Genomic DNA, 43253 nt, shown 5'->3' on the forward strand with positions numbered 1-43253 from the left:
GCATGGGGTTGACCATGGAATACAAGGGGTCTTGGGCCGATGCTAACACGGGCGGGGGGGATGGCAAGCCGGGCCGGCCATGGGTCCGCGCCAAGGGCATGGGCTATACTCCGGCTCCGGTTGACGCCAGGCCCGGAGGGGCGACCCATGGACACCAGACGCAGGGGGGAACGACGCCGCTACCGCGGCCGGCCGGTATACCCGTTCCGGGACCGGCACGGGGAATGGGTGACCCAGAACCGGCGCCGGCTGGTGGAACGGCGCGGCAGCGGCGTCCCGGCCCCCGGGGTGTCGGATACCCCCGCACCGCCCCGGCGCCCCGGTGGCGGGGACAGCCTGCTCCTGCATCACCGGGATGCAGTGATCCACGTGTCCGCGGAGCGGCGGGACCCCTTCCTCATGGGTCGGCGCCGCAGCTGCGACCTGGTGATCCCCCAGGGGCACATCTCCCGGGAGCATGCCCTCATCATCCACCGGGACGGGCAGTTCGTGCTGCTGGACCAGAGCCTGAACGGGACCTTCCTGCAGGGCCCCGGCGGCGAGGTGCGGCGGGTGCATGCCGGGGAGGCGGTGCTGCAGGGGTCGGGCTACCTCAGCCTGGGCCGCCCCCTGGGGGAGAACGGCGAGGACCTGGTGTACTTCTATTGCAGGACCGCCCTGTCCTGACGGGACGGATCAGGCCCCCTCCCCGTCCCCCGCCGGCGGGATCTCCTCCAGCAGCAGCGAGCGTCCGGTCATCTCCCCGGGCTGCTCCAGGCCCATGAGCTGCAGCACCGTGGGGGCGATGTCGCTGAGTCCACCGCCGGTGCGCAGGCGCCACTGGGAGCGGTCGATGATGGTACAGGGCACCGGGTAGGTGCTGTGCTGGGTGTGGGGCTCGCCGGTGGCCGGGTCGATGAGCTCCTCGCAGTTGCCGTGGTCGGCGGTGAGCACCACCGAGTAGCCCGTCTCCTCGGCCGCGTCCAGCAGCCGCCCCACCTGGGTGTCCACCGCCTCCACGGCGGCCACCACGGCCTCGTACACGGCGGTGTGGCCCACCATGTCGCCATTGGCGAAGTTCACCAGGATGAAGGCGTACTGGCCGCTGCCCATGGCCTCGATGACCGCATCCGCCACCTGCGGCGCGCTCATCTCCGGCTGCAGGTCGTAGGTGGCCACCTTGGGCGAGGGGATCATGGCGTGGTCCTCACCGGGGAACGGTTCCTCCCGTCCGCCGTTGAAGAAGAAGGTGACGTGGGCGTACTTCTCCGTCTCCGCGCAGTGAAACTGCCCCAGGCCCCGGTCGCTGAGCAGCCGCGCCAGGGTCATCTGCGGGCGCTCCGGGGGGAAGGCCACGGGCAGACCGAAACGCTCGTCGTAGAGGGTCAGGCAGGTGACGGTTACGGGCTCGAACCCGCCCCGGTCGAAGGCATCGAAATCCCCCTGGCTCAGGGCGGCGGTGAGCTGCCGCGGCCGGTCGTTGCGGAAGTTGAAGAACAGCACCGCATCGCCGGAGCGGATGAGGCCGTGGCGGTCCACCACCCGCGGGCGGATGAACTCGTCGGTCTCCCCCGCCTGATAGGCCGCCTCGATGGCGGCGCCGGCGCTGCCGGCCTTCTCCCCCCGGCCGTGCACCAGGGCATCGAAGGCCAGCTGTGTGCGCTCCCAGCGCCGGTCCCGGTCCATGGCGTAATAGCGGCCGCTGACGGTGGCGATGCCGCCGCCCGCCGCTTTGAGCAGGGACTCCAGTTCCGGCAGGTAGCGGGGGGCGGACTTGGGCGCAGTGTCGCGGCCGTCGGTGATCATGTGCACCACCGGCCTGACCCCCTTCCGGCCGCACAGGCGCACCAGGGCGTGCAGATGCCGGGTATGGCTGTGCACCCCGCCGTCGGAGACCAGGCCCACCAGGTGCAGCGGACGCCCCGCCTCCCGGGCCGCGTCCAGGGCGGCCTTCAGGGCGGCGTTGTCTTCCAGGCCGCCGTCGGCGATGGCGTCATCGATGCGCACCAGGTCCTGGCGGATGACGCTGCCGCAGCCCAGGGTGAGGTGGCCCACCTCGGAGTTGCCCATCTGTCCGTCCGGCAGGCCCACCGCCCGCCCGGAGGCCTCGACCAGGGTATGGGCATGATGGGAGAGGCAGGCATCCAGGCGCGGCGTGGCGGCGTCGTGGTAGGCGTTGTTCAGCTTGCCCGGGTTGACGCCCACGCCATCCATGATGATCAGCAGCGTGGGGCGGCGGGGGGGATTCATGGACGACTGCGTCATTCAGGTGTCCTGTCTCTGGGTGTTGCGGCGTTCCTCGGCCTCGGCCCGGTCCAGCTCCTCATCCAGTTCGGACCCGGAAAGGGGGCGATCGGTTTCATCCCCGCCGCCCGCTTCCCTTTCCCGCTGCCGCACCAGCATGCGGGCCAGGAGGATGCCGATCTCGAACAGCAGCCACATGGGCAGGGCCAGCAGGGTCTGGGAGATGATGTCGGGGGGCGTGAGGATCATCCCCACCACGAACACCCCCACGATGACATAGGGGCGCTTGGCCCCCAGCTGCTTCGGGGTGGTGATCCCCATGGCCACCAGCAGGATGGTGGCGATGGGCACCTCGAAGGCGATGCCAAAGGCCAGAAACAGCAGGATGACGAAGTCGAGATAACGGGAGATGTCCGTCATCACCGACACCCCCGCCGGGGCCGACGAGGTGAAGAAGGCAAAGATCAGGGGGAAGACCACGTAGTAGGCGAAGGCCATGCCCAGATAGAACAGCAGCGTGCTGGAGATCAGCAGCGGCATGGCCAGGCGTTTCTCGTGGCGGTACAGCCCCGGGGCGATGAAGGCCCAGGCCTGGTAGAGCAGGAAGGGCACCGCGATGACGATGGCCAGCATGAGCACCAGCTTGAAGGGGATGAGGAACGGCGCCGCCACCTCGATGGCGATCATGCTGGTGCCTTCCGGCAGGTGCACCATCAGGGGGCCGGCCAGGAAGGTGTAGATGTCGTTGGCGAAGGGGAACAGGGCCAGGAAGATCACGAGGACGGCCAGCACCCCCTTGAGCAGGCGGGTGCGCAGTTCCACCAGGTGGGACAGCAGGCTGCCGCCGCCGTCGCCGGTGCCTTCCTTTTCCGGGGTATCGCTGGATTCAGTCATCTCGGGCCTTCGCTGGCGTTTCGCCGGGAGGCGTGTGCCCCCCGCTGCGCGCACCGGCCTCACGGGCCGCGGATTCCGCCTTGTCCTGCGCCTGGTGGACCTCCCGGCGCAGGTCCTGTTCCGTGTCCTCCATCATGGTCTTGAGGCGGTGGATCTCCTTTTCCTGGTCCTCCAGCATGCGCCGGAGTTCGTCGGCCTTGATCTCCTGCTCGATGTCCGAGCGCACGCTGGTGACGAACTGCTTGATCTTGCCCACCCAGCGGCCCACCTCACGGGCAAGGCGGGGCAGGCGCTCCGGGCCCACCACCAGGAGCGCCACCAGGCCCACCACGACCAGTTCCCAGAATCCGAAATCGAACATGCCGTTGCGTCCGCCGCGGGGATGGAGGAGGAGGCCCGCCGGGGATCAGTCCCGGCGCGGCGCATCCCCGGTGGCCTGTTCCCGGGTCGCTTCCTCCCGGGTCACCTCGGCGTCGAAGACGCGTCCGCCCTGGTCCTCCAGGGGCCGGGTGGCCTCCTGCGTGGCGGAGTCGCCCTTGTCCTCGCCCTCGGCCTCGCCTTCCTTCATGGACTGCTTGAAGTTCTTGATGGCGCTGCCCAGGTCGCCGCCCATGTTGCGCAGCTTCTTGGTGCCGAACAGCAGGACCACGATGACCAGGATGATGAGCAGTTGCCAGATGCTGATGCCGCCGATACCCATGTCTTGCCTCCTGAGGATGTCTTGGGGTGCCGCGTGGGGGTCGCGCGTTCCGGGAACCCGACCCGGGGTTATACCAGATAACGGGGGGCGGGCGTGAGCGGGGAGCGGATCAGCCCCCGCGGCGGGCCTTTTCCTCCAGGCCCGAGAGGCCGAAGCGCCGCTCCAGCTCCGCCAGGACCCGTTCCGGGCCCAGGCCCTGATGGGCCAGCAGCACCAGGGTATGGAACCACAGGTCGGCCAGCTCGTGGATGAGCGGATCCGGCTCGCCGTTCTTGGCGGCGATCAGGGTCTCCGCCGCCTCCTCCCCCACCTTCTTGAGGATGACGTCCAGGCCGCGGTCATAGAGGCTGGCCACGTAGGAACTCCCGGGGTCGGCGCCCTTGCGCTCCTCCAGGACCCGGGCCAGCTGTGCAAGCACGCGGTCACTCATGGCCCGCCCCCTGGGTGTAGATGGCCTCGGGATCGCGCAGCACGGGGTCGGCCTCCACCCAGGCGCCCGCCTGCAGGCGGCGGTAGAAGCAGCTGTGGCGGCCGGTATGGCAGGCGATGCCGCCCTTTTGCTCCACCTCCAGCAGCAGCACGTCGCCGTCGCAGTCCAGGCGCAGGTCGTGCACCACCTGCACGTGCCCCGAGGATTCCCCCTTGTGCCAGAGGCGGCCCCGGGAGCGGGACCAGTACACCGCCTCCCCCAGCTCCAGGGTGCGGCGCAGGGCGTCGCGGTTCATCCAGGCCATCATCAGCACGCGGCCGCTGCCCCGTTCCTGGGCAATGGCGGGCACCAGGCCCTGGTCGTTGAATCGGATCTCGTCGAGGGGGTCTTGGGTCATCTTCGCTCGCGCGGGCGGGCCGTGGGGATGGGCTGCATTCTATCGGCCGGGCGCGCGTCGCCACAAGGCGGGGTCAGAGGCGCACCTCCACCCCCTGACGGGCCATGAAGCGCTTGGCCTCGCCGATGCTGTGCTCGCCGAAGTGGAAGATGCTGGCGGCCAGGACGGCGTCGGCGTGGCCCGCGGTGACCCCGTCCACCAGGTGCTGCAGACCGCCCACGCCCCCGGAGGCGATCACCGGCACGCCCACGGCGTCGGCCACGGTGCGGGTGAGTTCCAGATCGAAGCCCGCGCGGGTGCCGTCCCGGTCCATGCTGGTGAGCAGGATCTCGCCGGCGCCGAGTTCCACCATGTGCCGGGCCCAGTCCACGGCGTCCAGGCCCGTGGGTTTGCGCCCGCCGTGGGTGAAGATCTCCCAGCGGGCCGGTTCCCCGGGGGCGGAGACGCGCTTGGCGTCGATGGCCACGACGATGCACTGGGAACCCACCCGCTCGGCGGCCTCGCGCACGAACTCCGGGTTGAACACGGCGGCGGTGTTGATGGAGACCTTGTCCGCGCCGGCGTTGAGCAGGCGGCGGATGTCCTCCATGCGGCGGATGCCCCCGCCCACGGTGAGGGGGATGAACACCTGGTCGGCCACCTGTTCCACCACGTGGACGATGGTGTCGCGCTCGTCGGCGCTGGCGGTGATGTCCAGGAAGGTGATCTCGTCGGCGCCCTCGGCGTCGTAGCGCCGGGCCACCTCCACCGGGTCGCCGGCGTCGCGGATGTCCACGAAGTTGGTGCCCTTGACCACCCGGCCGCGGTCCACGTCCAGGCAGGGGATGATGCGCTTGGCCAGCATGTCAGTCCGCGTTTCCGTCGGCCAGGGCCTGGGCCGCGGCCAGGTCGATGCTGCCCTCGTAGAGGGCGCGGCCGACGATGGCCCCGGCGATGCCCTCCCCGGCCACGGCGCACAGGCGGCGGATGTCCTCCATGCTGGTGACCCCGCCGGAGGCGAACACGGGCACGTTCACCGCCCGCGCCAGGTTCACCGTGGAATCCACGTTCACCCCCTGCATCATGCCGTCCCGGGAGATGTCGGTGAAGATGATGCCGGCGACCCCGTCCTGCTCGAAGTGGCGCGCCAGGTCGGTGACCTCGTGGTGGGAGAGCTTGGACCAGCCGTCGATGGCCACCTTGCCGTCGCGGGCGTCCAGGCCGACGATGATGTGACCGGGGAATTCCAGGCACAGGTCGTTGACGAAATGGGGGGCGGTCACCGCCTTGGTGCCGATGATCACCCACTGCACGCCGGCATCCAGATAGACCTGCACGGTGTCGTCGTCGCGGATGCCCCCGCCCACCTGCACCGCCAGGTCCGGGAAGTGCTCCACGATGCGGCCGATGATGCCGGCGTTGCGCGGCCGCCCGGAGACGGCCCCGTCCAGGTCCACCAGGTGCAGGCGGCGGGCCCCGGCCTCCACCCAGCGGGCCGCCACCTCCAGCGGGTCGTCGGAGAAGACGGTGGAGTCGTCCATGCGCCCCTGGCGCAGGCGCACGCATTTGCCTTCTTTGAGGTCGATGGCCGGAATCACCAGCATGATCAATTCCCCTGACTGAGCATCAGATGGCGCCGTCCCACTGCATGAAGTTGGCCAGCAGGGCCAGCCCCGGGGCGGCGCTCTTCTCCGGATGGCATTGGATGGCGAAGACCTGGCCCGCGGCCAGGGCCGAGGCGAAGGGACGGCCGTAGTCGGTGGTGCCCGTAACCACACCCTCGTCGTCGGGCACCACGTAGTAGCTGTGCACGAAATAGAAGCGGCTGTCCTGGGGGATGCCCGCCCAGAGGGGATGATCCCGGGTCTGATGCACCTGGTTCCAGCCCATGTGGGGGATCTTCAGGCGCGCCCCGCGGGCATCGGTCATGGTGTCGTCGAAGCGGCGCACATGGCCAGGGATCAGCCCCAGGCAGGGGGTGCCGCCGTTCTCGTCGCTGTCGTCCATGAGCACCTGCAGCCCCATGCAGATGCCCAGGAAGGGCCGGGTGGCGGCCGCCTCCTGCAAGACCGGCCCGAGGCCGCGTGCCCCCAGGGCCGCCATGCAGTCCCGCGCCGCCCCCTGGCCGGGAAAGACCACCCGGTCCGCCGCGAGGATGTCCGCCGCGCGGTCGGTGAGCTGCACGCGCACCCCGGGCGGTGCGGCATGCTCCAGGGCACGGACCACCGAGTGCAGGTTGCCCATGCCGTAATCGACCACTGCCACGTGCTTCATCGGGGACGGCCTTCGGGGATCATGCCAGCGGCGTCAGAGGGTGCCCTTGGTGGAGGGGGTGATGCCACCCATGCGCGGGTCCGGCTCGGCGGCCATGCGCAGGGCGCGGCCGAAGGCCTTGAACAGGGTCTCGGCCACATGGTGCGCGTTGCGCCCGCGCAGGCTGTCGAGATGCAGGGTGACGCGGGCGTGGTTGACAAAGCCCCGGAAGAACTCCTCGAACAGCTCCACCTCGAAGTCGCCGATACGGTCCCTGGGGAAGTCCACGTGGTACTCCAGGCCGGGGCGGCCGGAGAAGTCCACCACCGCGCGGGAGAGGGCCTCGTCCAGGGGCACATAGGCGTGGCCGTAGCGGCGGATGCCCTGCTTGTCCCCCAGGGCGGCTCCCAGGGCCTGGCCCAGGCTGATGCCGATGTCCTCCACGGTGTGGTGGGCGTCGATATGCAGGTCCCCCTCGGCGGAGACGGAGAGATCCATGCAGCCATGGCGCGCCACCTGGTCCAGCATGTGGTCCAGGAAGGGCACGCCGGTGGCGAGCCGCGCGCTGCCCGTGCCGTCCAGGTCCAGCTGGACCCGGATCCGGGTCTCCAGGGTATCTCTGCTGATCTGGGCGCTGCGGGGGGTCATCGCTGAGGCCATGTGCGGTCCATCGGGAAAGTTTATCACAACGCCGGGCGGGCGGTGGGGAACAAAATCACGGTCTTCTTGTCTCCCCTCGCCGGCTTCGGGTAAGGTGCCGAAACGGTGTGATTCGTCCATCGGCGCTGAGTGCGCGGCCGGCCCCGCAGAACGGGACGGCCCCGCCGGGGCAGGCAGATCCGGTTCGGCAAGGGACCGGGATCCGCTCACCGCCCCGCGGCAGCCCGCTCAACGCCCAAGGAGTGGTTGAAAACGCATGTCCGCCCCGAAGATCCTGGATCTTGGCAGTCTCAAGCATGCCTGCAAGAGCTGCAGCCTGCATGACCTGTGCCTGCCCCTGGGGGTCGGCGACGAGGAGCTCCAGATGCTGGAGCGCATCATCAGCCGCCGCAAGCCGCTGCAGCGCCGGGACCACCTCTATCGACCGGGCGAACCCCTCCATGCCATCTATGCCGTGCGCTCCGGCACGGTGAAGACCTACACCCTCACCGACGACGGCCAGGAGCAGATCACGGGCTTCCACCTGCCCGGGGAACTGCTGGGGCTGGACGCCATCAGCGACGGCGTGCACCCCTGCGCCGCCCGGGCCCTGGAGACCACCAGCATCTGCGAGATCCCCTTCGACCGCCTGGAGGAGCTCTCGGTACGCATCCCCGGGCTGCAGCATCAGCTGTTTCGCATCATGAGCCGGGAGATCCAGACCGACGAGCATTTCATGATGCTCCTGGGCAAGAAGTCCTCCGAGGCCCGCCTGGCGGCCTTCCTCATGAGCATCTCCACGCGCCTGGGAATGCGCGGTTTCTCGCGCACGGAGTTCAATCTCACCATGTCCCGCAACGACATCGCCAACTACCTGGGCCTGGCGGTGGAGACGGTCAGCCGCCTGTTCACCCGCTTCCAGAGCCTGGGACTGACCCAGGTACAGCGCAAGTTCATCACCATCCACGACCTGGAAGGGCTGCAGGCGGTGGCCGGGGCCCACCCCGTGGAGGAACCCCAGAGCAACCGGGGATGCCCCGGACCCTAGGCGACGTACTTCCGGGGGGTCACGACCCCGGCGGCGGCACCCGCAGCCAGAAGGTCACCGGGCCGTCGTTGCACAGACTCACCTCCATATGGGCACCGAAGCGCCCCGCCGCCACCCGCGGCCACGCCTCCCGGGCCCGGGCCAACAGCGCCTCGAACAGGCGCCGCCCCTCCTCGGGCGCTGCCGCCGGGGTGAAGCTGGGGCGGTTGCCCTTACGGGTGTCGGCGGCCAGGGTGAACTGGGGCACCAGCAGCAGCCCCCCGCCGGTATCCCGCAGGGAACGGTTCATACGCCCGTCCCCGTCCTCGAAGACGCGGTAATCCAGCAGCCGCTGCAACAGGCGCTCCCCCTGGGGCGGACCGTCCCCCCGCTCCACCCCCACCAGCACCACAAGCCCGGGGCCGATCCCCCCGACCACGTCCCCGTCCACCTCCACCCGGCCGTGGCGGACCCGCTGCAGCAGACCGATCATGAAAGGCGCTCCGCCATCTCCCGGGCGGCCGCCACCAGGCCCGCAGTGATGGCGGGTTCCCCGGCCGAGTGACCGGCATCAGGGACGATGTGCAGTCGCGAATCCGGCCAGGCCGCGTGCAGCGCCAGGGCCTGGTCCACCGGACAGATGAGGTCATAGCGTCCGTGCACGATGATCCCCGGGATCCCCGCCAGGCGGTGGGCCCGGCGCAGGAGCTGGTCCGGTTCCAGGAAGGCGCGGTGGGCGAAATAGTGGCTCTCCAGCCGGGCCAGGCTCAGGGAGAGGAAGGGATCGCGGAAATGGGAGACCACCCCGGGATCGGGCACCAGGGTGGCGGCGCGCCCCTCCCATTCCGACCAGGCCCGGGCCGCGGCCATGCGTCCCAGCTCATCCTCCCCGGTGAGCCGGCGGTAGTAGGCCGCCACCGGATCGCCCCGCTCCTCCGGGGGCAGGGGGGCGAGGAAATCCTCCCAGTGATCCGGCAGGAGACGGTTGGCCCCCTCCCGGTAGAACCAGGCGATATCCCGGTCGCGACAGAGGAAGACCCCCCGCAGGATCAGGCCCAGCACCCGCTGGGGATGGGCCTGGGCGTAGGCCAGGGCCAGGGTGGACCCCCACGACCCCCCGAACAGCACCCAGCGCCGGATACCCAGTTCCTCACGGATGCGCTCCATGTCCGCCACCAGGTCCCAGGTGGTGTTGTCCTCCAGGCTGGCATGGGGCGTGGAACGCCCGCAGCCGCGCTGGTCAAAGAGCACCACACGGTAGACCTGGGGATCGAAGAAGCGCCGGTGCCAGGCATCGCAGCCGGCACCGGGACCGCCGTGCAGGAACACCACCGGCAGACCGCCCGGATGACCGCACTCCTCCACATAGAGGCGGTGCACGGCATCCACATCCAGGTGCTGGCTGCGGTAGGGACGGATGCCGGGAAACAGGGGATCGGAGGACATGCTCACCTTCGGTGACCGGCGCTGGCCGGTATTTTCAGGGGCGTGGCCCCGACCGCTTCATGATACAGGATCGTGACTCAGGATCCTGCGCACAGATCCCAAAACCGGGTCCGGGAAGGGGCAAAGACGGCATGTAGGAAAATCCCTACAGAAAAAACCGCCGGCAACCCCGAAAAGGGGCCCAACAGGCGGTATGCCGCCCCGCGGGCCTGTGGAATCATATTCCCCGTGGTGCACGAGGCACCCGCCAGGGATCCTGGATCTCCGGTACGAGGGACGCGTCCCGGCCAGGCGTGGAATGACTCCACCCGGATTCAAGGACGGGAACTTCAATCACCTGTCAGGATGACCTCACCCCCCGCCAGGGATGGCGGGGGGTTTTTTTTATCCGCCGCTTGTCCGCGACCGGACCGCTGGGTATCTTCCCGGCCCATGTCCGCCGAACACGCCCCCCAGCCCCCCCGATCCCTCCTCCGCGCCGCGGGCCGGGCCATCGGGGATTTCCATATGATCCGCGACGGGGACCGCCTGCTCCTGGGCCTCTCCGGCGGCAAGGACTCCCTCACCCTGCTGCACCTGCTGCGTTATTTCCAGCGCTGCGCCCCCGTACGCTTCGAACTGGGGGCCGTCACCGTGGATCCGCAGACGGGCCTGGGGGACAAGCGCGCCCTGATCCCCTATCTGGAGGCCCTGGAAATCCCCTACCACTACGCGAGTGAGCCCATCCTGGAGCGGGCCCGTCGGCACATGGACAACCACGCCTACTGCGCCTTCTGCTCGCGCATGCGCCGCGGCCTGATCTACACCACCGCCCGGGAACACGGCTACAACGTGGTGGCCCTGGGCCAGCACCTGGACGACCTGGCGGAGAGCTTTCTCATGAGCGCGTTCCAGGGGGGGCGGCTCAAGACCATGAAGGCCCACTACCGCATCCAGGAGGGGGATCTGCGGGTGATCCGGCCCCTGGTGTACGCCCGCGAGCGCCAGATCGCGGACTTCGCCCGGGGGGCCGGGCTCCCGGTACAGGCGGAGCACTGCCCGGCCCGGGGCCGGGACACGGCGCCCATGCGCCCGCGCATGAAGGCCCTGCTGGCGGCGGAGGAACGCCACAACCCCCGCCTGTTCAAGACCCTGGTGCGCACCCTCATGCCCCTGATGTCGACAGGCCTGGAGGAGGTGGAGCGTCCCCCGGCGCAAGGGGGGGAGACCTCATGACCCAGGCCCTGGTGCAGGCGACCTTCGCCCTCCTGGCCCGGCTGCCACTGCCCCTGAACCACGCCCTGGGGGCCTGCCTCGGCTGGTGCACGTGGGCCCTGCCCACACGCATGCGCCGCATCTCCCTGGCCAACCTGGAGCGCTGCTATCCCCAGGCCACCCCCCGCTGGCGGCGGCGGGTGGCGCGGCGCAGCCTCATGGAGACGGGCAAGGCCCTGACGGAGGCGCCCTGGCTGTGGCGGGCCGGGCCGAAGCGGATCCGGCGCCTGTTGCAGCAGGGCGAGGGGGAGGACCACCTGACGGCGGCCCTGGCCCAGGGCCGGGGGGCCTTCTTCGTCTCCCCGCACCTGGGCAGCTGGGAGTTCGCCGGACTGCACGCCACCGGCTTCGGCCCCATGACCAGCCTCTACCGCCCACCGCGGCTGCAGGCCCTGGACGTCCCCCTGCGCGCGGCGCGCCAGGCCACGGGGGCCCATCTGGTACCCACCGACCGCAGCGGCATCCGGCGCATCCGCCAGGCCCTGGCGCAGGGGGGCATCGTCGGGCTCCTGCCGGACCAGACCCCCAAGGGGGGCGGCGGGGTGTTCGCCCCCTTCTTCGGCCGGCCCGCCCTCACCATGACCCTGCTGCCCCGGCTGGCGGGTCCGCGGCGCATCCCGGTGGTGTTCGCCTTCGCCGAGCGCCTGCCCCGGGGGCGGGGCTACCGCTACCACTGCATCCCCGCCCCACAGGCCCTCTACGATCCCGATCCGGAGATCGCCGCGGCGGCGCTGAACCGGGCGGTGGAGACCCTCGTTCGCCGCTGCCCGGAGCAATACGTCTGGAGCTACCGGCGCTTCGCGGCGCGGCCGCCTCAGCCGCCGGCCTGAACCTCCAGGGTGGAGATGCGCAGCCGGTCGCGGCCCGCGTCCTTGCTGGTATACAGGGCGGCATCGGCCCGGGCCAGCAGCGACTCCAGCACCTCATCCGGGGTCATCTGCTGTGCCGGCGTCTCCATCGACAGGGCGCAGAGGCCGATGCTCGTGGTCACGGCCAGGGGTTCGCCCTTGATGGACCAGCGCAGGTCCGCCACCACCTGGCGCACGCGCTTGCCCAGCTTCATCGCCCCCTCCAGGTCCGTGGCCGGCAGCAGCAGGACGAATTCCTCGCCGCCGAGACGGGCGAGGACATCCCCCTCCCGGATGAGGGAGCGTACGCGGTGGGACACATCCCGCAACACCCGGTCCCCCACGGAATGGCCGAAACGGTCGTTCACCTGCTTGAAGTAGTCCAGGTCCAGCACCGCCACCGCCAGCGGCTCCGCGGAACGCAGGGCGCGGGCGACCAGGATGCGGGCCTCGGCGAAAAAATAGCGGCGGTTGTGCAGCCCCGTGAGTTCATCCATCACCGACAGGCTCTGGAACCGCTGTTGCAGGGCACGGGATTCCCCCAGGGCCGCCTCCAGCTCCCGGGTGCGCTGACGCACCTGATCCTCCAGCTCGTTCATGTAGCGCCACTGGCTCAGCAACTGGCCGAGGAAATGGGCATAGAGGGTGAGCAGGCGCTCCTCATCGGGGCCGAAGGCATGGGCCTCGGCATGGGAGACGTTGAGCACCCCCAGGACCTGGCCGGATACCGGGATGGGCACGCAGATCAGGCTCCCCGCCCGGGAGGCCTCTTCCGCCCCGGGCAGGGCCAGGAAGGCCGGATCGTTGGCACAGTCGCTGGAATACTGCACCTCCCCCGTCTGCAGGGCCCGACCCAGGATCCCCTCGTCCAGATCGAAGGCATGGCCGCCCTCGCCGTCCCGCCCCGGCCCCACCAGTTCCGCCCAGCTCAGACCCGCCGCGTTCACCAGCCGGCTCCCCTCCCGCAGGAACACCGAACAGCGGCACATATCCCGGTTCTCCAGAAGGCCCTGCAGGGCCTTGGAGAGCATGCGCCGCCGGTCGGTCATGGCGGGATTCACCTCCGAGAGCTGGTGCAGGGCCGAAAGGAAGTCCAGCAATTGCACCAGGCGCCGGTTGGTCTCCCGGTAGGCCTCGGCGAAGGGTTTCAGATCCATGGCGGACCTCAGGGGCTCTGGGTGAGGGTCTGACAGACGGAGACGATGGCCTCGCGCTGGGTCCGGCAGGACTCCACTGCGCGCCAGAGGGGCTCAGCGTCCAGCTCCAGGGCCAGCAGGACGGCGGCGGGCGGCGACGCCGGGGTCTCGTCGTAGAGGGACTCGGCCAGCATGTCGCACAGGCCGATGAGGTGCACCATGGCGGCGTGATCCCCGTGGTAGGCGGGATCGGCATAGCCGCCCATGACCACGGGCACGTCCGCCGGCAGATGCCAGCGCCGGGCGAGGATGCCGCCGGCGTCCTGGTGATCCAGCCCCAACTCCCGGCGGGTGCACCGGGCCAGCCCGGCGGCATCGGCCTGGCCGGCCCGCTGCAGCACACGCCCCATGGCCTCCGGTTCCAGGTCGCAGAGCACGATCAGCCCCAGCTGGCGCAGCAGCGCCGCCAGATAGGCCTGATCGGGGGAGACGGTCTCGGCGCGGACATGGCGCGCCAGTTCCCGCGCCAGGCGGGCCCCGGCCATGGAGACGAACCAGTAGCGGTCCAGGTCCAGGCCGCGGCAGCGGGCCGGGGAGAAGTGATCATTGATCAGCAGCCCCAGGGCGAGGCCGCGGACCATATTCAGGCCCAGGCGGGAAATGGCCCCCTGCACCGAGTGCACCTCACGGCGCCCGCCGAAATAGGCGCTGTTGGCCACGCCGATCACCCGCGCCGTGAGCGCCGGTTCGGTGCTGATCATCCCTGCCAGCCGCTCCAGGGGACCGTCACCAGAGGCCAGTTCCTGCAACAGGGACTGGGCCACCTGGGGCAGCGGAGGGAGATCCTGCAGCCGCCGGATACGGCCCGCCTTTGCATCGAGGTCCTGGGACATGGGTCTTTTCGGTCACGCTGAAAGTGGGTCGCGTTCCCTGCGAAGGCCGCACCCACGCCGGGGACGTCCCGTACCTGCACCCGGGTGCGGAGTCGCCACTATACCGCAAACCCGGGCGATCACGCGGGGATGCGTCACGCTCCGCCGTCCCGGGCCCTGGGTCACGGGGCGCGGGGCCACACCCCGGCGGCATACCCGGCGCGGAGCCGGTTCTTGTCGATGTGTTTTACACTGTGCCATCCGCCATGGGAATCCCCCGACGGAGATGGGTGTTATATTGATCTGACGCAAAACATGCGCCCCGCACCGGCCACGCCTCTAACATCCCGGAATATGTTTATGGCAGTATCCCTGCCCGGATCCCCAAATCGCTGAACCAGAGGACCCCGCATCCCATGAAGCGCATGCACCTTTTCGCCGCCACCATCACCCTGGCCGCCGCAACGCTGGGGATGACCACCGCGGTCCAGGCCCAGGTCTCCCGCGGTGCCCTGATGGCCACCACCTGCTTTGCCTGCCACGGCACCGACGGGCGCAGCCCCGGCACCATGCCCAGCATCTACGGCTATCCGCCGGAGATCATGATGCACCAGCTCAAGGCCTTCCGGGACGGCACCCGGCCGGCCACGGTCATGGACCGGCACGCCACCGGCTACACGGACGAAGAGATCCGCCTGATGGCCGAATACCTGAGCACCCTTTGACAAGACCAAGAACCCCTGCAGAGGCCCGGATCCCATGGATTTCAAGATGAACCGCAGAGATTTCATTCGCGCCGTGGGCGCCGGCGGTGCCGCCGCCGCCCTGTCCGCCTGCGGCACTGCGCCGCAGGGCCCGCGCCGGCGCACCGACGTGGTGGTGATCGGGGGCGGCCCCGGCGGCGCCACGGCGGCCAAGTACCTGCGCCGCTTCGACCCCGGCCTGCAGGTCACCCTGGTGGAACCCGCCGCCACGTACTACACCTGCTTTGCCTCCAACTGGGTGCTGGGGGGCATGATCGGCATGGACGACATCGCCCAGACCTACGGTGCCCTGCAGGACCAGCACGGCGTGCGCGTGGTGCAGGAGCGGGTCGTGGCCATCGAGGCCGATGCCAGGCGGGTGCGCCTGGCCGGCGGGGAATCCCTGCCCTACACGAAGCTGGTGGTGGCCCCCGGCATGGAGTTCCGCTACGACACCGTGGAGGGCTATGGTCCCGGGGTGGAGGGGGACATCCCCCATGCCTGGAAGGCGGGGGAACAGACGCGCATCCTGCGGGATCAGCTCCGGGCCATGGAGGATGGGGGCGTGTTCGTCATCGTGCCCCCGGGCAACCCCTACCGCTGCCCGCCGGGGCCCTACGAACGGGCCAGCCTGGTGGCCCACTACTTCAAGGCCGAAAAGCCCCGCTCCAAGGTGCTCATCCTGGACCGCAAGGAGGGATTCTCCAAGCAGGGGCTGTTCATGGACGGCTGGCGCAAGTACTACGGCGACATGATCGAATGGGTGCCGGCCTCCGGCGGCGGCCTGGTGGACCACATCGACGCGAGGACCCGGGAGGTCTTCACCGAAAGCGGCTTCACCCGCCACCGCGCCGACGTGCTCAACGTCATCCCCAGCCAGAAGGCGGGCCGCATCGCCCAGGAGGCCGGCCTGACGGACGACAGCGGCTGGTGCCCCGTGGACCAGCTCACCTTCCGCTCCCGGGTGGACGGGGATATCTACGTCATCGGCGATTCCAGCATCGCCGGGGCCATGCCCAAGTCCGGCCATTCGGCCAACACCCAGGGCAAGACGGCCGCCGCGGCCATCGTGCGCGAGATGAGCGGTGAGGACATGCTGGCCCTGTCCACGGTGAACACCTGCTACAGCCTGGTGGCCCCCGACTACGGCATCAGCGTGGCGGCGGTGTACCGCTACCAGGACGGTGAGATCGCCAAGGTCCCCGGCTCCGGCGGCCTGAGCGCCGCGGATGCCCCGGATTACGTGCGCCGCCTGGAGGCCCGCTACGCCCAGGGCTGGTACGACAGCATCACCGACGACTCCTGGGGCTGATACCGGGAACGCCGGGCCCCGGCCCGGCACCGCCCTCGCAGCCGGGCCTTTTCCCTCCGATGTGCGCCCAGCCCGGCATCCGTCCCTGTGCCGGGCACAACACCTCACGCATCCAGATCCGGAATCAGGCGGCTCTCCAGGCGGGCGATGGTGTCCTTGAGCTGGAGCTTGCGCTTTTTCAGCCGGGTGAGCCGCAGCTGATCCACGAAGGGGCCCTCCATGAGCCGGAGGATGGCCTCGTCCAGGGCCCGGTGTTCCGCCTGGAGTTCGGCCAGACGGGTCTGCAGCGTGGGTGTTCCCCTGTGATGGTGCAATTCCCCTCCCTCGCCCCGACGGGGCCGTTGCTGGATGCGCGGCGACGATCCTCTGCCGCGCATCATCCCAGATCGGGCCCGTCCCCACCACGGGGCCGGTCCCCCGCCGGGTCCACCCCCCGCCAGGACGCCACCAACCGCTCCGCCTCCTGGGGGGCCAGGGCCGGGGAGAAGAGATAGCCCTGCCCCAGATCACACCCCAGTTCCAGCAGCCGCGCGGCCTGGGCCCGGGTCTCCACACCCTCCGCCACGGTGGACTTGTCCAGGGCGCGGATGATGGAGACCAGGGCCCGCAGCATGGCCTCGTGGCGCGGATCGTCCCCGTCCAGGTGACGCACGAAGGAGCGGTCGATCTTCACCACATCAAAGGGCAGATCCCGCAACTGGCTCAGGGAGGAATACCCCGTGCCGAAGTCATCGATGCACAGGGCGATGCCCCGCGCCTTCAGGGCCTCCATGAACGCCCGTGCCCGCTCGGTGTTCTCCATGATGGCGCTCTCGGTGAACTCCACCTTGATACAGGCACCGGGGATGCCGTGCGCCTCCAGGGCCCCGGTCACCACGTCCATGAGACCGGGGTCGCCGAGCTGGTGGCCGGAGACATTGATGTTCACCGGCAGGATGCGGTCCTGCCCGCCATGGTGGTACCAGCGGGCCGCCCAGGCCACGGCGGACTGGATGACCCAGCGCCCCAGGGGGAGGATGAGCCCGTTCTGCTCCGCCAGGGGGATGAAGTCTGCCGGCGAGACCGGCTTCTCCCCCACCCGCGGCCAGCGGGCCAGGGCCTCGAACCCCGCCAGGCGGCCGCTTTGCAGGCAGACGATGGGCTGGTAGTGGAGCTGGAAGGCCTCCTGATCCAGGGCGCGGCGCATGGAGGTCTCCAGGGTGAGCCGCTGCACCGCCGAGGTGTGCATGGAGAGGTCGAACACGGCGCTGCCGCCCCGGGAGCGCCGCTTGGCCTGGTACATGGCGGTGTCGGCATTGCGCAGCAGCTCCTCCGCGGAGGAGTCCCCGCCCGATTCCGTGGCGATGCCCACGCTGAAGCGGACGAAGACATCCTGCTCCCGGGTGCGGATGGGCCGGGCGAAGGCCTCCTGCACCCGCCGCACCACGGCCTCGGCCTCGGCCGTGTCCACGATCCCCTCCAGGAGGATACAGAACTCGTCCCCGCCCAGGCGGGCCACCGTGTCCCCCGGCCGCAGCACCCCCTCCAGGCGCCGCGCCGCCTGCACCAGCACCCGGTCCCCCTGGGGATGCCCCAGGCTGTCGTTGATGGTCTTGAAGTCATCCAGATCAAGGAAAAGCACGGCAAAGCGGTAGCCGGCGCGGCGCGTGCGGAAGATGGCCTGGCGCAACCGGTCCAGGAACAGGGTGCGGTTGGGCAGACCGGTGAGGGCGTCGTGCAGGGCATCGTGCCGGAGCTGCTCCTGGATGCGCCGCTGCTCGGTGATATCGGTCATGGAGCCGGCGATGCGGTAGGCCAGGCCATCGTCACGGCGCACCGCCAGGCCCCGCACCCGCATCCAGCGGTGGCCGTTGCCCTCCAGACACATGCGATAGTCATGCTCCAGCCAGGGCTGCTGGCCCTCCAGATGCCGTTCCAGGGCACGCTGCAGGGCGGCCCGGTCGTCGGGGTGCACCCGCGTGAACCAGGCGGCGGGATCATCCACCGGGGCATCCGGCGCCAGCCCCAGCATCTCCTTCCAGCGGGGTGAGTAGTAGACCTGGTTGGTCTCCAGGTTCCAGTCCCAGAGCCCATCGTTGGCCCCCGCGGCCGCCAGGGCATAGCGTTCCCGCTCCACGGATAATTCCTGCATCCGGGCGGCAAGGGAGCGGTTCTGGCGCTGCACGTCCGCCTCCAGCCGCTGCAGGCGGTCCGCCAGCACCAGGGTGGTTCGCTCCAGCAGGGACAGTTCATCCGCCGGCCCCTGGGGGACCACGTCGGGCAGGCGGCTGCGCACCTCCTGGAAGCGGCGCTCCGCCAGCAGCGGCAGCAGCCGGGCCACACGGCGCAGCCGCGACAGGGGGGCATGACTCACGGCCATCACCAGCAGGGCGAAGACACCCAGCCCCCCCAGTCCGATGAGGATGTTCTGCAGCCGGGCCGCCGCGATACGCTGCCGGGCGCCGGTGACATCGGCGACGGAGACCACCGTGAGCGGCCCGCGGCCCAGGGTTTCCCCGGGCAGGGGCAACGGCATGAGCTCGAACCGCCCCGCCGCCGTCTGCACGGGCAGGCGCTCCCCCAAGGCCGCCGCCAGGGCGCCGCCGGCGGCCGAAAGCAGCGGCAGGGTGTGCTCGCCGTGGGTGATGGCCACCACGTCCCCCCCCTCATGCCGCGGCCTCAGGTCCGGGGGGGCGTCGTGGTCCGGATCGCTGGAGAGCACGGCCACCTCCATGCGCGAGATACCGCGGTAGGTGAGCACCAGGTTGGCCAGGGAACGGCCCACCAGCATGGCCCCGATGGTCTCGCCGTCGGCCAGGATGGGGGCCACGGCATGGATCAGACAGTTCCGGCGGCAGTGGATGAAGACCTCGGGGCGCTCGTTCTCCAGCACCCGCGTCACCGCCGCACGGATCTCCTCGCAGTCCTGACAGGGGGGGGCGATGAGGTGATCCTGATGCAGCACCCGGCCCTCCCGGTCGAAGAAGGCGGCCAGGGCCAGGTCCGCATCCACCTGCAGGGAGGTCCACAGGGGGGAGAAGCGCTCGCCGATGACCCCCGGGGAGCCGCTGCGCACGGCGTCACGGATCCCGGACAGGGCGGGCAGCAGCTGCGCCAGGTTGATCAGTTCCGTGCGGGACTGCTCCACCAGGCCCTCCAGCTGGTGCCGGGCCCGGATCTGTTCCGCCACCCGCTGCTCGTGATACTGGCGCTCCAGGCTGTAGTGGTTGAACAGGGCAAAGGTGACCAGCAGGAGCAGGATCAGGCCCCCGAACACCCCCAGTAGCTTCCACTTGAGACTGATGAATCGACGTCCCTGCATGGGTTTCTCAGAACATGTAGGAGACCTGAAGGGCGAACAGGTCCCATCGCGCCCGCCCCCCCTTGTCGTCGAAAGCGGGATTGTCCAGGGCGGGGGTGAGGGCCGTACCATGGATATGATGCCACTCCGCCCGCAGCAGCCAGGCGGGATCCGGCTGCCAGCCCGCGCCCAGGGTCCACTGGTGCTGGAAGAAGCGGTGCGGCGCCCGGTCCACGTTCGGCAGGGTGTCGAACAGGGCGGACTGGCGGCGGCCGTTGCGGTCGTCCAGATCGTCCCAATGGCGGTCATAGCGCAGGAACACGGACCAGTCCCGCCGGGGCCGCCACGTGCCCTGGATATAGAAACCCGCCTCGGTCACCTCACGCGCGTCCACGATGCCGTAGTCCCGGGTGCGCAGTTCCCGCCTCACCCCCTCGGCGGTGAGGCTGTAGCGCTCCCGGTTCCACTCGGCGCTGAGCACCAGGGCGTCCACATCGGTGCGCCCCGCCGCAAGGGAATCCTCCACACCGGGCCGGTAGCGGGTGCGCACCCGGGAATAGGTGGCGGCCAGACGCAACCGGCCGCCGGCGTCCTCGTAAAGCAGGCGGATGTTCTGGCCCTCGTCCAGTTCCAGATCCCCCCGGGCCCGGGGCAGGCGCAGGAAGGCCGCCTTGGTCTCATCCTGCAGATCCGCCGGCACCGCCACCCCCAGGTCCAGCTGCAGGCTGCCGTGATTCCTCAGCCACTGCCAGTAGGCGTTGATCCCGTCCACGCCGGTGTAGAAGTCGCGGATCCCCAGCCCCTCCACATAGATGGACTGGGGCAGCAGGATCCCGGGCCGGGTGGCGGCCACGTCCCGCGTCTCGTTGAAAAATCCGATGGGGATCTTGCTGCGACCGATGCGCACCCCGGCCAGGGTGGCCCCGTCCAGGTAGCGCAGGTCGGCGAAGCCATAATCCAGACGGGGATCGCCATCGTACATCTCCCCCGCCCGCCGGCTCACCACCTGGGCCGCCAGGCTGAGGGCGGGGCTGACGCTGTAGCGGGCGTTGATTCCCAGTTCCGTCAGATCCCAGCTGCCCCGGGTGCTCTCGCCGTAGTAGTTGTTGTGGCTGGACTGGAGATACCCCTGGCTGACAAAACCATGCACCGCCAGGGGGCCCTCCCCGGCCCCCAGGGGCGCGGCAGACAGGAGCAGGATACAGCCGAGGAGACCCCTGGCCCGTGTCTTCATCACTCCGTCTCCTCCACCTTGAGCACCCGGATCCCCGGCCTTTCCGGAGGCGCCGACACATATCCGATGGCACCGGCGGTCTCCGCCACGCGGCGCAGCATCTCCGCCTCCGTACCCAGCACCATGGGGGCCGCGCCCGTGCCGGAGAAGACGGCGCGGTTCCAGGCATGCTGCAGTTGATAGGGGAAGACCCCCAGCACCTCCTTACTGAAGCGCTCGTGCACCGGGGAACGGGGATCCAGCACGAACACCGTGAGGCGCTGCCCCCTGAGGCTCTGCAGGCGCATGGAAAACACAGCCCGCAGCACGGCCGGGGACACGGAATCTACCCCCAGGGATGCGTGGGCGATGACCACCTGGGCAGGGCAGGCGCACGTCCAGGGCAGGAGTACGGCCACCGCCAGCCCCGCCAGCGCACCCCGGACCCCGCGCCGGAAGGGCCCATCCCCGTGTCGCCGCTTCATTTCCCTGTTCGCCGCATGCACCGAGCCCGGATACCCTGAAATGGCCATGATCTCAGGCCACCTTAGTGGAAGGGCCCCGACGCGTCCACCGGAGGCGGGCGAGCGGCGGGATCCAAGGGTGCAAACGGCCGTGCCCCCGGACCCGGGGATCCGGTATCCTCTGGGGATGCGGGCCGCGTATCCCCGAACCGGCGGCGGCCCCGCACCGGTGAAGAGATCCGAGGTACCCTCCCCATGGCAGCACCCTGCGAGACCCCCGCAGACCCCCAGGCCCATGCACCCGCCTCCCCGGCCCCCGGAGCGCTGGCCTGCGCCGAGCGCCTCTGCCGTGAGCGCGGGGTCCGGCTCACCCCCCTGCGGCGCCGGGTGCTGGAACAGATCTGGCGCACCCACGGCGTGGTCAAGGCCTATGACCTGATCCAGCGGCTGAGCTCGGCGGAACGCCCCGTCAAACCCCCCACGGTCTACCGCACACTGGACTTCCTGCTGGCCCAGGGACTGATCCACCGCATCGAGAGCCTCAACGGCTACGTGGGCTGTGTGCGTCCGGGACAGGCCCACGACACCCTGCTGGTGGTCTGCCGGCGCTGCGGCGCGGTGATGGAACTGGAGGACAGCGGCATGGCCCGCACCCTGCGCCACGAGGCGGCACGCCACGGCTTCCGCCTGGACCGGCAGGTGGTGGAAGGCAGCGGCCTGTGCGCCCGCTGCCAGGCCGACTGACAGGAGCACGGCGGCCCGCCGCGGGGGGGATCCGGCAACTCAGCCGCTCGGGGTGGATCCCCGCAGGCGGGTGTCGACCGCAGGGATGCGGTCGTCAAGCGTACAGGGATGTATTCATCCGCGTCCCGCCGCGGGGGATCGGGCGACTCAGCCGGCCGGGGTGGATCCCCGGAGGCGGGTGTCGACCGCAGGGATGCGGTCGTCAAGCGTACAGGGATGTATTCACCGCGTCCCGCCGCAGGGGATCCACCCCGGCCGGCCCCGACCAAGGCCCCAAACAGGGAGCGCAGCGGCCTACCAGTAGTTCTCCGTGGTGATGTGCCCCGGCTCCCGGCGGCGGTTGCGGGTCATGCCCCGGGCCTTGAGCACGGCGCTGGTGTCCGCCACCATCTGCGGGTTGCCGCAGAGCATCACCTGGGCGGCGTCGGGGGTCAGGGGCAGGTCCACGTGCCGCTCCAGCAGGCCGTTCTCGATGGCCGCCGGGATGCGACCCGGCAGGGCACCGGGGGCCTCCTCCCGGCTGACGAAGGGCACGAACTGAAACTGCTCCCCCCGCTCCCGGAAACCCAGAATGGTGTCCCCGTAGGTGAGCTCCTCCTGCCGGCGCACGGCATGCACCAGCACGATGCGCTTGAAACGCCGCCACGGGGCCTCGGTCTTGAGGATGGACAGATAGGGCCCCAGGGCGGTGCCCGTGGCGAACAGCCAGAGCACATCGGCGTCGGGCACCTCCTCCAGGGTGAAGAACCCGTTGGACCTGGGGGCCAGATCCACCGCATCCCCGGGCCCCAGGGTCATCAGGTGATTGGTGAGCGGCCCCTCGGGAACGGTGATGAAATAAAAATCCAGCGGACGCTCCTCCGGGGCATTGACATAGGAATAGGGGCGCGCCACCCGCTCCCCGTCCAGGACCGCCGACAGGCGGTTGAACTGCCCCGCCCGGAACGGCTCCACGGGCGCCTCCACCCGCAGGGAATAGAGCCGCGGCGTCCAGCGCTTGAGTTCCACCACCTCGCCGGTGAGCCATTGCGTCATGATCGTGTCTTCCCCATGGAACGATTTAGAATAGATGGATCTACATTGCCCACCCAGGGAACGCATTGCAACGGGACGAACTCCAGGGGATTGTCCTGAACCATCCATCACACCCATGCCCACACCCTGCATCGACAGCCACTGCCATTTCGACGTACCGGCCTTCGACGCCGACCGGGAGGCCTGCTGGCAACGTGCCCGCCAGGCCGGGGTGACGGCCCTGGTGCTGCCCGCCATCGAACGCCGCACCTGGGAACGGGTACGCGCCGTATCCGGCCGCTGGCCCGGGGTATATCCGGCCTACGGCCTGCACCCGGTCTACCTGGAACGGCACCGGGAGGAGGATCTGCAGGACCTGGCCCGGTGGCTGCGGGCCGGGGATGCGGTGGCGGTGGGGGAATGCGGCCTGGACGGCTTCGTCCAGGGGCTGGACATGGATGCCCAATGGGCCCTGTTCACCGCCCAGCTGGACCTGGCCCGGGAGACCGGCCTGCCGGTGATCCTGCACGCCCGCCGCGCCGTGGACCGGGTCACCAAGGCCCTGCGGGCGCGGCCGGGGCTTCAAGGCGTGGTGCACAGCTTCTCCGGCAGCCGCCAGCAGGCGGACCGGCTCCTGGAGAGGGGCTTCCTGCTGGGACTGGGGGGACCGGTCACCCATCCCCGGGCGCAGCGCCTGCGCCGCCTGGCGGCGGAACTGCCCCTGGAGGGGCTCCTGGTGGAGACGGACGCCCCGGACCAGCCCGGGGCGGCCCACCGGGGCGAGCGCAACGAACCCGCCTGGCTGCCGGAGATCATCCGCGAGATCGCCCGCCTGCGGGGCGAGCCGCCGGAGCATGTCGCCGCCGTCACCGCGGACAACGCCCGCCGCCTGTTCCGTCTGCCCGAAACCCCGGCGGCCTGAGCCCGCCACCGCCCACCCGCAAGCACCTCCCCGCCATGCCCGAACCCCATTCCCCCGTTGCCCCCATCCACGAACGCACCGAGCAACTGATCGGCACGGACGGGATGGCGCGCCTGGCGGCCCGCCATGTCTTCATCGCCGGCCTGGGAGGCGTGGGATCGACCGCCGCCGAGGCCATGGCCCGGGCCGGGGTGGGCCGCATCACCCTGCTGGATCACGACCGGGTGGGTCCCTCCAACATCAACCGCCAGCTGGTGGCCCTGCACTCCACCCTGGGCCAGCCCAAGGCCCGGGTCATGGCCGAGCGCATCCGGGACATCAACCCCGGCATCCGGATCACGGCGCGGGAGGACTTCCTGCACCCGGAGAACGTGGAGGACCTGCTGCCGCCGGACGCGGACTTCGTCCTGGACTGCATCGACTCCATCGTCTGCAAGGCGGCCCTGGTGCACACCTGCCAGCGGCGGGATCTGCCGGTGGCCTCCAGCATGGGGGCCGGCGGGCGCCTGGACCCCGGGGCCGTGCGCATCGGCCCCCTGGCCGAGACGCAGCGCTGTCCCCTGGCCCGGGAGATGCGCAAGCGCCTGCGCCGCCTGGGGGGGCATCTGGACTACCCGGTGGTCTATTCCCTGGAGGTGCCGGTCAAGGGCACGGCGCACCAGCCCATCGACGGCCAGGCGGGGGGGCGGCCCCGGGCGGTGAACGGCAGCATCGCCCATCTGCCGGCCCTGTTCGGCCTCATGCTGGCCGGCCACGTCCTGCAACGGCTGCTGGACGCCGGGACGACGCCGGCTGCGATCCCCCTGGCCGACTGAGCCCGCCCGCCGGGGCGGCACCAGGTCTACCCAACCGCGGCTCAGTCACGGTCGCGGAGGCTGAGTACGGACAGCCAGAAGCCATCGAGCGTGCCGAGGACGAGGGCGCCATGATGGCCCCAGGACGAACCGGGAGACGACACCGGAGCCGACCCGCTCCACCGGCCTGCACCTGGAGCCCGGCGATGGCCTGAAGTCTGGCCGCCAGGGTGCCCGGTCTCCTGCTCCCGGGCGTCCCCGAAGAGAGTGCCCCTGCTCGAAGGATTGCTCTGCGCGCGCTCCCCCCACTAAACTGACACAAAACCTGTCATGTCAGGGGGAGTCATGGAAACCATCAGTTATACGGATGCCCGGAATCACCTGAAGGAGCTCATCGACCGGGTCGGTACGGACCACACCCCCGTGCGGATCGAGCGCCGTGGGGGTAGCGCAGCCGTCCTCATGGCCGAGGAGGACTACACCGGACTGCAGGAAACCCTGTACCTGCTAGGCAACCCCGCCAACGCTGAGCGTCTGCGCCAGGCCCGGGCGCGCGGGGAGGAGGAAGCGGTGTCGCTGGGGGACGCAAGGGACAGGCTCTCGCGGTGAGGCAGATCCTTCTGGATCCGGCTGCCCTGGAAGACCTCCAGTGGTGGCTCCGGCATGATCACCGCACCGCCCGCAAGATTCTGGATTTGATCGAGGAAGCGGCTCGTGACCCTTTCGAGGGACGGGGCAAGCCCGAAGCCCTCAAATTCGAACTTTCGGGCTGCTGGTCCCGGAGGATCAACCTCGAGCACCGGCTGGTTTATGAGGTGAACGAGACCTCCATCCGCGTGCTCGCCTGCCGTTTTCATTACCGCTAGCTGCTGGATTGGCGGGAGTCAGTCATTCAGCGGCCGTGTCCCGCGCCAGGGCCCCAGGGACGGTGGCCGGGGACGGATCCGGGGTGAGGCCGCACAGGGCATCGGTGCGGGCCTCGATCCAGGCGGCCACCTCGGCCATGATGTCCCCGGGCTCGCGCCCTTCGCTGGGGATGGGCGGGCCGATCTCCACGTCCACGGTGCCCGGATACTTGATGAAGCTGCCCTTGGGCCAGTACAGGCCGGCGTTGTGGGCCACCGGGATCACCGGATGGCCGCTGCGGGCCGCCAGCACCGCCCCGCCCAGCTTGTAGCGCACGCGCTCACCGGGCCGGGTGCGGGTCCCCTCCGGAAAGACCACCACCCAGAGCCCCCGTCCCAGGCGCTCCAGCCCCTGGGTCACCATCTGCGCCATGGCACGGCGGCCGGCGCGGCGGTCCACCGCGATGGGGTCCATCAGGGCCATGCCCCAGCCGAAGAAGGGGATGCGCATCAGCTCCCGCTTGAGCACCCACACCTGGGGCGGGATGAAGCGCTGCAGCACCAGGGTCTCCCAGGCGGACTGGTGCTTGCACATGAGCACCGCCGCCTGTGCCGTCAGGTGCTCCCGGCCGGTGACACGATAGCGCAGACGGCAGGTGCGCTGCAGCCACCAGGCATTGAAGCGGCTCCACTGGGACATCACCCGGAAGCGCCCCGGCCAGTCCAGGGGCAGGAGCAGGGGGGAGGCCAGGGCGAAGACCACGGTGGAACCGGCCAGACCGAGCCAGAACAGGGCGGAGCGCAGGATGAGCCGGGGCCGGCCCGGGTGGGAGGTCATGGCCTCAGTCCCCACGTCCCGCCTCCTCTGCCAGCAGGTGCTCCACCACCGCCGCCAGGTCCGGGAAGACCCGGGTCTGCGCGGGCAGCGCCCCCCGGGCCAGGGTGCGCTCGCCATTGCCGGTGCGCACCAGGATGGGGCGGCAACCGGCGGCCCGGGCCGCCTCCAGGTCCCGCGCCGAATCCCCCACCACCGGAACCCCCTCCAGGGCAACGCCCAGGTCCCGGGCGATGCGGTGCAACAGCCCCGGCCGGGGCTTGCGGCAGTCGCAGCCGTCCTCGGGGCCGTGGGGGCAGTGGTGGATGCAATCGATACGCCCGCCAGCGGCCTCCACGGCCCGGTACATGCGTTCGTGGATGGCCTCCAGGGTGGCGGCGTCGAACAGCCCCCGGGCCAGACCGGACTGGTTGGTGGCCACCGCCACGCGCCAGCCCGCCCGGCTCAGGCGGGCGATAGCCTCCAGGCTGCCGGGCAGAGGGATCCACTCCTGGGGCGACTTGATGTAGTCCGGGGAATCCCGGTTGATGACGCCATCCCGGTCCAGGATGACGAGCCGCACACCTGCACCCGTCACGGCAGCCGCGAGAGATCGGCCACCCGCAGGAACAGGGCCGCCAGCTGGTTCAGCAGGGCGATGCGGTTGTCCCGCAGGGCCGGGTCCTCGGCCATCACCATCACCTGGTCGAAGAAGGCGTCCACCGGCTCGCGCAGGGCCGCCAGGGCGGTGAGGCCGCCGGTGTAATCGCCGCCATCCAGCTGCGCCGTCACCTCGCCCCGCAGGGCCTCCAGGCGGGCGTGCAGGGCCTGTTCCGCCGGCTCCTCCAGCAGGGCGGGATCCACCGCCCCGGGCAGCGCCCCCTCCACCTTGCGCAGGATGTTGTGGATGCGCTTGTGGGCCGCCGCCAGGGCCTCGGCCTGGGGCAGGCTGCGGAAGTGCTCCACGGCGCGCACGCGCCGGTCGAAGTCCAGGGGCCGTGTGGGGTGCACCGCGCGCACCGCCTCGAACACCTCGGGTCGGATGCCCCGGTCCTGGTAGTAGGCCCGCAGCCGCTCCAGCATGTACTCCAGCACCCCGGGCACGGCCGCCGGCGCCGCGACCGCCGGGTCATGCTGCGCGGCGGCCCGCTGCAGCAGGTCCTCCAGGTCCAGGGGCAGACCGGCCTCCACCAGGATGCGCAGCACCCCCAGGGCGGCGCGGCGCAGGCCGAAGGGATCCTTGGTGCCGCTGGGCTTGAGGCCGATGGCGAAGATCCCCGTGAGGGTGTCCAGGCGGTCCGCCAGGGCCAGCACCTGTCCCACCGGATCCGAAGGCAGGGCATCGCCGGCGTGACGCGGCAGGTACTGCTCCTCCAGGGCCCGGGCCACGGCCCCGGGCTCGCCGTCGTGCAGGGCGTAATACCGGCCCATGGTCCCCTGCAGCTCGGTGAACTCGTACACCATCAGGGTCTGCAGGTCGCACTTGCTCAGGCGGGCGGCGCGGCGCACCGGATCCACCGGGGCGCCCAGGGCCCCGGCCAGGTGTTCCGCCAGGGCCGTCACCCGCCGGGTCTTGTCATACAGCGTGCCCAGTTTCTGCTGGAAGACCACCTGGCGCAGCCCCTCCAGGTGGCTCTCCAGGGGGCGCTTGCGGTCCTGGTTCCAGAAGAACTCGGCATCGGCGAAGCGGGGGCGGATGACCCGCTCGTTGCCCTCGCGCACCCGCTCCGGCTCGCGGGAATCCACGTTGCTGATGGTGATGAAATGGGGCATGAGCCGGCCCCCATCATCCACCACCGGGAAGTACTTCTGGTTGTCCTGCATGGTGGAGATCAGGACCTCCTGGGGCACCTCCAGGAAGCGGGCGTCGAAGTGGCCCAGCACCGCCACCGGCCATTCCACCAGGGCGGTGACCTCGTCCAGCAGTTCGGGGGCCACCACGGCCCGCCCCCCCGCCTCGGCGGCGGCCCGTTCCACCTGGGCGCGGATGCGCTCGCGCCGGGCCTCGAAGTCCGCCAGCACGTGACCGCGCTGCTCCAGCACCGGCAGATAGTCCGCGGGGGCGGCCAGGGGCAGGGGATCGGGGTGATGGAAGCGGTGCCCGCGGGTCTCGCCCCCGGCCTGCACCCCCAGGATGGTGGCCGGGATCACCCGGTCCCCCAGCAGCAGCACCACCCAGTGCACCGGGCGCACGAACTCGGCCTCCCCCTCCCCCCAGCGCATGCGCTTGGGGATGGGCAGCCCCGCCAGGGCGGTCTCCACCAGATCGGGGATCAGGTCCTGGGCGGCGCGGCCGGGCTCCACATGGCGGTGCACCAGCCAGGCCCCCTTGTCCGTCTCCATGCGCTCCAGATCGGCCACGGCCACACCGCAGGAACGGGCGAAGCCCTCGGCGGCGCGGGTGGGCCGGCCCTCGGCGTCGAAGGCGGCCTGCACCGCCGGGCCGCGGCGTTCCACGGACCGGTCCGCCTGGCGCAGGGGCACCCCCTGCAGCAACACCGCCAGCCGCCGGGGCGCCGCCAGGCCCCGCACCCCGGCGGGGGTCAGGCCGGCCTCCTCCAGACCCCGCTGCATGCCCTCGGCGAAGGCGTCCCGCAGGGTCGGCAGGGCCTTGGGCGGCAGTTCCTCGGTGCCGATCTCGATCAGCAGATCGCTTCGCTCGCTCATCGTGCCTCCCCGGCCGGGGCCGTCTGCAGCATGGGGAATCCCAGGGCCTCGCGGGCCTCGTAGTAGGTGCGGGCCACGGCCCGGGCCAGCTCCCGCACCCGCAGGATGTAACGCTGCCGCTCGGTCACGGAGATGGCCCGGCGGGCGTCCAGCAGGTTGAAGGTGTGGGAGGCCTTGAGCATCTGCTCGTAGGCCGGCAGGGGCAGGCCCTGTTCGATGAGATGCCGGCTCTGGGCCTCGCAGGTCTCGAACCAGTGAAAGAGCCGGTCCACGTCGGCGTGTTCGAAGTTGTAGGTGGACTGCTCCACCTCGTTCTGGTGATAGACATCGCCGTAGGTCACCGCGCCCCGGGGCCCCCGGGTCCACACCAGGTCGTAGACGCTCTCCACCCCCTGGAGATACATGGCGATGCGCTCCAGGCCGTAGGTGATCTCGCCGCTCACGGGGCGGCAGTCCAGTCCGCCCACCTGCTGGAAGTAGGTGAACTGGGTCACCTCCATGCCGTTGAGCCACACCTCCCAGCCCAGGCCCCAGGCCCCCAGGGTGGGGGATTCCCAGTTGTCCTCCACGAAGCGGATGTCGTGCACCAGGGGGTCGATGCCCACGGCCCGCAGGGAGCCCAGGTACAGGTCCTGGAAGTCCGGCGGCGAGGGCTTGAGCAGCACCTGGAACTGGTAATAGTGCTGCAGGCGGTTGGGGTTCTCGCCGTAGCGCCCGTCGGTGGGGCGGCGGGAGGGCTGCACGTAGGCGGTGCGCCAGGGCTCGGGGCCCACGGCCCGCAGGAAGGTGGCCCAGTGGAAGGTGCCCGCCCCCATCTCCATGTCGTAGGGCTGGAGCAGCACGCACCCCTGGCGCGCCCAGTAGTCCTGCAGGGCCAGGATCAGGCCCTGGAAGGTGGAGACATCGTACGATGGCGTGGGCGATGACATGGACGGATCCGGCATAGGCGTTGTGGACAAAAGGCGCTTCGCGCGCAAAGCCTTGCAGTATAACGGCGGGCGCGCGTCCGCGGCCAGCACCACCCGCCAGGGCCGGCGGGCGCCCCTTGCGCCGATTGCGCGGGATCACCCCCCGCGGGGCCCGGACGCGGTACCATGGCGGTTTTTGGCCCATCACCCCCGCCCGCCCCATGCCCACCGGCCTGCCCAGCGAGACCCGCTACCGCGCCATGCGCCGCGTCACCGTCACCGGCGCCGTCACCAACGTCTGCCTGGCGGCGGCCCAGGTGGTGGGCGGCCTGCTGACCCATTCCCAGGCCCTGGTGGCGGACGGCATGCACACCCTCTCGGACCTGGTGAGCGACCTCATGGTCCTGTTCGCCGCACGCAAGGCCAACCAGGCCGCCGATGCCCGCCACCCCTACGGCCACGGCCGCATCGAGACCCTGGCCACCGTGGTGGTGGGGCTGATCCTGGCGGGGGTGGCCATGGGCATCGTCCTGGATGCCGGACGGCGCCTGCTGTCCGATGGCGGCCTGCTCTCCCCCTCCCCCCTGGCCATGGCCCTGGCGGCGCTGGCGGTGGTGGCCAAGGAGGGGCTGTATCACTACACCATGCACGTGGCCCGGCGGGTGCGCTCCAACCTGCTCAAGGCCAACGCCTGGCACCACCGCTCCGACGTGGTCTCCTCCCTGGTGGTGCTGGCGGGGGTGGGCGCCACCCTCCTGGGGGCACCCTCCATGGACGCCGTGGCCGCCATCCTGGTGGCCCTGCTCATCGGCCGCATGGGGGTACAACTGATCTGGAACAGCGCCCAGGAGCTCATCGACACCGGCGTGGAACCCGAGGAGCAGCGGCGCATGCTGCGGGCGGTGGGGGCCCTGCGGGATATCCGCGGGGTGCACGCCCTGCGCACCCGGCGCATGGGGGGCATCCTGCTGGCGGACGTGCACGTGCAGGTGCCGCCGCGCATCAGCGTCTCCGAGGGCCACCGCCTGAGTGAATCGGTCTGCCGCGCCCTGCGCGAGGTGCACGGGGAGCTGGGGGACATCCTGGTGCACATCGACCCGGAGGACGACCAGCAGGGTCCCCCCAGCAGCCACCTCCCCGGCCGCGCCCAGATCCTGGACCGTCTGCAACGGGCCTGGGCCGGCGTGCCCGGGGCCCGGCACGTGGAGGACGTGGTGCTGCACTACCTGGACGGGCGCATCCACCTGGAACTGCGCCTGCCCCTGGCCGCCGTCGGGGATGCGGCCGGGGCCAGGGCCCTGGCCCGCCAGCTCATCGCCGCCAGCCGGGAGGTGGAGGACATCGGCCAGGTGCAGGTATTCTTCCGCTGCGGGGACCTGTCGCCCCAGGATGGGGCATGACCGCAGCAGACGCACCATACTGGTGCAACCTGTCCTGCCCTTATGCCCCATCATCGCCCGAAACCGGGGAATCCCCGGGATTCGCCGGTAATGGCATGGCGCATGCATAGAGCAACGCGAACGTCTTTCATGCGCCCCGCACGGGCGCGGCAGACGCAGGCACTTTACCCAAGCCCCTGGAGGAGCACGCATGTCAGCTTCCGAAGTACTCAAGACCATCAAAGAGAACGGCGTCAAGTTCGTCGACTACCGTTTCGTGGACAGCCGGGGCAAGGAGCAGCACGTCTCCGTGCCGGCCCACACCGTGGACGAGGACGAACTGGAAGGGGGCAAGATGTTCGACGGCTCCTCCATCGCGGGATGGAAGGGCATCAACGAATCGGACATGATCCTCATGCCCGACCCCGAGAGTGCCGTCCTGGACCCCTTCTTCGACGAGCCCACCCTGATCATCCGCTGCGACGTGGTGGAACCGGCCACCATGCAGGGCTATGACCGCTGCCCCCGCTCCCTGGCCAAGCGCGCCGAGGCCTACCTGGCCAGCACCGGCATCGCCGACGGCTGCATGTTCGGGCCGGAGAACGAGTTCTTCGTCTTCGACGACATCAAGTGGGGCAACTCCATCCAGGGCAGCTTCTTCCAGATCGACTCCGACGAGGCCTGCTGGAACTCCGAGAAGGTGTTCGAGGACGGCAACATCGGCCACCGCCCCACGGTCAAGGGCGGCTACTTCCCGGTGCCGCCGGTGGACAGCCTGCAGGACCTGCGCTCGGCCATGTGCCTGGCCCTGGAGGAGATGGGCCTCACCACCGAGGTGCACCACCACGAGGTGGCCACCGCCGGGCAGTGCGAGATCGGCGTCGGCCCCGCCGCCCTCACCCGCAAGGCGGACGAGGTGCTGGTCCTCAAGTACGTCATCCAGAACGTGGCCCACAACTACGGCAAGACCGCCACCTTCATGCCCAAGCCCCTGGTGGGGGACAACGGCAGCGGCATGCACGTGCACATGTCCCTGTCCAAGGACGGCCAGAACCTGTTCGCCGGCGACAAGTACGGCGGCCTGTCCGAGACCGCCCTGTACTACATCGGCGGCATCATCAAGCACGCCCGCGCCCTGAACGCCTTCACCAACCCGGCCACCAACAGCTACAAGCGCCTGGTGCCCGGCTTCGAGGCCCCGGTGATGCTGGCCTACTCCGCCCGCAACCGTTCCGCCTCCATCCGCATCCCCTGGGTGTCCAGCCCCAAGGCCCGGCGCATCGAGGTGCGCTTCCCCGACTCCGCCGCCAACCCCTACCTGGCCTTCGCGGCCATGCTCATGGCGGGCCTGGACGGCATCCAGAACAAGATCCACCCGGGTGAGGCCATGGACAAGAACCTCTATGACCTGCCCCCGGAGGAGGAGAAGCAGATCCCGCAGGTGTGCGCCTCCCTGGACCAGGCCCTGGAGGCCCTGGACAAGGACCGCGACTTCCTCAAGGCCGGCGGTGTCTTCACCGATGACGTGATCGACGCCTACATCGACCTGAAGATGGAGGACGTCACCCGCCTGCGCATGACCACCCACCCGGTGGAGTTCGATCTGTACTACAGCCTCTGAGCCGGACCCCCGGCAGGCAGAGACAAACCCCCGGTCATCCGGGGGTTTTTTGTATCCGCCCCCCGGCCCTTGCATGCCGCCGCCGGCGGCCCTATCGTCATGCGATGCCTCGCGCCGGAGATGCCCCCATGCGCCGCCCCACCGCCCTGCCGATGCTGCTGCTGGCCCTGGCCCTGCCGATGCTGCTGCTGGCCCTGGCCCTGCCGGCCCAGGCCGAGATCTACCGCTGGACCGACGCCGGGGGCCGCACGGTCTACGGCGACACCCCGCCGGAAGGCGTGGAGGCGACCCGAGTCCGCGTGGACGCCCCCGCCGCCACCACCCCCGGCCTCCCCGAGGCCGAGGCCCGCCGCATCCTGCAGCGCCCCCTGGACCGGGAGGAAGAGGCCCCGGAACAGGGCTACACCCGCGTGCAGATCACCCAGCCCCCCGACGACGGCGTGGTGCGCACCAACACCGGCGAGGTGCAGGTGGCCGTGACCACCGAACCGGCCCTGCAGCAGGCGCAGGATCACCGCATCCGCCTGCTGCTGGATGGCCAGGCCATGGGCAGTGGTGCCGGCAACCGCTTCGCCCTCACCCAGGTGACCCCCGGCACCCACACCCTGCGGGCCGAGGTGATCGACGCCTCCGGTGCGGTGCTGCTGCGCTCCGGGGAGAGCCGCTTCCATCTCCTGCGCACCACCGTGCAGCAGCAGACCCGTCCCCGGGACGGCTGACCCCCCCGCGGCCCGCAAGGGGCACGACGCAACGCACCGGCCCGTACCCGCGCTGCCCCAAAATGGTGCATGATGACCCGGCCCCCGTCGGCGCCCAGGCCGGCCCGGGGCCGCGGGGTGCCCCCGGCAGCCCTGGTTTGTTTCTTGCATCAGGATACCCATGACGCCGGATCCCCACCTGCACCGCCATCTCATGGACCACCTCACCACCGCCGTGCTCACGGTGGACGAGGGGCTGCGCCTGGAATTCATGAACCCGGCGGCCGAGATGCTCATGGAGATCAGCCTCAACCGCATCCGGGGCCTGCCCATCCGGGAGCTGCTGCGGGAGGACGAACCCCTGGTGGACAGCCTGCGCCAATCCCTGGAGACCGGCCATCCCTTCACCGAGCGGGAGCGGGTCCTGGCCCTGCACTACGACCGGGAGATCACCGTGGACCTCACCGTCTCCCCCATCTCGGACCCGGGCCTGCCGCGGCGCCTGCTCATCGAGCTCATCCAGGTGGACCGCCAGCTGCGCATCACCCGGGAGGAGCAGCTCATCAACCAGCAATCCGCCACCCGCGCCCTGCTGCGGGGCCTGGCCCACGAGATCAAAAACCCCCTGGGGGGCCTGCGCGGCGCCGCCCAGCTGCTGGAACTGGAACTGCCGGAGGCCGAACTGCGGGAATACACCCGCATCATCATCGGCGAGGCGGACCGCCTGCAGAACCTGGTGAACCGCATGCTGGGCCCCAACAACCTGCCCCGGCGGCAGCGCATCAACATCCACAAGGCCCTGGAACACGTGCGCGGCCTGGTGGCGGCGGAGGCCCCGGCCGGGGTGCGCATGGACACCGACTACGACCCCAGCATCCCGGAGGTGAACGCGGACCAGGACATGCTCATCCAGTCCATCCTCAACCTGGTGCGCAACGCCGTGCAGGCGGTGGGGGAACAGGGCCACGTGCGCCTGCGCACCCGGGTGCTGCGCCAGTACACCATCGGCCAGGTACGCCACAAGCTGGTGGCCCTGGTGCAGGTGATCGACGACGGCCCCGGCATCAGCGAGGAGATCCGCGAGCGCATCTTCTTCCCCATGGTGTCCCACCGGGACGGGGGCACCGGCCTTGGGCTGTCCATCGCCCAATCCCTGATCAACCAGCATGGCGGCCTCATCGAGTGCACCTCGCGCCCCGGCCGTACGGTGTTCTCCATGCTGCTGCCCGTGGAGCTGAAGGATGACTGAACACGAGCACATCTGGGTGATCGACGACGACCGCTCCATCCGCTGGGTGCTGGAGCGGGCGCTGAACCGGGCGGGCCTGCGCGTCACCTGCTTCGCCGCCGCCGGCGAGGCCCTGGCGGCCCTGGAGCGGGAGACCCCCGACGCCCTGCTCACCGACATCCGCATGCCCGGCATGGACGGGCTGGAACTGCTCAGCCGCCTGCAGCGGGATCACCCGCAGCTGCCGGTGATCATCATGACCGCCCATTCCGACCTGGAGAGCGCCGTCTCCGCCTACCAGGGGGGGGCCTTCGAATACCTGCCCAAGCCCTTCGACGTGGACGACGCCATCTCCCTGGTGCGGCGCGCCTGCCAGCTGCGGCGGGAACGGGGCCGGGAGGCCCCCGGAGAGGACGACCGCACGCCGGAGATCATCGGCGAGGCCCCGGCCATGCAGGAGGTCTTCCGCGCCATCGGCCGGCTGTCCCGCTCCCACATCACCGTGCTCATCAACGGCGAGTCCGGCACCGGCAAGGAACTGGTGGCCCACGCCCTGCACCGCCACAGCCCCCGGGCACAGAAGCCCTTCATTGCCCTGAACACCGCCGCCATCCCCCGGGATCTGCTGGAATCGGAGCTCTTCGGCCACGAGAAGGGGGCCTTCACCGGGGCCCAGAACACCCGCCGGGGCCGCTTCGAACAGGCCGACGGCGGCACCCTGTTCCTGGACGAGATCGGCGACATGCCGGCGGAACTGCAGACCCGGCTGCTGCGGGTCCTGGCGGATGGCGAGTTCTACCGCGTGGGGGGGCATCTGCCGGTGAAGGTGGACGTGCGCATCATCGCCGCCACCCACCAGGACCTGGAGGCCCGGGTACGGGAAGGGCTCTTTCGCGAGGACCTCTTCCACCGCCTCAATGTCATCCGCATCCACGTGCCCGCGCTGCGGGAGCGGCGGGAGGACATCCCGCTGCTGCTGGATTACTTCCTGGGCGCGGCGGCGCGGGAGCTGGGGGTGGAACGCAAGGTGCCCCAGGCGGCGGTGCGCGAGCACCTGGCGGGACTGGACTGGCCGGGCAACGTGCGCCAGCTGGAGAACCTGTGCCGCTGGCTCACGGTCATGGCCTCGGGACGGGAGATCCACCCGGACGACCTGCCCCCGGAGATGCAGGGGCACGCCACCCCGGCGCAAGGGGCGACGGCGGACTGGGAGGCGGGACTGGCCCGCTGGGCGGAACGGGAACTGTCCCGGGGCGGACCGCCCCTGCTGGAGCGGGCCCTGCCGGCCTTCGAGCGGGTGATGATCCGCACCGCCCTGGAGCGCACCGGCGGGCGGCGTCAGGACGCGGCCAGGTTGCTGGGCTGGGGGCGCAACACCCTGACCCGGAAGATCAACGAACTGCACATGGACGAGGCCGGCGAGGGCAGCGCCGGGGAGGAAGGATGAGCAAGCCGGCCGCGGGGGATTACTGCGAGGCGGCCTGGCGCACGCGGATGATCACATCCACCCCCTCCACCTGCGCCCCCTCGGGCAGATCCGGCAGGGGACCGATGTCCACCTGCCCCAGGTCCACATCCCGCAGCTGCCCGGAATCCATATCGAACAGGTGGTGATGGGGGGAGGTATTGGAGTCGTAGAAGAGCTTGGAGGGGTCCACCACGATCTCCCGCACCAGCCCCTTGCGGGCGAACAGGCCCAGGGTGTTGTACACCGTAGCCTTGGAGACCCGGGACTCGCGGGCATTCACCCGGACCAGGACCTGCTCCGCCGAGAGGTGCTGGGGGCGCTCGAAGAGCACCCGGGCGATCTCCACCCGCTGCTGCGTGGGGGTGATGCCGTGCTGGCGCAACCGCCGGATGACGGTTTCGCGCTCCGGCTTGCCGGACTGTACGCTGTGATCGGTCATGCCGGGAATTATAATCCAACCCTGGACAAAGTCCAGTTCCCGTCTGGGCGGGGAACGGACAAGAAAAAACCCCCGCTGAGGGGGGGTTTGGGGGAATCTGGAGCGGGTGATGGGAATCGAACCCACGTCATCAGCTTGGGAAGCTGAGGTTCTACCATTGAACTACACCCGCATTGGCGCCATATTCTACGGCCTTCCGCCCGCGTTCTCAACGGGGTCCCGGGGGGACCCGCGGGCGGGGCCCCGCCCGTTCCCATGGGCGATGACACGGGCGATGATTTACCATAGTATTTTAATCCCCTTTATGGCAGAAAAGACCCCCATGATGGAACTGACCGTCAACGGCGAGACCCACCGGGTCCCCGAAGAGACCACGGCCCAGATGCTCCTGGAACGGCTGGAACTCGCCGGCCGCCGGCTGGCCATGGAGGTCAATGGCGAACTGGTGCCCCGCAGCACCTTCCCCGAGCACCGCTTCGCCCCCGGAGACCGCGTCGAGATCGTGCAGGCGATCGGCGGCGGTTGATCCTCCACCCCGACTACGACGAAAGGCCCATGTCAAGCACAGCCGCAGCACAGCACACCCCCGCCGACGACCGCCTGGTGGTGGCGGGGACCGCCTACGACTCCCGCCTCCTGGTGGGCACGGGCAAGTACAGGGACCACGACGAGACCCGCCGCGCCATCGAGGCCAGCGGGGCGCAGATCGTCACCGTGGCCATCCGCCGCACCAACATCGGCCAGAACCCGGATGAGCCCAACCTGCTGGACGTCCTGCCCCCGGAGCGGTTCACCATCCTGCCCAACACCGCCGGCTGCTACACCGCCGAGGACGCGGTGCGCACCTGCCGCCTGGCCCGGGAACTGCTGGACGGGCACAAGCTGGTGAAACTGGAGGTGCTGGGGGACGAGAAGACCCTCTACCCCGACATGATGCAGACCCTGAAGGCCGCGGAGACCCTGGTGGCCGACGGCTTCGACGTCATGGTCTACACCAGCGACGACCCCATCCTGGCCCGGCGCCTGGAGGAGATAGGCTGCGCCGCCGTCATGCCCCTGGCCGCCCCCATCGGCTCGGGCCTGGGCATCCAGAACCGCTACAACGTGCTGGAGATCGTGGACAACGCCCGGGTTCCGGTGATCGTGGACGCCGGCGTGGGCACCGCCTCCGACGCCGCCATCGCCATGGAAATGGGCTGCGACGGGGTGCTCATGAACACCGCCATCGCCGCCGCCAAGGACCCGGTGCTCATGGCCTCGGCCATGAAAAAGGCCATCGAGGCCGGACGCGAGGCCTATCGGGCCGGGCGCATGCCCCGCAAGCGCTACGCCTCCGCCTCCTCCCCCCTGGACGGCACCTTCTTCTGAAGACGCCCCATCCCCACCCCCCGGCGCCGCGCCGGGGGCCGCATCCGGCCACGCATCCCCCCGCTCCATGACCCGAGCCGAAGACACCCCCGCCCATCACCGGCCCATCCGCAGCTTCGTGCGCCGCGAGGGCCGCCTCACCCCGGGTCAGCAGCGCGCCCTGGAACGCCACTGGCCCCGCTGGGGGGTGGAACCCGGCCACGGCCCTCTGGACCTGGAGACCCTGTTCGGCCGCCGCGCCCCGGTGACCCTGGAGATCGGCTTCGGCAACGGGGAATCCCTGGCGCAGATGGCGGCGGCGGACCCGGAGCGGGACTTCCTCGGCGTGGAGGTGCACCGCCCCGGTGTGGGGCATCTGCTGCAGCGGCTGGAGGACCTGGGGCTGGACAATGTTCGCGTGGCCAGCCACGACGCCGTGGAACTGGTGCGGGAGCAGATCCCGGAAGCGGGCCTGGACTGCGTGCAGGTCTTCTTCCCCGACCCCTGGCCGAAGAAACGCCATCACAAGCGCCGCCTCATCCAGCCGGCCTTCGTGCAGCAACTGCGCCGCGGCCTGCGCCCCGGGGGACGCCTGCACCTGGCCACCGACTGGGAGGACTACGCCCGGCACATGCTGGAGGTGATGACCGCCGCCGAGGGCTTCGTCAACACGGCCCCGGAGGACGGGTTCGCGCCCCGGGGGGAGCGGCCCCTGACCAAGTTCGAGCAGCGGGGGCAGGGGCTGGGACACGGGGTGTGGGACCTGGTCTTTCAGCGCACGCCAACGGATCCGCACCCGTCCCGCTGACGGGGCGGGCTTCCCCCTTACTTCACCACCAGCACCGGGCAGGGGGCGTGGGTCACCACGCGTTCGGCGACGCTACCCATGAGCAGCCGCTCCAGCCCCCCGTGGCCGTGGCTGCCCACCACCACCAGATCGGCGCCGCAGCGCTGCGCCGCCTCCACGATCACCGTCTCGGGCCGGCCCTGCTCCACCATCCCCTCCAGGGCCACGCCGCTGTCCTTCAGTTCCGGCTTGAGCAGGTCCAGCACCCGCTGCACCGCCTCGCCGGCGGCGGCCCGCTCCGCGTCCGGATCCTCGGGACGCGTCACCGACAGCACCGTCAAAGGCACCCCGCCGACCCGGGCCAGTTCGGCCGCCATGGCGCAGGCGGCGTCCGCGGCCCGGGAGCCGTCGGTGGCCACCAGGATATGCCGCCGCGGATCCCGCACCTCCGGCGGCACCGCCAGCACGCTGCAGGGGGCATGACCCACGATGCGGGCGGTGGAATCCCCCATCACCAGCCGGGCCAGGGGGCCGCGGCGGTGGCGGCCCACCACCACGCAGTCCACCCGGGACTCATCCGCCTCCTGCACCACGGCCACATAGGGGTCCACACCGTGGCGCACCCGCGTGTCGCAGGGGATGCCCCGCCCCCGGGCCTGGTTTGCCAGGGCCTCCAGATCCTCCCGGGCGGCGGCCGTCTCCGCCTCCACCCGTTCCGGGGCCATGGACTCGTACTCCGGGTTGGTGAGCACCACCCGCATGAGCAGTAACCCGGCGCCATGGGCCGCGGCCAGATCCAGGGCCAGGGCCCCGGCCCCGGCGCTGGATTCGCCGCCCCCGGTGGCCAGGAGGATGCGCTGCAGGCGCCCCACCGGCGAGAGTCTGGATGCCATGACACCACCTCCGGGCTGGATCGATGCCCACAGCATAGCCAGACGGCGCGGCCATCACCAGGGGTCGCCCTTTCCACAAATCGCAAAAACCGGTAGACTTATATATTATTGATTCATACATATATAACAATTTGCGAGATCAGGGCCGCCCACCCCCGGGGTGGTCCCGCCGGGCCTCGCCGCGTCTGCCACAGCGGAATCCAAGATGAAATACTGGCTCTACCGTCTGCTGCCCTTCCTCAGCTGGTTCCCCATGTCGGCCCAAGGCGTCCGGGCCGATCTCCTGGCCGGCATCAGCGTGGCCATGATCCTCGTCCCCCAGGGCATGGCCTACGCCACCCTGGCGGGGCTGCCGGTGGTCTACGGCCTCTACGCCTCCGCCATCCCGGCCATCGTCGGCTCCCTCTGGGGCTCCTCCCGCTTCCTGCACACCGGCCCGGTGGCCATGATCTCCCTGCTCTCGGCCGCCTCCCTGGCCCCCTTCGCCGTGGCGGGTTCGGAACAATTCATCCAGCTCTCCATCCTGCTGGCCCTGCTGGTGGGGATCCTGCGCCTGCTGCTGGGGCTGTTCCGCCTGGGGGTGCTCATGAACTTCGTCTCCCAGCCGGTGATCGTGGGCTTCACCAATGCCGCCGCCCTCATCATCGGGCTGTCCCTGCTCAACACCTTCTTCAACGTCCCCAAACCGGACACCGGCACCTTCCTCACGGACTTCGTCGGCGTGCTGGCCCAGCTGCCCCAGGCCCACTGGCCCACGGTGGCCTTCGGCGCCGGCACCCTGGCCTTCCTCATCCTGCAAGGCCGCCTGCTGCCCCGCCTGCCCGGGGTCCTGCTGGTGGTGGTGGTGGGCACCCTGCTGAGCGCCGCCACCGGCTTTGAGCAGAAGCAGACCGTGGATCTGGACCAGGTGCAGGCCCCCCAGGCCCGTGCCCTCTTTGGCGAACTCTCCCGGGTACGGGCGGACCTGGAGCGCACCTCCGGGGCCCTGGGCCAGGCCCGCGCCCGGCTGCGGCAACAGGAGCGGACCGGGGAGGTGCCGCCGGAACTGGCGGTGCGGGTGGCGGGGCTGGAGGCGGAGGAGCGGCGCCTCAAGGACCGGCGCAGCCGCCTGCGCATCGCCGCCCACGACCGGGCCCTCACCCGCGTCCCCCTGGACGGCGGCGGCGTGGCCTTTCACCTTCGCGAGCCCGGGGATGCGGGGGCGCCCTGGCGCCTGGCCGGATTCCATGAGGGGCGGCCGGTGCTCTCCGCGGGCGGTGAGGTGGTGGGCACCATCCCCCGGGGCCTGCCCAGCTTCCAGTTGCCCGTGCTGCAATGGGACGTGATCCCCGCCCTGCTGCCCGCCGCCGCGGTCATGGCCCTCATCGGCTTCATGGAGGCCACCTCCATCTCCCGCGCCCTGGCGGCCCGCAACCGGGAGAAGCTCAACCCCAACCAGGAGCTCATCGGCCAGGGCCTGGCCAACATCGTGGGCAGCTTCTTCCAGTCCTTCTCCGTGAGCGGCTCCTTCTCCCGCTCGGCGGTGGCCGCCCGCGCCGGGGCCCGCAGCGGCCTGTTCGCCGTGGTGAGCGCCGCCGGGGTGATCCTCACCATGCTCTTTCTCACCCCCTACCTGTATCACCTGCCCCAGGCGGTGCTGGCGGCCATCGTCATGTCCGCCGTCTTCGGCCTGCTGGACTTCCGCACCCTGGGGCGCTACTGGAAGGTGAGCCGCGCCGATGGCCTGGCGGGCTTTCTCACCTTCGCCGTCACCCTGTACATGGCCCCCAACCTGGCCGCCGGGGTGATCGTGGGCACCGCCCTGGCCAGTCTTGTCTTCCTCATCGGCACGGTGCGGCCGCGGTATGAGATCCGCCCCCTGCGGGCGGACGGCTCCCCGGCCGGATCCATCACCAATGGTGACAACGAACCGGCCCACGCCGACTTCGTCACCCTGCGCTTCGACGCCTCCCTGGTGTTCATGAACGCGGCCCACTTCGAGGAGGCGGTGATGGACGCCATCGCGCGGCACCCGGAGGCCCGCGCCCTGCTGGTCATGGGCCACAGCCTCAACCGCATCGACGCCTCCGGCATCGACCGCATCCGCGGTCTCATCACGGACCTGAAGGCGGCGGAGTGCACCCTGATGTTCAGCGGCCTGAAGAAACCGGTGGAGGCGGCCATGGAACGGGCGGGACTCCTGGACGAGATCGGCCGCGAGAATGTCTTCCCCAGCTTCCACGAGGCCCTGGCCCGGCTCCAGCCCGGGGAGGCCGCAGCCCCCGCCACAGCCCCCCCGGCCCGCTCCGGGGAAGACTGATCCCCCGGGCTATGGCCGGGTCCTGCTTGCCCCGCGCCCGGGCGATGGTGTACCAATAGCCCCGCAACGCCTCCCCGGCCGACCCCGGCAGACGCCTGCCTCCGGCCGCCGACCGATCCCCCCGGGGACGGCCGCTGCCGGCGGGACCCCCGCGGGCGTCCGTCTGGTGTTCTAAGAATATTCCGTTCAGACTAGGGCCCCAGGATCCGCGAACAACAAGATCAGTCCCCCGGCCCGGCCCGGGGGACCCAAGACAACAGCGCACAGCATTCAACCATCGGGAAAAGAGGAGTATGTAGATGTCGAGGAAACATCCGATCCTGGCCGTCACCGGCTCGTCCGGCGCCGGAACCTCCACCGTCAAGAACGCCTTCGAGCACATCTTCCGCCGCGAGAAGATCAATCCGGTGATCATCGAGGGCGACAGCTTCCACCGCTACAACCGGGTGGAGATGAAGCAGGCCATGAAGGAGGCCGCCGCCCAGGGCAACAACCACTTCAGCCATTTCGGGCCCGAGTCCAACCTGTTCGACAAGCTGGAGGAGACCTTCCGGGTCTACGGCGAGACCGGGCGCGGCAAGAAGCGCTACTACATCCACAGCCAGGAGGAGGCGGAGCAGCACAACGCCCGCCTGGGCACCAGCCTCAAGGCCGGGGAGTTCACCCCCTGGGAGGACATGCCCGAGAACACCGACCTGCTGTTCTACGAGGGCCTACACGGCCTGGTGACCGACAAGGACGCGAACGTGGACGTGGCCCAGCACGTGGACCTGGGGATCGGCGTGGTGCCCATCGTCAACCTGGAATGGATCCAGAAGATCTTCCGGGACAGCGCCGAGCGCGGCTACACCGCCGAGGCCATCGTGGACACCATGCTGCGGCGCATGCCCGACTACGTGCACTACATCACGCCCCAGTTCTCCAAGACCGACATCAACTTCCAGCGCGTGCCCACGGTGGACACCTCCAACCCCTTCATCGCCCGGGACATCCCCACCCCGGACGAGAGCCTGGTGGTGATCCGCTTCCGCAACCCGAAGAGGTTCGGCGTGGACTTCCCCTACCTGCTGAACATGATCCACGACTCCTTCATGTCGCGCCGCAACACCATCGTCGTGCCCGGCGGCAAGATGGGCCTGGCCATGGAGATCATCCTGGCCCCCATCATCGCCGACATGCTCAAGCAGCGCGGCTGACCCCACCGGCGGGGACGGGGGGATAGGTCCCCGCCCCGCCCTGTCCCCTTCGCCCCGCGCGCGGGGCGAAGGGCTTGTCC

General features: G+C 70.3%; 45 protein-coding genes, 1 tRNA gene and 1 pseudogene. 21 read left to right on the forward strand and 26 right to left on the reverse strand.

The window, feature by feature from the left end; all coding sequences use genetic code 11:
* Positions 1 to 147: 147 nt before the first annotated feature.
* Positions 148 to 666, forward strand: a complete 519-nt coding sequence (locus CKO33_RS09855; protein WP_200182024.1) for an FHA domain-containing protein — start codon at positions 148 to 150, stop codon at positions 664 to 666.
* A gap of 9 nt (positions 667 to 675) precedes the next feature.
* On the opposite strand, the gene gpmI is transcribed toward CKO33_RS09855, so the two are convergent.
* From gpmI to hisB, 10 genes and pseudogenes are all read right to left on the reverse strand, one after another.
* The gene (gene gpmI / locus CKO33_RS09860) at positions 676 to 2244 is read right to left on the reverse strand and encodes a 2,3-bisphosphoglycerate-independent phosphoglycerate mutase (protein WP_200182026.1); all 1569 of its coding nucleotides are present in this window, start codon (positions 2242 to 2244) and stop codon (positions 676 to 678) included.
* Positions 2245 to 2331: 87 nt separating this feature from the next.
* Positions 2332 to 3117 (reverse strand): annotated as a pseudogene (gene tatC, locus CKO33_RS09865) (twin-arginine translocase subunit TatC); the annotation flags it as partial.
* Positions 3110 to 3478 (reverse strand): Sec-independent protein translocase protein TatB, encoded by a 369-nt coding sequence (tatB, locus tag CKO33_RS09870; RefSeq protein WP_200182029.1) that lies wholly within the window; start codon positions 3476 to 3478, stop codon positions 3110 to 3112. The pseudogene tatC and the gene tatB, both read right to left, overlap by 8 nt.
* A 45-nt stretch (positions 3479 to 3523) precedes the next feature.
* Entirely contained in the window at positions 3524 to 3817 is a 294-nt protein-coding gene (gene tatA, locus CKO33_RS09875; RefSeq protein ID WP_200182030.1) for a Sec-independent protein translocase subunit TatA, read from the reverse strand.
* A gap of 109 nt (positions 3818 to 3926) precedes the next feature.
* Complete coding sequence (locus CKO33_RS09880; RefSeq protein WP_200182032.1) at positions 3927 to 4247, reverse strand: phosphoribosyl-ATP diphosphatase; 321 nt, start codon at positions 4245 to 4247, stop codon at positions 3927 to 3929.
* Positions 4240 to 4644, reverse strand: coding sequence for a phosphoribosyl-AMP cyclohydrolase (gene hisI, locus CKO33_RS09885; RefSeq protein WP_200182034.1), 405 nt, complete (start codon positions 4642 to 4644; stop codon positions 4240 to 4242). The genes CKO33_RS09880 and hisI overlap by 8 nt, the downstream gene beginning before the upstream one ends.
* Positions 4645 to 4717: 73 nt before the next feature.
* Positions 4718 to 5488: an imidazole glycerol phosphate synthase subunit HisF gene (gene hisF / locus CKO33_RS09890; protein ID WP_200182036.1), complete on the reverse strand. Its 771-nt coding sequence runs from the start codon at positions 5486 to 5488 to the stop codon at positions 4718 to 4720.
* A 1-nt stretch (position 5489) separates the two neighbouring features.
* Positions 5490 to 6227 (reverse strand): 1-(5-phosphoribosyl)-5-[(5-phosphoribosylamino)methylideneamino]imidazole-4-carboxamide isomerase, encoded by a 738-nt coding sequence (hisA, locus tag CKO33_RS09895; RefSeq protein ID WP_200182038.1) that lies wholly within the window; start codon positions 6225 to 6227, stop codon positions 5490 to 5492.
* 22 nt (positions 6228 to 6249) lie between these two features.
* On the reverse strand, positions 6250 to 6897 hold the full coding sequence (gene hisH, locus CKO33_RS09900) for an imidazole glycerol phosphate synthase subunit HisH (protein ID WP_200182039.1): 648 nt from the start codon (positions 6895 to 6897) through the stop codon (positions 6250 to 6252).
* Positions 6898 to 6930: 33 nt separating this feature from the next.
* Positions 6931 to 7524 (reverse strand): imidazoleglycerol-phosphate dehydratase HisB, encoded by a 594-nt coding sequence (gene hisB / locus CKO33_RS09905; protein ID WP_200182098.1) that lies wholly within the window; start codon positions 7522 to 7524, stop codon positions 6931 to 6933.
* Between the two features lie 268 nt (positions 7525 to 7792).
* Between hisB and fnr the strand changes: the two genes are divergently transcribed.
* Positions 7793 to 8563 (forward strand): fumarate/nitrate reduction transcriptional regulator Fnr, encoded by a 771-nt coding sequence (fnr, locus tag CKO33_RS09910; protein WP_200182041.1) that lies wholly within the window; start codon positions 7793 to 7795, stop codon positions 8561 to 8563.
* Positions 8564 to 8582: 19 nt separating this feature from the next.
* On the opposite strand, the gene dtd is transcribed toward fnr, so the two are convergent.
* On the reverse strand, positions 8583 to 9035 hold the full coding sequence (gene dtd, locus CKO33_RS09915) for a D-aminoacyl-tRNA deacylase (protein ID WP_200182043.1): 453 nt from the start codon (positions 9033 to 9035) through the stop codon (positions 8583 to 8585).
* Positions 9032 to 9988 (reverse strand): prolyl aminopeptidase, encoded by a 957-nt coding sequence (gene pip / locus CKO33_RS09920; RefSeq protein ID WP_200182045.1) that lies wholly within the window; start codon positions 9986 to 9988, stop codon positions 9032 to 9034. Before pip ends, dtd begins: the two co-directional genes overlap by 4 nt.
* A gap of 432 nt (positions 9989 to 10420) precedes the next feature.
* Here pip and CKO33_RS09925 point away from each other — a divergent pair, with 432 nt between their 5' ends.
* Positions 10421 to 11203, forward strand: coding sequence for a tRNA 2-thiocytidine biosynthesis TtcA family protein (locus CKO33_RS09925; RefSeq protein ID WP_200182047.1), 783 nt, complete (start codon positions 10421 to 10423; stop codon positions 11201 to 11203).
* Entirely contained in the window at positions 11200 to 12072 is an 873-nt protein-coding gene (locus tag CKO33_RS09930; RefSeq protein ID WP_200182049.1) for a lysophospholipid acyltransferase family protein, read from the forward strand. Before CKO33_RS09925 ends, CKO33_RS09930 begins: the two co-directional genes overlap by 4 nt.
* Here the strand turns inward: CKO33_RS09930 and CKO33_RS09935 are convergent.
* Both CKO33_RS09935 and CKO33_RS09940 read right to left on the reverse strand, forming a co-directional pair.
* Complete coding sequence (locus CKO33_RS09935; protein WP_200182050.1) at positions 12057 to 13247, reverse strand: GGDEF domain-containing protein; 1191 nt, start codon at positions 13245 to 13247, stop codon at positions 12057 to 12059. The two genes, CKO33_RS09930 and CKO33_RS09935, sit on opposite strands and share 16 nt — an antisense overlap.
* 8 nt (positions 13248 to 13255) lie before the next feature.
* Positions 13256 to 14119: an HDOD domain-containing protein gene (locus CKO33_RS09940; protein WP_200182052.1), complete on the reverse strand. Its 864-nt coding sequence runs from the start codon at positions 14117 to 14119 to the stop codon at positions 13256 to 13258.
* 395 nt (positions 14120 to 14514) lie between these two features.
* Here CKO33_RS09940 and CKO33_RS09945 point away from each other — a divergent pair, with 395 nt between their 5' ends.
* Both CKO33_RS09945 and CKO33_RS09950 read left to right on the forward strand, forming a co-directional pair.
* Positions 14515 to 14823: a c-type cytochrome gene (locus CKO33_RS09945; protein ID WP_200182054.1), complete on the forward strand. Its 309-nt coding sequence runs from the start codon at positions 14515 to 14517 to the stop codon at positions 14821 to 14823.
* A gap of 46 nt (positions 14824 to 14869) precedes the next feature.
* The gene (locus tag CKO33_RS09950; RefSeq protein ID WP_200182056.1) at positions 14870 to 16153 is read left to right on the forward strand and encodes an NAD(P)/FAD-dependent oxidoreductase; all 1284 of its coding nucleotides are present in this window, start codon (positions 14870 to 14872) and stop codon (positions 16151 to 16153) included.
* A gap of 104 nt (positions 16154 to 16257) precedes the next feature.
* Here CKO33_RS09950 and CKO33_RS09955 read toward each other — a convergent pair whose 3' ends face one another.
* The 4 genes from CKO33_RS09955 to CKO33_RS09970 all read right to left on the reverse strand — a co-directional run bounded on the left by CKO33_RS09955 (position 16258) and on the right by CKO33_RS09970 (position 21131).
* Positions 16258 to 16467 carry a YdcH family protein gene (locus CKO33_RS09955; protein ID WP_242472581.1) on the reverse strand — a complete coding sequence of 70 codons (210 nt, stop codon included), beginning with the start codon at positions 16465 to 16467 and terminating at the stop codon, positions 16258 to 16260.
* A gap of 62 nt (positions 16468 to 16529) precedes the next feature.
* Positions 16530 to 19454, reverse strand: a complete 2925-nt coding sequence (locus tag CKO33_RS09960; RefSeq protein ID WP_200182057.1) for a bifunctional diguanylate cyclase/phosphodiesterase — start codon at positions 19452 to 19454, stop codon at positions 16530 to 16532.
* 7 nt (positions 19455 to 19461) lie between these two features.
* Entirely contained in the window at positions 19462 to 20667 is a 1206-nt protein-coding gene (locus CKO33_RS09965; RefSeq protein WP_200182059.1) for a TonB-dependent receptor, read from the reverse strand.
* Entirely contained in the window at positions 20667 to 21131 is a 465-nt protein-coding gene (locus CKO33_RS09970; RefSeq protein WP_200182060.1) for a type 2 periplasmic-binding domain-containing protein, read from the reverse strand. Before CKO33_RS09970 ends, CKO33_RS09965 begins: the two co-directional genes overlap by 1 nt.
* 234 nt (positions 21132 to 21365) lie before the next feature.
* On the opposite strand from CKO33_RS09970, the gene CKO33_RS09975 reads away from it, so the two are divergent.
* A complete protein-coding gene (locus tag CKO33_RS09975) occupies positions 21366 to 21854 on the forward strand; it encodes a transcriptional repressor (protein WP_200182061.1) in 489 nt (162 codons plus the stop codon).
* 294 nt (positions 21855 to 22148) lie between these two features.
* Here CKO33_RS09975 and CKO33_RS09980 read toward each other — a convergent pair whose 3' ends face one another.
* Entirely contained in the window at positions 22149 to 22889 is a 741-nt protein-coding gene (locus tag CKO33_RS09980; RefSeq protein ID WP_200182063.1) for a ferredoxin--NADP reductase, read from the reverse strand.
* A 115-nt stretch (positions 22890 to 23004) separates the two neighbouring features.
* Between CKO33_RS09980 and CKO33_RS09985 the strand changes: the two genes are divergently transcribed.
* The 4 genes from CKO33_RS09985 to CKO33_RS10000 all read left to right on the forward strand — a co-directional run bounded on the left by CKO33_RS09985 (position 23005) and on the right by CKO33_RS10000 (position 25450).
* Complete coding sequence (locus CKO33_RS09985) at positions 23005 to 23790, forward strand: TatD family hydrolase (RefSeq protein WP_200182065.1); 786 nt, start codon at positions 23005 to 23007, stop codon at positions 23788 to 23790.
* Positions 23791 to 23825: 35 nt separating this feature from the next.
* Positions 23826 to 24605: a tRNA threonylcarbamoyladenosine dehydratase gene (locus CKO33_RS09990; RefSeq protein WP_200182067.1), complete on the forward strand. Its 780-nt coding sequence runs from the start codon at positions 23826 to 23828 to the stop codon at positions 24603 to 24605.
* 324 nt (positions 24606 to 24929) lie between these two features.
* Entirely contained in the window at positions 24930 to 25193 is a 264-nt protein-coding gene (locus CKO33_RS09995; protein ID WP_090484693.1) for a type II toxin-antitoxin system Phd/YefM family antitoxin, read from the forward strand.
* Positions 25190 to 25450 carry a Txe/YoeB family addiction module toxin gene (locus CKO33_RS10000; protein ID WP_090484691.1) on the forward strand — a complete coding sequence of 87 codons (261 nt, stop codon included), beginning with the start codon at positions 25190 to 25192 and terminating at the stop codon, positions 25448 to 25450. The genes CKO33_RS09995 and CKO33_RS10000 overlap by 4 nt, the downstream gene beginning before the upstream one ends.
* Before the next feature lie 22 nt (positions 25451 to 25472).
* Here the strand turns inward: CKO33_RS10000 and CKO33_RS10005 are convergent, their stop codons facing one another.
* From CKO33_RS10005 to glyQ, 4 genes are read right to left on the reverse strand one after another with little or no spacing between them, the layout of a single operon-like run.
* Positions 25473 to 26267 (reverse strand): lysophospholipid acyltransferase family protein, encoded by a 795-nt coding sequence (locus CKO33_RS10005; protein ID WP_200182069.1) that lies wholly within the window; start codon positions 26265 to 26267, stop codon positions 25473 to 25475.
* 4 nt (positions 26268 to 26271) lie between these two features.
* A complete protein-coding gene (gene gmhB / locus CKO33_RS10010) occupies positions 26272 to 26826 on the reverse strand; it encodes a D-glycero-beta-D-manno-heptose 1,7-bisphosphate 7-phosphatase (RefSeq protein ID WP_200182071.1) in 555 nt (184 codons plus the stop codon).
* 11 nt (positions 26827 to 26837) lie between these two features.
* A complete protein-coding gene (glyS, locus tag CKO33_RS10015) occupies positions 26838 to 28910 on the reverse strand; it encodes a glycine--tRNA ligase subunit beta (protein ID WP_200182073.1) in 2073 nt (690 codons plus the stop codon).
* On the reverse strand, positions 28907 to 29839 hold the full coding sequence (gene glyQ, locus CKO33_RS10020) for a glycine--tRNA ligase subunit alpha (RefSeq protein ID WP_200182075.1): 933 nt from the start codon (positions 29837 to 29839) through the stop codon (positions 28907 to 28909). The genes glyS and glyQ overlap by 4 nt, the downstream gene beginning before the upstream one ends.
* 200 nt (positions 29840 to 30039) lie before the next feature.
* Here glyQ and CKO33_RS10025 point away from each other — a divergent pair, with 200 nt between their 5' ends.
* The 5 genes from CKO33_RS10025 to ntrC all read left to right on the forward strand — a co-directional run bounded on the left by CKO33_RS10025 (position 30040) and on the right by ntrC (position 36191).
* Positions 30040 to 31218, forward strand: coding sequence for a cation diffusion facilitator family transporter (locus tag CKO33_RS10025; RefSeq protein ID WP_200182076.1), 1179 nt, complete (start codon positions 30040 to 30042; stop codon positions 31216 to 31218).
* A gap of 190 nt (positions 31219 to 31408) precedes the next feature.
* Positions 31409 to 32818 (forward strand): glutamate--ammonia ligase, encoded by a 1410-nt coding sequence (gene glnA / locus CKO33_RS10030; protein WP_200182078.1) that lies wholly within the window; start codon positions 31409 to 31411, stop codon positions 32816 to 32818.
* A 128-nt stretch (positions 32819 to 32946) separates the two neighbouring features.
* The gene (locus tag CKO33_RS10035) at positions 32947 to 33537 is read left to right on the forward strand and encodes a DUF4124 domain-containing protein (protein WP_200182080.1); all 591 of its coding nucleotides are present in this window, start codon (positions 32947 to 32949) and stop codon (positions 33535 to 33537) included.
* 160 nt (positions 33538 to 33697) lie between these two features.
* Positions 33698 to 34765: a nitrogen regulation protein NR(II) gene (glnL, locus tag CKO33_RS10040; protein WP_200182082.1), complete on the forward strand. Its 1068-nt coding sequence runs from the start codon at positions 33698 to 33700 to the stop codon at positions 34763 to 34765.
* Positions 34758 to 36191 (forward strand): nitrogen regulation protein NR(I), encoded by a 1434-nt coding sequence (ntrC, locus tag CKO33_RS10045; RefSeq protein WP_200182084.1) that lies wholly within the window; start codon positions 34758 to 34760, stop codon positions 36189 to 36191. Before glnL ends, ntrC begins: the two co-directional genes overlap by 8 nt.
* A 19-nt stretch (positions 36192 to 36210) precedes the next feature.
* On the opposite strand, the gene CKO33_RS10050 is transcribed toward ntrC, so the two are convergent.
* Both CKO33_RS10050 and CKO33_RS10055 read right to left on the reverse strand, forming a co-directional pair.
* Complete coding sequence (locus CKO33_RS10050) at positions 36211 to 36651, reverse strand: Fur family transcriptional regulator (protein WP_200182085.1); 441 nt, start codon at positions 36649 to 36651, stop codon at positions 36211 to 36213.
* Between the two features lie 98 nt (positions 36652 to 36749).
* Positions 36750 to 36823: transfer RNA gene (locus CKO33_RS10055), tRNA-Gly, on the reverse strand.
* A gap of 150 nt (positions 36824 to 36973) precedes the next feature.
* Between CKO33_RS10055 and thiS the strand changes: the two genes are divergently transcribed.
* The 3 genes from thiS to trmB all read left to right on the forward strand — a co-directional run bounded on the left by thiS (position 36974) and on the right by trmB (position 38806).
* Positions 36974 to 37177: a sulfur carrier protein ThiS gene (thiS, locus tag CKO33_RS10060; protein ID WP_200182087.1), complete on the forward strand. Its 204-nt coding sequence runs from the start codon at positions 36974 to 36976 to the stop codon at positions 37175 to 37177.
* Positions 37178 to 37206: 29 nt separating this feature from the next.
* Positions 37207 to 38019 carry a thiazole synthase gene (locus tag CKO33_RS10065; RefSeq protein ID WP_200182089.1) on the forward strand — a complete coding sequence of 271 codons (813 nt, stop codon included), beginning with the start codon at positions 37207 to 37209 and terminating at the stop codon, positions 38017 to 38019.
* A 67-nt stretch (positions 38020 to 38086) separates the two neighbouring features.
* The gene (gene trmB, locus CKO33_RS10070; RefSeq protein ID WP_200182091.1) at positions 38087 to 38806 is read left to right on the forward strand and encodes a tRNA (guanosine(46)-N7)-methyltransferase TrmB; all 720 of its coding nucleotides are present in this window, start codon (positions 38087 to 38089) and stop codon (positions 38804 to 38806) included.
* Between the two features lie 17 nt (positions 38807 to 38823).
* On the opposite strand, the gene CKO33_RS10075 is transcribed toward trmB, so the two are convergent.
* Positions 38824 to 39678, reverse strand: a complete 855-nt coding sequence (locus CKO33_RS10075) for a universal stress protein (RefSeq protein ID WP_200182093.1) — start codon at positions 39676 to 39678, stop codon at positions 38824 to 38826.
* A 205-nt stretch (positions 39679 to 39883) separates the two neighbouring features.
* Between CKO33_RS10075 and CKO33_RS10080 the strand changes: the two genes are divergently transcribed.
* The gene (locus CKO33_RS10080) at positions 39884 to 41977 is read left to right on the forward strand and encodes a SulP family inorganic anion transporter (protein ID WP_200182095.1); all 2094 of its coding nucleotides are present in this window, start codon (positions 39884 to 39886) and stop codon (positions 41975 to 41977) included.
* A gap of 299 nt (positions 41978 to 42276) precedes the next feature.
* Positions 42277 to 43173 carry a phosphoribulokinase gene (locus CKO33_RS10085; protein WP_200182096.1) on the forward strand — a complete coding sequence of 299 codons (897 nt, stop codon included), beginning with the start codon at positions 42277 to 42279 and terminating at the stop codon, positions 43171 to 43173.
* Positions 43174 to 43253 lie beyond the last annotated feature (80 nt).

It is taken from the genome of Ectothiorhodospira mobilis (assembly GCF_016584115.1).
GTDB lineage: Bacteria > Pseudomonadota > Gammaproteobacteria > Ectothiorhodospirales > Ectothiorhodospiraceae > Ectothiorhodospira > Ectothiorhodospira mobilis.

What these genes read in the sequence shown, in the direction of transcription:
- CKO33_RS10065 (WP_200182089.1), top strand. Translation starts at nt 37,207, where the DNA reads ATGTCAAGCACAGCCGCAGCACAGCACACCCCCGCCGACGACCGCCTG.
- CKO33_RS10075 (WP_200182093.1), bottom strand. Translation starts at nt 39,678, where the DNA reads ATGGCATCCAGACTCTCGCCGGTGGGGCGCCTGCAGCGCATCCTCCTG.
- CKO33_RS09855 (WP_200182024.1), top strand. Translation starts at nt 148, where the DNA reads ATGGACACCAGACGCAGGGGGGAACGACGCCGCTACCGCGGCCGGCCG.
- CKO33_RS09970 (WP_200182060.1), bottom strand. Translation starts at nt 21,131, where the DNA reads ATGAAGCGGCGACACGGGGATGGGCCCTTCCGGCGCGGGGTCCGGGGT.
- CKO33_RS10080 (WP_200182095.1), top strand. Translation starts at nt 39,884, where the DNA reads ATGAAATACTGGCTCTACCGTCTGCTGCCCTTCCTCAGCTGGTTCCCC.
- CKO33_RS09930 (WP_200182049.1), top strand. Translation starts at nt 11,200, where the DNA reads ATGACCCAGGCCCTGGTGCAGGCGACCTTCGCCCTCCTGGCCCGGCTG.
- fnr (WP_200182041.1), top strand. Translation starts at nt 7,793, where the DNA reads ATGTCCGCCCCGAAGATCCTGGATCTTGGCAGTCTCAAGCATGCCTGC.
- CKO33_RS09945 (WP_200182054.1), top strand. Translation starts at nt 14,515, where the DNA reads ATGAAGCGCATGCACCTTTTCGCCGCCACCATCACCCTGGCCGCCGCA.
- CKO33_RS09980 (WP_200182063.1), bottom strand. Translation starts at nt 22,889, where the DNA reads ATGACGCAATGGCTCACCGGCGAGGTGGTGGAACTCAAGCGCTGGACG.
- hisF (WP_200182036.1), bottom strand. Translation starts at nt 5,488, where the DNA reads ATGCTGGCCAAGCGCATCATCCCCTGCCTGGACGTGGACCGCGGCCGG.
- ntrC (WP_200182084.1), top strand. Translation starts at nt 34,758, where the DNA reads ATGACTGAACACGAGCACATCTGGGTGATCGACGACGACCGCTCCATC.
- CKO33_RS10085 (WP_200182096.1), top strand. Translation starts at nt 42,277, where the DNA reads ATGTCGAGGAAACATCCGATCCTGGCCGTCACCGGCTCGTCCGGCGCC.
- hisI (WP_200182034.1), bottom strand. Translation starts at nt 4,644, where the DNA reads ATGACCCAAGACCCCCTCGACGAGATCCGATTCAACGACCAGGGCCTG.
- hisH (WP_200182039.1), bottom strand. Translation starts at nt 6,897, where the DNA reads ATGAAGCACGTGGCAGTGGTCGATTACGGCATGGGCAACCTGCACTCG.
- CKO33_RS09940 (WP_200182052.1), bottom strand. Translation starts at nt 14,119, where the DNA reads ATGTCCCAGGACCTCGATGCAAAGGCGGGCCGTATCCGGCGGCTGCAG.
- tatB (WP_200182029.1), bottom strand. Translation starts at nt 3,478, where the DNA reads ATGTTCGATTTCGGATTCTGGGAACTGGTCGTGGTGGGCCTGGTGGCG.
- thiS (WP_200182087.1), top strand. Translation starts at nt 36,974, where the DNA reads ATGATGGAACTGACCGTCAACGGCGAGACCCACCGGGTCCCCGAAGAG.
- CKO33_RS10025 (WP_200182076.1), top strand. Translation starts at nt 30,040, where the DNA reads ATGCCCACCGGCCTGCCCAGCGAGACCCGCTACCGCGCCATGCGCCGC.
- CKO33_RS10035 (WP_200182080.1), top strand. Translation starts at nt 32,947, where the DNA reads ATGCGCCGCCCCACCGCCCTGCCGATGCTGCTGCTGGCCCTGGCCCTG.
- trmB (WP_200182091.1), top strand. Translation starts at nt 38,087, where the DNA reads ATGACCCGAGCCGAAGACACCCCCGCCCATCACCGGCCCATCCGCAGC.
- tatA (WP_200182030.1), bottom strand. Translation starts at nt 3,817, where the DNA reads ATGGGTATCGGCGGCATCAGCATCTGGCAACTGCTCATCATCCTGGTC.
- CKO33_RS09975 (WP_200182061.1), top strand. Translation starts at nt 21,366, where the DNA reads ATGGCAGCACCCTGCGAGACCCCCGCAGACCCCCAGGCCCATGCACCC.
- CKO33_RS09995 (WP_090484693.1), top strand. Translation starts at nt 24,930, where the DNA reads ATGGAAACCATCAGTTATACGGATGCCCGGAATCACCTGAAGGAGCTC.
- glnA (WP_200182078.1), top strand. Translation starts at nt 31,409, where the DNA reads ATGTCAGCTTCCGAAGTACTCAAGACCATCAAAGAGAACGGCGTCAAG.
- hisA (WP_200182038.1), bottom strand. Translation starts at nt 6,227, where the DNA reads ATGCTGGTGATTCCGGCCATCGACCTCAAAGAAGGCAAATGCGTGCGC.
- CKO33_RS09990 (WP_200182067.1), top strand. Translation starts at nt 23,826, where the DNA reads ATGCCCGAACCCCATTCCCCCGTTGCCCCCATCCACGAACGCACCGAG.
- CKO33_RS09925 (WP_200182047.1), top strand. Translation starts at nt 10,421, where the DNA reads ATGTCCGCCGAACACGCCCCCCAGCCCCCCCGATCCCTCCTCCGCGCC.
- glyS (WP_200182073.1), bottom strand. Translation starts at nt 28,910, where the DNA reads ATGAGCGAGCGAAGCGATCTGCTGATCGAGATCGGCACCGAGGAACTG.
- glyQ (WP_200182075.1), bottom strand. Translation starts at nt 29,839, where the DNA reads ATGTCATCGCCCACGCCATCGTACGATGTCTCCACCTTCCAGGGCCTG.
- CKO33_RS10005 (WP_200182069.1), bottom strand. Translation starts at nt 26,267, where the DNA reads ATGACCTCCCACCCGGGCCGGCCCCGGCTCATCCTGCGCTCCGCCCTG.
- CKO33_RS09950 (WP_200182056.1), top strand. Translation starts at nt 14,870, where the DNA reads ATGAACCGCAGAGATTTCATTCGCGCCGTGGGCGCCGGCGGTGCCGCC.
- dtd (WP_200182043.1), bottom strand. Translation starts at nt 9,035, where the DNA reads ATGATCGGTCTGCTGCAGCGGGTCCGCCACGGCCGGGTGGAGGTGGAC.
- CKO33_RS09935 (WP_200182050.1), bottom strand. Translation starts at nt 13,247, where the DNA reads ATGGATCTGAAACCCTTCGCCGAGGCCTACCGGGAGACCAACCGGCGC.
- pip (WP_200182045.1), bottom strand. Translation starts at nt 9,988, where the DNA reads ATGTCCTCCGATCCCCTGTTTCCCGGCATCCGTCCCTACCGCAGCCAG.
- CKO33_RS09960 (WP_200182057.1), bottom strand. Translation starts at nt 19,454, where the DNA reads ATGCAGGGACGTCGATTCATCAGTCTCAAGTGGAAGCTACTGGGGGTG.
- CKO33_RS09965 (WP_200182059.1), bottom strand. Translation starts at nt 20,667, where the DNA reads ATGAAGACACGGGCCAGGGGTCTCCTCGGCTGTATCCTGCTCCTGTCT.
- gpmI (WP_200182026.1), bottom strand. Translation starts at nt 2,244, where the DNA reads ATGACGCAGTCGTCCATGAATCCCCCCCGCCGCCCCACGCTGCTGATC.
- hisB (WP_200182098.1), bottom strand. Translation starts at nt 7,524, where the DNA reads ATGACCCCCCGCAGCGCCCAGATCAGCAGAGATACCCTGGAGACCCGG.
- CKO33_RS09880 (WP_200182032.1), bottom strand. Translation starts at nt 4,247, where the DNA reads ATGAGTGACCGCGTGCTTGCACAGCTGGCCCGGGTCCTGGAGGAGCGC.
- CKO33_RS09985 (WP_200182065.1), top strand. Translation starts at nt 23,005, where the DNA reads ATGCCCACACCCTGCATCGACAGCCACTGCCATTTCGACGTACCGGCC.
- glnL (WP_200182082.1), top strand. Translation starts at nt 33,698, where the DNA reads ATGACGCCGGATCCCCACCTGCACCGCCATCTCATGGACCACCTCACC.
- CKO33_RS10050 (WP_200182085.1), bottom strand. Translation starts at nt 36,651, where the DNA reads ATGACCGATCACAGCGTACAGTCCGGCAAGCCGGAGCGCGAAACCGTC.